General features: G+C 46.5%; 30 protein-coding genes. 9 read left to right on the top strand and 21 right to left on the bottom strand.

Annotated elements, in window-relative coordinates:
* Positions 1 to 127: 127 nt before the first annotated feature.
* Together VJL_RS24930 and VJL_RS24935 are read right to left on the bottom strand one after the other, a co-directional pair.
* Positions 128 to 577 (bottom strand): GNAT family N-acetyltransferase, encoded by a 450-nt coding sequence (locus VJL_RS24930; RefSeq protein WP_038882022.1) that lies wholly within the window; start codon positions 575 to 577, stop codon positions 128 to 130.
* A 92-nt stretch (positions 578 to 669) separates the two neighbouring features.
* On the bottom strand, positions 670 to 1,158 hold the full coding sequence (locus tag VJL_RS24935; protein ID WP_038882024.1) for a prepilin-type N-terminal cleavage/methylation domain-containing protein: 489 nt from the start codon (positions 1,156 to 1,158) through the stop codon (positions 670 to 672).
* A gap of 517 nt (positions 1,159 to 1,675) precedes the next feature.
* Between VJL_RS24935 and VJL_RS24940 the strand changes: the two genes are divergently transcribed.
* The gene (locus VJL_RS24940; protein ID WP_038882026.1) at positions 1,676 to 4,804 is read left to right on the top strand and encodes an HD domain-containing phosphohydrolase; all 3,129 of its coding nucleotides are present in this window, start codon (positions 1,676 to 1,678) and stop codon (positions 4,802 to 4,804) included.
* 207 nt (positions 4,805 to 5,011) lie between these two features.
* Entirely contained in the window at positions 5,012 to 8,155 is a 3,144-nt protein-coding gene (locus VJL_RS24945) for an HD domain-containing phosphohydrolase (RefSeq protein WP_038882054.1), read from the top strand.
* A gap of 26 nt (positions 8,156 to 8,181) precedes the next feature.
* Here VJL_RS24945 and VJL_RS24950 read toward each other — a convergent pair whose 3' ends face one another.
* The 19 genes from VJL_RS24950 to VJL_RS25040 all read right to left on the bottom strand — a co-directional run bounded on the left by VJL_RS24950 (position 8,182) and on the right by VJL_RS25040 (position 31,485).
* The gene (locus VJL_RS24950) at positions 8,182 to 8,898 is read right to left on the bottom strand and encodes a protein kinase domain-containing protein (RefSeq protein ID WP_038882028.1); all 717 of its coding nucleotides are present in this window, start codon (positions 8,896 to 8,898) and stop codon (positions 8,182 to 8,184) included.
* A 2-nt stretch (positions 8,899 to 8,900) separates the two neighbouring features.
* Entirely contained in the window at positions 8,901 to 12,290 is a 3,390-nt protein-coding gene (gene tssM / locus VJL_RS24955; RefSeq protein ID WP_038882029.1) for a type VI secretion system membrane subunit TssM, read from the bottom strand.
* Positions 12,287 to 13,540, bottom strand: coding sequence for a type IVB secretion system protein IcmH/DotU (icmH, locus tag VJL_RS24960; protein WP_038882031.1), 1,254 nt, complete (start codon positions 13,538 to 13,540; stop codon positions 12,287 to 12,289). The genes tssM and icmH overlap by 4 nt, the downstream gene beginning before the upstream one ends.
* A 6-nt stretch (positions 13,541 to 13,546) precedes the next feature.
* Positions 13,547 to 14,878, bottom strand: a complete 1,332-nt coding sequence (tssK, locus tag VJL_RS24965) for a type VI secretion system baseplate subunit TssK (protein WP_009704391.1) — start codon at positions 14,876 to 14,878, stop codon at positions 13,547 to 13,549.
* Between the two features lie 26 nt (positions 14,879 to 14,904).
* Complete coding sequence (tssJ, locus tag VJL_RS24970) at positions 14,905 to 15,387, bottom strand: type VI secretion system lipoprotein TssJ (protein WP_005442151.1); 483 nt, start codon at positions 15,385 to 15,387, stop codon at positions 14,905 to 14,907.
* Positions 15,387 to 16,325, bottom strand: coding sequence for a type VI secretion system-associated FHA domain protein (locus tag VJL_RS24975; RefSeq protein ID WP_038882032.1), 939 nt, complete (start codon positions 16,323 to 16,325; stop codon positions 15,387 to 15,389). Before VJL_RS24975 ends, tssJ begins: the two co-directional genes overlap by 1 nt.
* A 3-nt stretch (positions 16,326 to 16,328) precedes the next feature.
* The gene (locus VJL_RS24980; RefSeq protein WP_217706692.1) at positions 16,329 to 17,132 is read right to left on the bottom strand and encodes an ABC transporter substrate-binding protein; all 804 of its coding nucleotides are present in this window, start codon (positions 17,130 to 17,132) and stop codon (positions 16,329 to 16,331) included.
* A 12-nt stretch (positions 17,133 to 17,144) separates the two neighbouring features.
* Complete coding sequence (tssH, locus tag VJL_RS24985; RefSeq protein ID WP_038882033.1) at positions 17,145 to 19,751, bottom strand: type VI secretion system ATPase TssH; 2,607 nt, start codon at positions 19,749 to 19,751, stop codon at positions 17,145 to 17,147.
* A 57-nt stretch (positions 19,752 to 19,808) separates the two neighbouring features.
* Positions 19,809 to 20,747 (bottom strand): type VI secretion system baseplate subunit TssG, encoded by a 939-nt coding sequence (locus tag VJL_RS24990; RefSeq protein ID WP_173400292.1) that lies wholly within the window; start codon positions 20,745 to 20,747, stop codon positions 19,809 to 19,811.
* Positions 20,748 to 20,759: 12 nt separating this feature from the next.
* Positions 20,760 to 22,511, bottom strand: a complete 1,752-nt coding sequence (tssF, locus tag VJL_RS24995) for a type VI secretion system baseplate subunit TssF (RefSeq protein WP_038882034.1) — start codon at positions 22,509 to 22,511, stop codon at positions 20,760 to 20,762.
* On the bottom strand, positions 22,504 to 22,926 hold the full coding sequence (gene tssE / locus VJL_RS25000) for a type VI secretion system baseplate subunit TssE (RefSeq protein ID WP_038882035.1): 423 nt from the start codon (positions 22,924 to 22,926) through the stop codon (positions 22,504 to 22,506). The genes tssF and tssE overlap by 8 nt, the downstream gene beginning before the upstream one ends.
* The gene (locus VJL_RS25005; protein WP_038882036.1) at positions 22,926 to 24,320 is read right to left on the bottom strand and encodes a type VI secretion system contractile sheath domain-containing protein; all 1,395 of its coding nucleotides are present in this window, start codon (positions 24,318 to 24,320) and stop codon (positions 22,926 to 22,928) included. Before VJL_RS25005 ends, tssE begins: the two co-directional genes overlap by 1 nt.
* Before the next feature lie 68 nt (positions 24,321 to 24,388).
* Positions 24,389 to 25,867, bottom strand: coding sequence for a type VI secretion system contractile sheath large subunit (gene tssC / locus VJL_RS25010; protein ID WP_005451931.1), 1,479 nt, complete (start codon positions 25,865 to 25,867; stop codon positions 24,389 to 24,391).
* Entirely contained in the window at positions 25,867 to 26,370 is a 504-nt protein-coding gene (tssB, locus tag VJL_RS25015) for a type VI secretion system contractile sheath small subunit (RefSeq protein WP_038882037.1), read from the bottom strand. The genes tssC and tssB overlap by 1 nt, the downstream gene beginning before the upstream one ends.
* A gap of 20 nt (positions 26,371 to 26,390) precedes the next feature.
* Positions 26,391 to 26,912 carry an Hcp family type VI secretion system effector gene (locus tag VJL_RS25020; RefSeq protein WP_005443647.1) on the bottom strand — a complete coding sequence of 174 codons (522 nt, stop codon included), beginning with the start codon at positions 26,910 to 26,912 and terminating at the stop codon, positions 26,391 to 26,393.
* 33 nt (positions 26,913 to 26,945) lie between these two features.
* Positions 26,946 to 28,394, bottom strand: coding sequence for a type VI secretion system ImpA family N-terminal domain-containing protein (locus VJL_RS25025; protein WP_038882038.1), 1,449 nt, complete (start codon positions 28,392 to 28,394; stop codon positions 26,946 to 26,948).
* Between the two features lie 201 nt (positions 28,395 to 28,595).
* Positions 28,596 to 28,898 (bottom strand): PAAR domain-containing protein, encoded by a 303-nt coding sequence (locus VJL_RS25030; protein WP_005426629.1) that lies wholly within the window; start codon positions 28,896 to 28,898, stop codon positions 28,596 to 28,598.
* A 23-nt stretch (positions 28,899 to 28,921) separates the two neighbouring features.
* Positions 28,922 to 29,503: a DUF6931 family protein gene (locus tag VJL_RS25035; protein ID WP_038882040.1), complete on the bottom strand. Its 582-nt coding sequence runs from the start codon at positions 29,501 to 29,503 to the stop codon at positions 28,922 to 28,924.
* Positions 29,503 to 31,485, bottom strand: a complete 1,983-nt coding sequence (locus tag VJL_RS25040; protein ID WP_038882042.1) for a type VI secretion system Vgr family protein — start codon at positions 31,483 to 31,485, stop codon at positions 29,503 to 29,505. Before VJL_RS25040 ends, VJL_RS25035 begins: the two co-directional genes overlap by 1 nt.
* 134 nt (positions 31,486 to 31,619) lie before the next feature.
* Here VJL_RS25040 and VJL_RS25045 point away from each other — a divergent pair, with 134 nt between their 5' ends.
* The 7 genes from VJL_RS25045 to VJL_RS25075 all read left to right on the top strand — a co-directional run.
* Positions 31,620 to 32,510 carry a hypothetical protein gene (locus VJL_RS25045; protein WP_038882045.1) on the top strand — a complete coding sequence of 297 codons (891 nt, stop codon included), beginning with the start codon at positions 31,620 to 31,622 and terminating at the stop codon, positions 32,508 to 32,510.
* A 277-nt stretch (positions 32,511 to 32,787) separates the two neighbouring features.
* A complete protein-coding gene (locus VJL_RS25050) occupies positions 32,788 to 33,507 on the top strand; it encodes a GntR family transcriptional regulator (RefSeq protein ID WP_009696948.1) in 720 nt (239 codons plus the stop codon).
* Between the two features lie 12 nt (positions 33,508 to 33,519).
* Positions 33,520 to 34,416: a methylisocitrate lyase gene (prpB, locus tag VJL_RS25055; protein WP_038882048.1), complete on the top strand. Its 897-nt coding sequence runs from the start codon at positions 33,520 to 33,522 to the stop codon at positions 34,414 to 34,416.
* Between the two features lie 119 nt (positions 34,417 to 34,535).
* Positions 34,536 to 35,678 carry a bifunctional 2-methylcitrate synthase/citrate synthase gene (gene prpC, locus VJL_RS25060; RefSeq protein ID WP_038882050.1) on the top strand — a complete coding sequence of 381 codons (1,143 nt, stop codon included), beginning with the start codon at positions 34,536 to 34,538 and terminating at the stop codon, positions 35,676 to 35,678.
* Positions 35,679 to 35,811: 133 nt separating this feature from the next.
* Entirely contained in the window at positions 35,812 to 38,421 is a 2,610-nt protein-coding gene (gene acnD, locus VJL_RS25065) for a Fe/S-dependent 2-methylisocitrate dehydratase AcnD (protein ID WP_038882051.1), read from the top strand.
* A gap of 23 nt (positions 38,422 to 38,444) precedes the next feature.
* Positions 38,445 to 39,632 (top strand): 2-methylaconitate cis-trans isomerase PrpF, encoded by a 1,188-nt coding sequence (prpF, locus tag VJL_RS25070; RefSeq protein WP_038882052.1) that lies wholly within the window; start codon positions 38,445 to 38,447, stop codon positions 39,630 to 39,632.
* Positions 39,633 to 39,693: 61 nt separating this feature from the next.
* On the top strand, positions 39,694 to 40,900 hold a 1,207-nt coding region (locus tag VJL_RS25075), incomplete at its 3' end, for an AMP-binding protein (RefSeq protein WP_038882053.1).

The raw sequence follows: 40,900 nt of genomic DNA on the forward strand, positions 1-40,900 counted from the left end.
AAGCTAAAAGGCCTGACTCCGATAGAGTATCGAACTCAGGCCTTGAAAGCCGCTTAACAGAAATGTCCAACTTTACGGGGTCACTTCACAACTCGGCTTTTCGCTTTTTGCTCACGTGTGGGTTTGATTACTTAAGCATGTGAACATAGTTATAAAACTCGACATCGCGTACGTAACCGTGTTTTTCATACACAGATTGAGCAGCTTTGTTGTCTATGCCTGTGCTTAACATAACAAAGGCAGAGTCGGTCTCTTTCGCCAGTTGGTCTGCTTGTTCCAATAAGCGTTCACCAATCCCTCGTTTTCTCTGGGATGAATCCACGTACAAATCGTAGAGAAGCCAAATCTTTTTCATTTCTAACGAACAGAAGAGTGGATAAAGCTGCGCAAAACCAAGCGTTTGCCCACTTTCATCAGTCGCGTAGTACACGACTGATTCTTCATTCTCAATACGAGCTTTGATAAAAGCCTCGGGATCTTTACCTGAAACATCGACTTGGTAGAACTCAAGATACTTCATGTAAAGAGGGGCAATTTTCGCAACGTCAGAGGCGTCTGCTTTTTTTACAACGATCATAATAAAACCTCAAAGGCATACAGGACGTTAGCAAGCATACGCCTAATGTGCAGTAAGGCTTTCCGGTAATCTAATCTCTCTAAAATGATGAGCTAACAATAGTCGTAGAATTTACTCACTTTCAGCTCATCCATGGCCACGATGCCTTCTACATCGAAAGCCGTGAAAGGGCGATGAATATTGATAAAACAGCCTGCATCTCGGATTTGTTGCAGGGATTTCTCCTTACCTAAATAGACCAGCAATGAGGGTGTTTCCGTCGAGCCCATATTGGCAAGATTAAACCCATCGATTTGCATTGCATTCGCCACGTTAAAATCATCCAATGCGAGTGAACCCATTCGAATATAAATGTCATGATCTGAGAGTTTTGCCAACGGTTCCTTTTCAACGCCTTGTATTTTGGCCTTGGTCATCACGACCTCATTGGTGGCATGAAAAGCACCAACGAAAGCTTCTAGGGTATTGATTCGAGCCTCGCGTTGCATTTGCATCATCTTAGGTGCAGAAAACAGTCCAATGATCGCCAGTACTACAACTGCAACCACCACTTCCGTTAGGGAGAATCCTTTTTGTTTCATAGAGATTTCTTATAAATGGGGTGTAACACAAAAGAGGCGACATGGTAGCGAGCGAAGTGCTCAGGATAAATTTGAGATGAACGATTGTTCCAACAGATAAAACCTATCAGTGCTTCTTCTCAATCAAATACAAGCGATGCTTTTTTCTTATTTTCACGACAAGCAGTGTGTCTTCATTCCCACTAGTATAAATATTGAGCTTATTAGAAAGGTGGTGTCGATGTAGGTGTTGTCTGGTTTTGTGAATGCCTTTTGAAGAATGGATTTGCTTGCGATATGCATCAAAAAATAATCGCTGTTAACCATCAATTTGAGTCAATTAACAAGTAATAAATTTGGTTCTGTGAAGGACAATCTTATTTATCGGATCGTTTTAAACATAGGTTTTGCAAAATTGATAGCAAATATTACGTTGTATAAGTCTACGCTTATGTATGGGGTTATTTAGTATTTTGATAGTAAATGGTGGTGTAAAGCCGACAGTTTTGGCACTTTATGGTGATGCCGGGGCGCAAGAATGAAACGCAGTTCTGAGCTAAAAAGTAAATATTCAATCAAGTTCATTGTAAGTAGCATGTTCATGTTAGTGACGGCACTTACGGCGATCTTTGCTATGGGTATGCAGTATTACTTTGGGCAGAAAATGTCGCAGGAGCACGTCATCTCAAGGTTGAGTACGGCGGCGGCAGATGTAAGTGAATACATTCACCAAGTCGATAGCAATGCGATCAGCAGTACAAGAATGCTCAAGAGCTTTCTTTCTATGTCTGACCACAACTTTTCTGAAAAAGAAATTCTCACCTTGTTTGCTCAAGTTTTGGATGAAAACCCGTTCATTCAAAGCTTGTATGTGGGTAGCGAGAATGAAGATTTCTTTCAAATCATAAACCTAAAAACCTCGGTAACGATTCGCGATAAGATGAGCGCCGATGCGGTAGATCGCTGGGCCATCGCTAAAGCCACTGGGATTGGTCCGGATAGACAAATGATCGTGTCTTACGTGGACAGCAACTTTAATGTGAATCGAACCGTTGCGAGCAAAACGTCATTTTATCCTACCCGCAGACCATGGTTTATCGGGGCGACAGAAACTAACGTCTATAAGACCGAGCCTTACCTGTTTAAAAATATGAAGGTCACGGGTCAGAGCTATGCGATCCGCAGTGGTAAAGATGTTATCGGTATCGATATTGAACTGTCGACACTGAACTCAAAAATCGCGTCAACCGCGCTGGGTATGAGTTTAGAAAGTGGGGCGGAGTCTTTTATCTTCAACCATAAGGGTGAAGTGATCGCGTCGAACATCGATCTAGAACGCGATATCAAAGTGCCACCGTCTGAACCATTGACGCTGACTGAGCCTCAACGTGCGCTTGTGATGAACTCTCCCGCATTATTGGTCTCGAACCAAAACGACTGGGGACCTTATGACTTTTCTCAAGCTGGTGAACCTCAGGGTTATGCCGTCGATTTGTTGAGAATACTCTCTCAGCAAACCGGCTTAGAGTTCGATTTTATCAATGGTTTTGAATCGATCACTCTATCGAAAAAGTACTTGAGAGGCACCATTGATGTGCTTCATTCCGTGTCTGGAGAAGTGTCTGAGTACGGCGAGCAAAGCGCAACCATGTACACCGCAGACTTGGCGATAGCAGGGAAGAGCCAACGTTTCATTCCTATTTCTCTTGAGAATTTCACTGATGAAGTGGGCGTTGTTTGCGGGTTTGGCATGAAGGAGTGGTTACAAGAAAACTACCCTAAGCTGAACATTGTTGAATTTGAAAGTCTAAGTGATGCAAAAGAAGCGCTAGAGAAAGGCGATATACCTTATTTGGTTGATACCTATTTGACGTTGGATGAACTCAATGGCTTGGAGAAAACATCTACCGTCACAGTAAGAAAACTGGATGCGAAGCCAGTGCCTTATCACATTTACATAAACCAAGAGCACGCGGGTTTGTTAGAGGTGCTTAACCTTGCCATCGAGTCGATTACACCGGAGCAAAGAGAAGCATTAACGCAAAAATGGCTGGAATCAAACCATTGGCGCGGAACGTTTGTGCCATACCCAGAAGTATTTCAACTGTCGAAAGACACGTCTAACTACAACACCATGGTGAGACGAAGTATTGAAGGGCAAAACTACTTTGTTTATGTAACGCCAATCTCAAGTTCCAGCGGCGGTGATGACTACTTTTCGGTGGTGATTCCAAAAGAAATTGTCACCGATGCAGTAACAAAGCGCTTGTTTAACTCGCTGTTGTTTACTGCGCTGGTCATGTTAGGTCTTTTCCCTCTTGCTTGGCGACTTGGTACACCAATGACGCGCTCAATTTACGCGTTGAAAGCAAGAACGCGAAAGATCCGTGCTCGTCGCTTCGATAAAGTGTGGCCGATGACGACGCGAGTAAAAGAGATTGATGAACTCTCAGATGCCATGATGGAAATGGTGGCCGAGATTCAGTCACACGAGAAGCAGCAAGAAGAGTTTGTTGAAGCCTTTATTCGCCTTATCGCACAAGCGATCGATGACAAGTCACCATACACCGCAGGGCATTGTAATCGAGTGCCAGAAATCGGCATGATGCTGGCGGAAGCGGCTGAAAAATGTCAAAGCGGTAAATTCAAAAACTTCGCCTTCCAAAATGACGCAGAGCGAAGGGAGTTCCGTATCGCGGCGTGGTTGCACGATTGCGGCAAAATAACCACCCCAGAGCACATCGTTGATAAAGGCACCAAGCTAGAGGCGAACTACAACCGAATCAATGAAATTCGCACTCGCTTTGAAGTGTTACGCAGAGACCTAGAAATCGAATACCTAAACGCCTTGTTGCGTGACGAGGTAGACAAAGACGTCGCAAAAGCCGAGTTTGAAGAAAAAGTACGTCAGCTCAATGATGACTTTGAGTTTATCGCCAATGCAAACATTGGTGGTGAGTTCATGAGTGAAGATAAGATCGAGCGAGTGAAGCAAATCGCTGAGAAAACGTGGTTACGATACTTTGATGACCGCTTAGGTCTGTCACCATTTGAAGAAATGAATAAGCCAACTTCCAACACACCGCTGCCGGTAAGGGAAAAGCTGTTGGAAGACAAGCCAGAACATATCATCAAGCGTATTCGCCCTGTTGAGTTTGCGCCGGAACATGGCATTCAAATGCAAGTGCCGGAGCATCAGTACAACATGGGTGAAGTCTATAACCTGACTATTTCTCGCGGTACGTTGACACCAGAAGATCGTTTCAAAATCAATGAACACATGATCAGTGGCATTAAGATGCTAGAGGCCTTGCCGTTCCCACCAGAGCTAAGCAATGTTCCGCGTTATGCGTCTACTCACCACGAGACGCTGAAAGGGACAGGATACCCTCGTAAGTTGAGTGCGGATGACTTGTCGATTCCAGAGCGCATCCTAGTGATTGCGGACATTTTTGAGGCATTAACGGCGGGAGACCGACCTTACAAGAAAGCGAAACCAGTGAGTGTGGCTATCGATATTATGTACAAGATGGCGTTGGATGAGCACTTGGATATGGACCTGTTCTTGTTGTTCCTAGAGAGCGGCGTTTACCTCGAATACGCCAAGAAGTTTATGCCAGAAACGCAAGTGGATGAGGTTGATATTCAAAAGTATCTCTCTCATTGAATCACAATGTTTTAACCCTCCCAAAAACATCAGCTAAGAGCGGTACTTCGGTATCGCTCTTTTTTATTGCGTAAAAGTGATCTTTGGCTTGTATGCGACGCAAGTCTCTGAAAAATATCTACTAGACTTGAAAAGTATATGCTTCAGGTTGCTTTGATAAAGCGAGTTGCTGAGTTTGTTGTTGAAGCCATCGGAGGGCTTTATCGCGTGAAGACTAAATCTGGTACCTCTCGTAAATTTTCGATTAAGTTCACCGTCGGGAGTTTGTTTGTAATTGCGACAGCGGTGACGGCGCTGCTTGGACTCGGCATGCAGTACTACTTCGGCAAACAGATGTCGGAAGAACATATCCTGACGCATTTAACCATGACAGCTAAAGACGTCAGCAATCATATCCATCAAATAGATGCTAGTGCGACCAGCAGCGCGGGTATCTTGCGCAGTGTCGCGGACTTCAGTGATACGCAATTCAGTGTGGACGAAATCCAACGAGTGTTCGTTCAAGCGCTCATCGACAATCCCGTCTTTTACAGCATCTATTTTGCCAATAACAATGAGTATTTCTTTCAAGTCATTAATTTAGAATCATTTCCGGAAGTGCGAAGGAGGATTGGGGCAACATCTAACGAACGTTGGGTCATCATTACCATCAAAGGTGATGGCGAAGAACGAATGCGACAAACCATGTATTACTCCGAGTCGCTTGAGGTTGTCCGCCAAACAGAACAGAAAAGTAACTTTTATCCAACTCGCCGACCTTGGTTTGCTAGCGCATCAAGAGACAGTGTTTACAAAACCGATCCTTACCTTTTTCAGCATCTAAAGATCACCGGACAGTCTTATTCTGTGCGTAGTAAAGGCGCTGTTATTGGTGTAGATACAGTCCTCTCGTCGTTGAGCGAAAAGATCAGTGCCACCGAACTTGGAATGAAAAAGGACGACAGCGTTGAGGCGTTTATTTTTAATAACCGCGGTGAAGTTGTTGCATCTAACATCAATGTTTTTCATGAAGTGGATATTCCTGATTCATCGCTTTTGGTGTTAAGCGAGCCACAAAAAGCCTTGCTAGACGACCGAGAGTTTGTGGTTTCGAATCAAAACGACTGGGGACCTTACGACTACACCCAAAGTGGCGAACCTAGTGGTTATGTTGTTGATGTACTCAACCTGATTTCGCAGAAAACGGGCATGAGGTTAGAGTTCGTTAATGGTTTCAGCTCAATAGAGTTGGAAAAGAAATATCGCAGGGGAGAGATTGATATCCTCCAGCCAGTGCTTGGTACTCCGGCAGAGTTAGGTATCAAAAGTGACACTCTTTTCATCGGGCAGCTCGCAATTGCAACTAAAACAACCAATCCAATGCCTACATCATTAAGGGAATTAGGTGATGAAAGCGTTGGTGTGGTGGCGGGTTTTGGTATGAAAGAGTGGCTGCTTAAACGCTATCCGTCACTGAATATTGTCGAGCAGCCGAATCTCGATTTAGCGAAGCGAGCGCTGCATATGGGGGATATTCAGTACCTTGTAGACAGTTACTTAACCATGGTTGAGATGAAGCGGTTAGTGAAACTGACCAATGTTCATGTCGTGTTGCTCAACGCGCCACCTTTGGAGTTTTCTCTGTTTATGAAGGAGAAAGATAAAGATGTGGTCGAGCTGATTAATCAAGCGATCACAGCTATTTCACCCGAGCAAAAAGTGGCGTTGCAAGAAAAATGGCTCAAGCCACATCAATGGAGGGGGAGTTTTGTCCCTTATCCAGAGGTCTATGAGGCAGTGATTCAGAAAGACAAACATGACACGATGAACAAAGTGACCATTGATGGTGAAAGTCGATTCCTCTACATCACCAAGTTGTATTCGACTCGTGGCACGATCGATTACTTTGCTGTGATCGTTTCTGGCCAAGTAGTGACGGATGCGGTGACAAGTCGATTGTCTAAAGCGATTGCTATTACGGCGTTCGCAATGATGATTCTCTGCCCATTGGCGTGGAGGGTGGGTTCGCCAATTGTGCGCCCAATTGTTGCGCTGAGAAAAGAGACCATCAAAATCAAAGACCGTCAGTTTGATAAACTCGTCCCGGTAGAAACGCGTATCAAAGAAGTCTCTGACTTGTCCGATTCGGTCACCGAAATGACGCAAGAGATTCAGCATCACGAGCAACAGCAAGAAGAGTTTGTTGAAGCTTTTATTCGCCTTATTGCGCAAGCGATCGATGATAAATCTCCTTATACTGCGGGGCACTGTAATCGTGTTCCGGAAATTGGCTTGATGTTGGCAGAGGCTATAGAGAAGTGCGACACCGGCAAGTTCAAAGACTTTAAGTTCAACAATGAAGACGAACGACGTGAATTCCGTATCGCGGCTTGGTTACATGACTGTGGCAAGATAACCACGCCAGAACACATCGTTGATAAAGGCACTAAGTTAGAAGCTAACTACAACCGCATCAATGAAATTCGCACTCGTTTCGAAGTACTAAGGCGAGACGCTGAGGTGGAAATGTGGAAGTCTATATCTACTGGTGAACTGTCAAAAGAAGAAGCGCAAGCCAAGTTCGACCAACGAGTTGCGCAGTTGGACGAAGAATTCCGATTTGTTGCCAACGCCAACGTAGGCGGAGAGTTCATGAGTGACGAGAAGATTGAGCGAATAAAACAAATCGCCCAGCAAACTTGGTTGCGTCACTATGATGATCATCTTGGTCTTTCTCCATTTGAAGAAATGATTAAGCCAAAATCTGACGTGACGCTACCCGTGGTTGAAAACCTTTTAGCGGATAAGCCTGACCATATTATTGATCGCGTTCGCCCAATGGAATTTGCACCGGAGCATGGCATTAAGGTGCAAGTGCCAGAGCATCAATATAACTTGGGTGAAGTTTACAACCTGACCATTTCCCGCGGGACGCTAACACCAGAAGACCGTTTCAAAATTAACGAGCATATGATCAGCGGCATCAAAATGTTGGGGGCACTGCCATTCCCTCCAGAGTTAAGCAACGTACCGCGTTACGCTTCGACTCACCATGAAACGCTGAAAGGCACAGGCTATCCGCGTCGGTTGAGTGCAGAAGATTTATCAACCCCAGAACGCATCTTAGTGATTGCGGATATTTTTGAAGCGTTAACCGCAGGGGATCGACCTTACAAGAAAGCCAAGCCAGTAAGTGTTGCGGTCGACATCATGTACAAGATGGCACTGGACGAGCATTTGGATATGGACTTGTTCTTGTTGTTCTTAGAAAGCGGGGTTTACCGTGACTATGCTAACAAGTTTATGCCAACTGAACAGGTTGATGAGGTGGATATTGAGAAGTATCTGAAGTCCAAATCATCAGACGCGTAAGCCAGAGAGCTTAGAGCGTTGAATCTCTACAACTTCAAAGAGTGTCGCATTCGTTGCCACTCTTTTTGTATCAGAACTTGGTAGCGTGTTGGTAAATCAATGTTGCTTGGGGTAGGTAGCAGTTCTGCCGCTTCTTGTAACGAGAGACCAGCAAAGGGATGTTGATCGTGGCAGCTGAGCAAGGTCATTGCCAAGGCATAGAAATCATCGTTCGTACTTGCCTGACCGATACGCAGACAAGGGCGTGTCGCACTATAGGCTCGGCTAACGGTTGTATGTGAATGCTCTCGGTATTTAGCATCAACTCGAATCACACTGCCAAAGTCGATAAGCCGAACTTGGTTATTTGGCGTCACGATGACGTTGTGTGGCTTGATATCGCCATGCAGATATCCCGTTTTGTGTAGGTTTAGCAAAGCGAATTCAAGCTTGCTTATTAAACCTTGAGGTAATAAATCGGGCTCTATCGCGTTAAGTGTTTTGCCTTCAAGATACTGGCTCATTAACCAGTCGGCGTGGTTTTGCGAGCCATAACCGTGAAAGTTTGCCCAGTAATCCGACGCGTATTTGGATAGAAAGTCCGCTTCAGCCATCAAGGCCCGTTTCTCAGCCAAACTGCGCGCTACCTTGATGACCACAGAACCATAAAGTTTGTGCTCGCACTGAAACACGTTTTCGCTCAAAGGCGCTACATAAGTAACGCCACAAGCTCTAAATAGGGTTTGATTGGCGAACGTGTTCATCACTAAATGCTCGCAGGTAACACAAAGCCCGCAAAGAAGTTCGGTACGAACGGATTGTTCTGACCTTGAGTTTTAATCGTTAAGCGAACCTTATCGCCATTGTAATCAAACTCAAGCTGAGTGCTTTGCGAAGAGGTTGAAGTGACGCGCGGCTCAATCAAGCGGAACCATGCCCAACTGCCTTTAAACTGTTCATTGGCAATCGGCGTTGCTTGTTTTTGTAGACGCACCGTTAATGCATCTTGCGCGACAGAATCACCTTTCCAGCTTTGTTGTGTCCACAGCATTGGACCGTGTTGATAAGTGAAAATCGGTTTTTCAGCACGAATGGAAAACTCAGTCAGCGCCGAGCTCATTTCTGTTGGTTTCATCTGGAATTGAATCGCGACGTTTTTTGGATCAGCTAAAAACAGGGCAGAGCGAATGTCTTTGGCTTTATCAAACATCAGCCAAATCGCAGGATCTAACGCAAAACCAGTATTTGGCAATAAGCCGGACATAAACGGCGCTCGTTGCTCTGTCGAGAAGCCTTTCAACATGGTTTGATAGAAGGTGTCCAATGTGCCATCTGTCTTGAAGAAGGCAGCAACATCCGCCGTGCTTGCGTCGCTGTTCGCACTTTTCTTAAACGGGTAGAAAGCCGCGATCGAGTTTTCATAAGGCTGGTAGACTTCGCTGTTCCACATACTATTAAGGTATTGGTGAGCCAAGTTCATCACTAACTCATTGGTTTGCACTGTCACATAGTCAATCACTTCACCGGATAGCGGTGGCTGAGAATCGGTCAATGACGCCAACTGTGCGACCGGATTTTGCGCTTTTAAACCGGCTGATAACGTTTCGTAAGCCACTTTGTCTGGCGTGTTGGATTTGTAGAACTGATCGAGCCATTTAGCCGTGTTCGCAAAACCTTCCAGCACGGAATCTATTGGTTTCTTACCCTGATCGTCTGGCGTCACTTGTTTGTGGAAATCATTAAACGTCAGTGTGATTTGTCGAGCTGATTCTTTCTTCTCGTTGTCTTGCGCAGCATCGGCAATCTCTTCATCGGTCTTCTTCTTCGCATCTTTTGGCTCAGGTAGAAGAACCGAAGTGTAGTTGCTGATGGTGGTAAACAGCTTAGACATTGGATTGTTTGAGGCATTGTTGAGCACGTTCAAGCTGGCATTCAACTGCTCAGAACCGGAAATGGTTTTCACCTCGATGCTATTAATAAAATCGCGCCAGTAATTGATGTAATCGTTCTGGTACATGCGCTTCAAGTCGTGGCTGATTCGGTGCATTTCTAGTGCACTTGGGGCTTGGCCTGCGATGCCTTCATAAGCGGATAACGCTTCGATAAGAAGAGGGGACTCGACCGAAAGATCCAGCTCGTTAAAGCCAGTCGGTGTGTACAAGTAAGGCACGAAATAACCCACGTAGCCAGGTTTGAATTGATATATCTGATTGAAGTTAGAGCCAAGTTCTTTACGCACGTCGATGCGCTTCTCGTACGCATGATCGTTCAAAATGTGTTGGTAGAGTAGCGTCTCGATGTTGGATTGATTGATGACTTGCTTCGCCAGCCCTTCAAGCTCTTGATTGGCAGTTGTCGCCACCAAGTGCTGGTTAAACACATCGTCGAGCAACACTTTGAGCTGAGCTACATTGGTTTTGTCTGCTTCGCCTTGGTGCTCTAAGTTTGCTAGGAAGTAGCTTTTGAGCTCTTCAATGTTGGTGCGATTTTTATCAAACAACAGTCGATAGTCATTCAACAATTCGAGCGTTCTGGCTTGATCTTCCAAGTTCACATACACATACAAGTCGCTCTCAATGGTGTGCGCCATAGAAGGGATCTGCACTTGTTGCAGCTCTTTGGTGTAAGCCGCTTCAACTTCTGGTTTGATGGTCGCATTCGGTAGGAATGGCAATGTATACCAAGGTTCAGGCTCCTGATATAGCGCGTAAATGCGATGCATGGTGTACAGGTTTGGAATGTTGCCCACCAAATCTTCTTTGCTGTATGGCTGTGCTGCGATCGCTTCTTTGTAACGCTCTAACATGCCATCGGCTTTGGCTTCACGATTGGTTTGATAATCGAAGTCGAGCTTGAGAATCGTCAGTGTACCAATCAATAAACCGAGCCAAATTAGGGTGTAGGCGGTTTGGCTGAACCACAACCAATTCTCTTTATGGCGGTTAACCCCGACTAAAGTGTTTTCATTTAGCACAACATGAGACATCAAATGCTGGGCGAACAAGGTTTGTTGAACGGGCATTTGTTGGTGTTGCTGATATTGCTCATTGCCGAGGGATTGATTGACCACGTTCGCGAGTAAATCATGCTGCGCGAAATCACTGCCACTGTGGGTAAAGTAGAAGCCGCGGAAGTTGAGCCCATCTGTGTATTGGTCACCTCGATGCAAACGCTGTAAGAAGTGCCACAAATTCTGTTTAAGCAGACCAAATTGGTATGGCGCACCGCAAATGGCATTGCGGAAATCTTGGTTAAGCTGCGCTCCCAACGCATTGCTCATGTTCGAGATTAACTGACCGATGAGGTGGTCGTATTCGTCATTGAACCAATCGGCATCAATGCCACCATGTTTTTGCACTGGGCTGGTGGCGCCGAACACTTCATTGCGTCTCGCTTCATCAAACGCAGAAAAGAACTGACAGAAATCGCTCACTTGACCCATGTTGGTTAGGACATTGTAGACAGGTAAGTTCAAACCAAATGAACGATTGAATGCTTTGATTTGCGATTTCAATTGGTCGGCTTTTTGTGAAAGGGTTTCACTATTGCCAACTAACTGTTCAATTTCTGTGGTGAGCAACAAGCCGTTAATCGCTTGTCTCGGACGCCATTTATTTAGGCACTGACACAGTGTTTTTAAGTAAAGCGGTTGCTGATCTTCGCCCATGCTGACGGAAATGAGAATTGAGTGTTCACTGAGCCAAAATAGAATCGGAAACTCAATGTCATTACCAAAGTCATCCACCTTATAAGCTTCGTAACCCATCTGCGTGATGATGCTTTTGTCTTTGCTTGGGTTATCACTGAGTAACAGATAAATCGGCTGATCGTAACGGCTGGTTAAGCGCTTTTTACGTTTTTGTAGGCCGAGCATTTTCTTGAAGTGGAAGGTGAGTAACTTGGAGCGTTTGATGATTAGTGCACGTTCTTGGTCTTGCTCAAGACTCTTTTTCACCTTGCGATTGATTAACCAAAAGCAAAGCCCAGCAGACAGCAGTGCCACAATGGCTGTCGTGATGACGCCTGTCCATAAGAAATCAGGATACGCAACAAACCAAGTCAGTAAGCCGCCTAAGATTGCCAGAAGCAGAAGGGTAACAAGGCTCCAAATGATTGCCTTTTTTCTTGTCGGTGTGTTTGGGTTGTCTTGCGTCATCGTGACTCAACCTCGCTTTGTTTGTTTTTGTTATGCACCACTAAGCCGTTGACGTTGGCATTCTCTCGATACCAATTATTGATGGTTTTAGCTTGGTCTGCGTTATCACATCGAACAATGACGCGAACGTATGAATTGATGTTATCCGCGACAGGTTGATAGTTGGATGTCGGCAGTTGGGCGATAAACTTCTCGGCGTTTTTAAGGTTAGAGAAGGTTGCAAGTTGCACCAACCAATCAGTATCTGCTGTAGGGCTCGTCGTTGGATTGCTCTTCGCTTCTGTCGTGGGTGTTTTCGCTCGTGGCGTCACGGCTTTTGGTTGGCTCGGCGCTGTACGAGGTGGTTGAGTGGTATTTACCGCGACTTTATTGCCTTTTAAATCGTCGTCAGTGCTGACATACACGATGTCTTCCGCACGACCAGATTCAATATAGCGCTGGCTGTACTCACCAAGCTGAACAAAATCACGTGCCCGCTGTGGTTTGGTTTTGTTGTACCAGAAATAGGTCAGAGCAACGCTCAAACCAATGATAGTTAGGAAAAATAGAGTGGTGACAAGGTAACGTTTCTTGCGCGTTGGCTTACGTGTTTTAGGTACCGAAACCTTAGTATGACAATAGATTCCACCGGCTTGTCGGTACTGACTTAAAATCTGCTCTAAGCGGTAGGTAAAACTCTTTAGCTGTTCGCTGCCTGTTTCGCGGTACTGACCTTTAAACCCGATATTGAGGAACAGGTAAACCACTTCTAATAAGTCGATCAGCTTGTGTGGTTGGCGCGCTGCTTTCTCAGCCACAGTAAAGAAAAGCTCACCGCCGTTGCGCATACCAAATAGTTCACTGAGTAAGGTTTTGTTTTCCCACCCACGTTTCTCACCCCAATCGGTGTAGACAATCAATTCATCCAAAACCACGGCATACAGGAAACAGAGCTTGTCGATCACGGCGACTGGGTAGGTCAACTCGGCACCTTTGGTTTTAATTTCATTAATGGAAGCCACCAGTTGATGCCTGAGCGTGGTGATGTCTTCGGGCTCCGGTAAAGTGTTGATCTTGAGCGTGACAGCCAATAACTCAGAACTGATGTTGATCAGCTGATTCTCGGCTTTATCGAAATGATGTAAGAACCCAATATTGGCTTGCGCAGCGTTGACCGAATGCCATTTTACGTCAGGCATGTCGGTATCTTTACTCACGAAGTCATTTTCGCTGCTGTCCCAAACTAAGGTATCTTCATCCAAATAGTTCATAGCTTACTACCTCAGTGCGTACAGCATCACTTCTAGGTCGCCAACACGTGTATCGACGTGCAGCGCCAGTGCATCGCGGTTTTCAATCATTTCTAACCAATTGCGGTCTGACGTATCCACTTCAAAATACGCTGTGCCTTGCATCGGTTTTAGTTCACTTGGCGCAACAGGAAGCGGCGTCAGTTGCACGCCAGAAAGGGCATTACGCACAATCTCGACAATCTTGTTATTGCTGCTAAGTTTGGCTGCTGCAGGGAACAACTCGTTGAGCTCGGTGCTGCTGATATTAGAACGGACACTGAGAACGAATCGGCGATCGGACAGGTTGTGACCATCTTTTACCAAGGTGCGCAGCAAGCGGCGTCGCTCAAACAATGAAGTGTCGAAGGCGAACTCAATCACAGAGTCTTGCTGAACCAGCGTGAGCATATTGCGCAGATTCGAAAAAAGCGGATTAAAGCAATCGTACAGACGATGGAAATCCAACGGTTGACATGGTTCTGGAATTGCGGGTGTGGATGCCATGACTTGCGCTTCAAACTTGCGTAGCTCCAAATAAAGCTGATGGGTTTGAAACTTTGGATTCGACAAGGACAAATCAAACCACGGAAGCCAAGTGTTGAGTGTTTGCAGCCACAGGTAATCCTGCATCATCGACTGCGGACTCTTTTGTCCTTGTCCAGCTTGAATACGTTTGAGCAAGCTGGTGGCACGGTTGGACGTGAGGGCATGAATCTCTTTCAAACGTTCAACCAATAGCTGTGATGCACCATAGTGCAAACACGCAGGAATAAAGGAACGGTCTAGCATCACTTCGCCCGTTTCGCTGCATTCCAACACCTTGGCGAAAGGTATGAGGGTAAAGCCTGAAGTGTCTTCGCCTTCTAGTTTAATCGCTATATTGAGCTGCGCGACGTCCACCTCAACGCTGGCATTCTCAGAGGTTGAAGTATCAAACACATTGATGGTTCGTGTGAGATAGCGGCTTTGTTCCGATTCATCATTGGCGTAATCATTATTGCCTTGCAGAGAAACAGGCAATGCTAAGTAAGCCATTTTCTCAATCGTACCGTGCGGCACATCTCTGGCGACTTCGCGTTTCAGTTCGAAATGCGTGCCATCTGGGAACAACCCTGCGCTAGAAGAGACGGAAAGCTTGCCAATTTTAAGAAGATCGTGATTGATCACCAAGTCGGTCACACCATAGTAAGGGGCATAACCAGCAAGCGTTTCGACGTTTTGTCTGACGTAGTTTTGTGTGTATCTGTCTTGTTGTTGAAAGTGTTGTGGGGCAATGAACATACCTTCTTGCCAAACGACCTTTTTATATGCGTCCACTAGATTTCCCTATCTACTGAATTGAGTTAAAAAACATCCCACCAAGGCGAATCTGGTGTCACGGTTTGCAATGCTGCTTTGTTACCGCTTATCTTTAACTGGATATATTGTTCTTCTTCCTGAGGCGTGGTTGTCACTACCGTCGCCGTGCTTGCATCATATTCGGCAAATTCCACCAATACGCCGATGTATTGAGTGGTCTTGTTGATGTCTAAGGTTTGTTTGCTATTGCTGTCTGGCATCACCACGGGCAGCACTTGTTTCGACACCAAGTTTGCGCCTAATAGGCTCACGTCATCGTTGTACAAATCGATAAACGGCAATTGCTTAAACTGCTGGGCATCGGTCAGTTGATACAAGCGCACTACCACGGGATTGGTACTGTTGTTGGCACTTGGGTTTATCGTCTTCTCTGCGCTTACCGCCAATTGATATTGCGTCACAACCGGTGTTGGGTCGGATGAACACCCCACCAAAGCGAAAGCGAGTAAACTAAGCCAAATCTTCATCAGCTTTCCTCGCTTTGCTTTTGCATGTTTTCCATAAACATCGCTTTGAACTGGCGACGAAAATCACCGTTGTCTTGTCGATGTTGGAAGTGCTTGCGGTAAATTTTCCAATACTTCTTGTCTTTGCTGCTGAACAGACCGCCAGATACAAATTCGCTAAATTGATTCTCTAGTTGGTTCGGAGCGAATTCATTGAGGAACTGATCGAGTGTTTTATCCAAGGCATCAAACAAAGCATCATGTACAAGCGGTGGGTTGCGAAGGTATTGCTGATTCTTCTCAGTAATCGTAATCAGCTTTTCGATAGAGGCTTCCAGCTCTGATGTTGGAAGGTGGTCTCCCGGAAGGTACTCAATCTCCGTAGAACGCTCCATTGCTTGCTGCTGTTTCGACACTTCATCCACTTCAAAGTGATCCGCCAGTTCGTCATCGTCGATGTCTTCAAACGGGTCGGAGGAGAAGGGGTCATCGCTCATTACATTCTGGTGGGAGTAATGAACTTCCGATTTCACGGGTTCGACGATATCTCCTTCATCGAGAAAATCGACATTGTCTTCTAGTTGCAGGTCGAACTTGGTCGCAAAGAGGTCATCGGATTGCTCTTCGACAGGCGCTTTGCTCGACGTGAGTGTTGATACCAACATCGAATAGCTTTCGATCTTTAAAATGTCGCCATCGTTGAGTGGGTAATCTTTGTCTCTCACCATGGCTTTATCGTTGAGGCGAGCCGGGTTCTTGCCGCTACTCTTCACCAAATAACCTGTTTCAGTGAGACGAATTTGTCCGTGAATACGCGAGATGCGCTTTGATTGATCGGGCAATGCCACCTCACAAGAAGCAGAACGCCCAAACTGCCCGCCAGACTCGGGCAAATAGATGACTCTTGAAGTCACCACCTCTTCAGAGGGTACAGAAATCAAATGTATGCTGATCGCCACTTGTTATCCCTCGCATTTAGCCAACGCTGTGTTGAAAGCGGTTAAGAAACCAGAATATTTGTCCAAAAAGCGGTTAGAAAAATACACGCCCATTGGCTTGGTTTCGAATACTTGAGAATAGAAGTAATCGCTTGGAAGAGAGGCTTGGCTTATTTCCGTGTGAAACACTCGTTCATCTTCCAGTGCGACGTCAATTTCTCTTTGTTTTAAAAGCCTTAGTAAAACCTTAGCATCTCGTGGCTGCTTAACGACGTTGTATCCATTACGTTTCAGCCAAAACCATGTGCTTGAGCCAAATTCTGCCGAGAACTTAAGGTTCAACTTTGACAAATCATCAAGCTTAGGCTTTACACCGGGACCAAAATACCAACGCAGTTTTTGCTCGGTAATGGGAGCAGACAACGTTGCGTAGCTGTCATGTTCTCTGGTTTTCGGCGAGACGAAAAAGCCATGTTGTTGACCACTGTGCACGTGAAGCTGTGCGTCAGACCATTCTGTCATGGTCAGTTGGTAAGGTTGTCCCATTTCGCCCAGCGCGCATTTGACGCGATTAAGCGCAAACCCATCCATGTTTTGATTTTGGTGAGTTTGGTACGGTGCCCATTTGTGGGTCGCAAGCAGCAATCGATCGGGACCAATCCAAACTTGTGCCCATGCTTCGAACGAGAATAGGGCACCAAGCAAAATAAACAGCGATGAAACCAGCTTGGTTATTTTGCGGAAAAAGCTCACCCCACAGCTGACCGCCGCCTCTTGAACAAGAATCGAGGTGGTGACGAGATGGGGTGAATGTACGCTTCTAAACATCATGATTCGTTACTACTGAATATCCAGTTCAAAGCCCTGTGGCGTCGACGCAGCGGTGACCGTCACTTGGCTAATCGGTTGTTGTGCGCTCAGGCGCGCGATGCATTCTTCTGCCAATTTCGGCATCAAAGAGCGGTTAATGATTTGCTCAACCGCACGACCACCTGTCGTAGGGTCGGTGTTTTTGCTGACAACCAAATCCACAAAACCAGCATCCCACGTAAAGCTCGCTTGATACTGTTCTGCCAGTTTTTTACGAATGCGGTTTAGCGCGATTTCGGTGATCTTCGCCAACTCATCATCGTTGAGTGGGTAATAAGGCACGATGGTAGTACGTCCAAGGAACGCAGGTTTGAAGTAGCGTTGTAGATCGGGACGAATCGCTTCAAGCAGTTCATCGTTGCTGATGCGTTCGGCGTTTTCATCACAGACATCGCAAATCGCTTGGTCAGCGGCGTTAGAAGTCATGATGATTAAGGTGTTTTTGAAATCGACCGTACGACCTTCGCTGTCTTTGATGTAGCCTTTATCGAAGATTTGATAGAAGAGGTCATGAACGCCCGGATGCGCTTTTTCCATCTCATCCAAAAGCAAGACAGAGTAGGGATTGCGGCGAATCGCCTCGGTTAACACGCCACCTTCACCAAAGCCAACATAGCCGGCAGGCGAGCCAAGTAACATTGAGATTTTGTGTTCTTCTTTAAACTCGGTCATGTTGATAACCGTGAGATCGTTGCTGCCTCCGTAAAGTTGCTCAGCCAGCGCCATAGCGGTTTCCGTTTTACCGACACCACTTGGACCACACATCAAGAACACACCGATTGGCTTGCGATTGTCGGTCAAGCCTGCCCGTGAGATTCGAATCGCTTTTGCCAGTTCTTGCTTCGCCACGTTTTGACCGATAACGCGTTTATCCAGCTCAGATTCCAAAGACAATAGGCGAGCGATTTCATCACTCATCATGCTGCCAACGGGAATGCCTGTCCAACCGGAAATGACTTGAGCGATGGTCGAATCATCCACCATTGCATTAACTAATGGCTCTTCACCTTGAAGCTCGTGCAATTGATCGAGAAGGGCATTTAACTGGCTTTGCTGAGCTTCGTCCGGCGTTTCGCTTTCTGTGATGCTTTGTTGTAGCGCTTTAATCTCATCAACCAATGTGATTTCTTGCTCCCAACGCGTTTGGTAGTCAGCTAATTGAGATTGGTTGGTGGTGATTTCTTGCTTCAATTCGGTGATCTCTTCTGTGCCTGTGCCGAACAAATCAAATTCTTTCTCTAAAGCAGACTGTTCGTTTTGTTGATAACGAATGGTTTGCTCCAACGCTTCAATCACTTCTGGTTTTGCACCTTGGGTTAAAGCAATACGCGCACTAGCTGTATCGAGCAAGCTGATCGCTTTATCTGGCAATTGGCGAGAGGGTAAGTAGCGAATAGATAGGTTAACCGCGGCATCGATCGCGGATTCTGTAATAAACGCGCCGTGGTGCTTTTGCAGTGAAGCCGCAATGCCTCGCAGCATCTGTTTGGCATCTTCTGCATTTGGCTCTTCTACCGTGACGACTTGGAAACGGCGGGTCAAAGCAGGATCTTTCTCGAAGTACTTTTTGTATTCTGCCCATGTTGTTGCGGCAATGGTTTTGAACTCACCACGTGCAAGAGCGGGTTTCAATAAATTGGCAGCATCATTTTGTCCTGCTGCACCGCCAGCGCCGATCAGTGTGTGTGCTTCATCAATAAACACAATGATTGGTACATCGCTGCTTTTCACTTCATTGATGACGTCTTTAAGGCGGTTTTCGAATTCGCCTTTTACGCTTGCTCCTGCTTGTAATAAACCTAAATCAAGCGAATGGAGCTGAACGCCTTGCAGCGCACTTGGTACTTCATCTGCTGCGATTCTCAGCGCTAAGCCTTCAACGACAGCAGTTTTACCCACACCCGGTTCACCAACAAAAATAGGGTTGTTCTGGCGTTTACGACAAAGAATGTCGATGGCTTTTCTTACTTCAGAATTACGCCCAGAAATCGGGTCGATATTGCCTTCAATCGCTTGTTGAGTCAGGTTGATGGTGTACTTGCTTAATGCATCGTTCGCGCTTGCTGTGTTTACTGCTGAACTTGCTTCACCCGCGCTTTGTTGCGTTGCTCGCTTAACCGGCGTTTTGTTGATTAAACCTTGCAGTGACTCGGTCGACACGTTTTGTAGTGATTCGAGATTGTTGCTCGATACGCCCATGACATTCTGTTGCAACAGCGCTTGAACGAGATGCAGGCTGATGATTTCACCATGACCATAGTTAACGGAGGCAATCATCCAAGTGTCTTTTAGAAGTTCAGTCAGTGCATGGCTGAGCGTTGGTTGGCTGTCTTGTACTTTTGGTAAGCGCTCGATGCGATTCGCCAGTTCACTGGCAAGTTGATCCTGATTGATCTTCTGACTTTCAATCAGTGTTTTTAAGTGCGCGTCTTGCTGATTCAATAGCGTGAGCAACCAATGTTCTGGTTCAATGGCAGCAACGCCTTGGTTCATAGCTGCACCCGCAGAGGCTTCCAATGCGCGTTTTAATTCTGGCGATAACTTGGCGACTAAATTAGTCAGCGTTACTTGTGTCATAACCTTATCCTTGTCTTTTTCGCGATAACCTTCTTTGTCGTCGCGGTGTCTACCTAGCTATTTCAGAAGAATCCGAATCCGCTCTGTAGGTTTACGTTCTGGGGCGAGGCAATCCACTTCACCCAATTTCGCGGCTTGAGCTGGTTGAGCAGACAGCCTTGGTTTTTCGAGATACGCACGCTTAACGTTGAGATAAATAGAAATCGGCGTGGCGTCTCGTAAATAATGTTGAATGAGTTGGCGCATGTGGCTCGCCAACTGAGTATCTCTATGAATTTGATGCAGCTCTTTGCGGTTGGCAGGTTGGATACTCACCACCAAATGTTGGTTGTAAGTCATGCACGTTTTGCCAATGAGGAAACCTTGTCCGATCCCGCTGTTGTAGTCGTCTTTCTGTCCTAAACGGGTAAGAGAACTCGCGGGTAACTGACGACGTTCATGGCTCTTACTCGACACATCGATTTGGTAAGGGAAGTAGTCGTTAAGGATCTGCTCTAACGTTTCTAAGCTACGATGCCCTTGAGCGAACAACAGCGAATACTGGAACAGCGCGCCGTGTTCGTGTTTCAGGTTCGCCAGTTGTTTGAGTAGGTCGGTTTTTTCTTTTGCCAACTCTTTCTGCACCAAGAGGTGAGGAGCGAGTTCTAACTGCGCGGCAAGTTCAAAATGGCGTTGATTGAATACGTCTAAAAAGTCCTTGAGTGCGTGATCGTCGTTATGCAGTGCAAACAACAGTTCCTCATAGATGTAGTTTGGGATAACCCCTTGTGCGCCAGATAGTGCTTGCTGCGCAATACGAACCTTGGCGCTGTGGTCACTGAACGAGAAGTATTGAATATCGTCGGCATCACCATGAGGCATGGCTTCCGCTTTGAGCTCTAACTTCAGCTTATGCCTAGACTGTTTTGCCATTTGCATCAGCAATCGCATTGCTTGAGCAAAGTCGTACTCATGTGGGTTCGCTTTCAAATCGTTAATCAGTGACATCGACATCATCTATCTTCCACGCTACATCGAGCGCTGGCTCCCGTGGATTTTTGGATAACGCCTCGCAATGCCATCTTTGCCATAAAGACGAATTGTGAGCTGAATGTAGCGATCAAAACTACAGAACTGTTGGAAGAAGCGATTCAACACATCGGTGAAAGTCAGATAGTTGCCAGAGGTATCGAGAGTGATTTCAATCTCTGTACCTGGAGAGAAAACGTTCTTGCCTAGAATACGCATTGATGAAACCTGCGAGCGCACTTTTACTGACTGAATCATCTGAATTTCATCGCTTACTAACTGATTGCGGCTACACAATTGCAGCATTTGTTTAAGCTGCTGAGTAGGGTCTTCTGAGTGCAACAGAGACGAGAAATTACTGTTAAGTAGCCCGATAAACTGCCAGTGCATATTGGCGTCAGATTCACGTTCTATCGGAGCTGAAGGTGGGTAGAGCGAATGAAAATCACCGGGCAAATCGATCGGCTCTAAACATGTCATCTCACCGTTGATGGTGCATGCTTGTTTGCCATTAGTACAAAGAAGGCGAGTGCCATAGAGTTTGTTGAATTCGAGTTCTTGGTTGGCGCTTAGGCTGATCGCTAATCGCAGTTCACCTGTGGAGTCTTTTCGGCTTTGCCAGTAATCACAATGTGGGTCACTTTGGTAACTGTCTTTAAACAGTGGTGTCAGCAGTTTTTGACCGCTCGACGTAATCTCAAACACATCCAAAATGTCGACCACTTGAATTTCATTATCGGTATGCGCATCGGCATTAACGGGAATGGTCAGGCTGCGTTGGTCATAGCTGGTTGGTTCGCCCGTCTGCTCGAAGAGGTTCACCGCAGGCACCACATTGAGCTTAAACACTTGGTTGTCGAAAAGACGGATAAACTCCATCGGCAAAGAGTGCATAAACAGGTTTAACACCACAATGGAGCAATCATGTTGCTGGCACGCTTCACCAAAGCCTTTAAAACGGAAGAACTGACGTTTCTCTTTGAAGAAGAAAAATTCGTTCATCAAATGGTAGCCAGAAAATTGATTGCCTTTTTGTGGCAGAAATTGAAACTGCTTATCGCTGATTCGGCTCTTTAGCTGGTTCGCCGCTAAGACTGCGTGATTCTCACCATTGATGTCGGAAATCGATATCGCACGTGCTTCACTGAGCAGCAGTTCTACCAAGGAATCCGCATTGTTCTCGAAACCTTGAACGAAGAAGTCGAGATCTTCTAACGTTAGTTGACTGAAGTGCACATCATCATCGCCAGTAGACAGAGTGAGCTGAATAACGGCGGTAGTTTGTTCACTGCCTTGTGGGCGATTGAAGTCAAAGGGCGCGCTGCTTGCCTTGGTGTCAATCAGTGCAAATGGTGTCGTTTTGAGTTCATCCGTTGTGGTGAACAAACATGTTTTGCCTTGCGATTCGGAAGAAAAGCGTGTGCCTTTGGGAAGCGTCGTGCTGTCGGTGGAAGGCGCGTCTGTGCTCATTTCTAGATACGCCACACTTGGCACAGTTTGAATGTAACTTGGGTAGAGTACGCCAAGTAATCCTTCGACAACTTCAGGGATTTGCTCAGATAGACGTTTTTCGACGTTGGCATTCAATAGTGCCACGCCATCCAATAAGCGAGCCAAACTTGGATCTTCGATTTGTCCCTGATGAATATTGAGGCGTTGTGCGTGTTCTGGATGTTCAGAACCAAACTGACCGAGGGCTCGGCGAACAAAAGTCAGTTCTTGTTCGTAATAACGCAGTAGAGGATCACTCATACAAATCCTCCTTCATATCGGTGGTCATGTCGCTTAATGAAATCTTGGAATCAAAAATCAGCTCTTTTTCGCCCTGTGCCGTTTTGGCTTTAGCGACAATATTGAAAGCGATGGTGTTTTCTCCCGCTTTGCGCTCAACAAGTTCAACCATGACTTGGCTTAGGCGTGGCTCGAAATGTCGAATGTAGTTTTCTAGTTTGAGGGCTAATTGCTGGTGGTCGAGACTGGCACTCAACAGGTGCACATCCTCTATGCCAAACCGGTAGTTAGAGCGCTGCACTTCGGTTGATCGATCATCAATGCTCATAAGTGACGCTTCCGAATCAAACAGACGAGTCAGGTGATACTTGATGTCCTCGATATCATCTCGACGAGTCGTAGGGGCAGTTTGCACAAAGGTACGCCAAAAACTCATTACGCCACCTCATCCAATTCTGTTGTCAGCACCACTTCGCCGCTGAAATGGTCGTATTGATACTGCGGTACGATGCGCAAAGTACAGACGAAATTGCCCGGATGATGATCAGAGTCGCACACGCTGATCTTTGCAAAACTCAATGGGTATTTTGATAGGGTTTCTTCGTTGGCGTACGCGACGTTACTAGAGAATTTTTCAACCCACTGAGAGAGGAACAACTCACACTCAGCCGCTGTTTTGAAGCTGCCAATCATCTCTCGCACTTGTACTTTGAGATAATGTGCAATGCGGCAAGACATCAACGAGGTTTGGATTTGAGTGAGCACTTTCTCGTTATCAGACTCGCTGTTGTGCCAAATCGAATTGTTACCATTGAAGTAAAACTTGTCGCTCAAAGGACTCTTAGTAAGAGGGATAAAACCGCTGCGACTGTAGAAGGTCGACAGTTGCCCAAACAAGGTCACTTTGGTTTGAGGTTGAATCAGAAAATGGCTATCGCTTTGGCTTTGATTGACCACGGCACCTTGGTTGTTGTCGTTCCAACGAGATTTCAAGAAGCCAAACCAACTCACACGTTGATGTTCTCGCATAATGGTGGATATAAACGCAAAGCCCGCATTGCCCCAAAGCCCGTTTTTTTTCTCGTTGTAGATGAATCCCACTTTGGCGTTTTGATAACGTGTACGCATGCACATTTCTGGCATCACTAAACCAACAAAACGCGCAGAGGGCTTACTACGTAAAGACTGCCACGATTGGTAATCAGGGCTGGTCAGGATCTTCTCGATTCGGTTGATATCAGACAGCCAGTCTGCGCCGGATTCGACAAAGAAATCGCGATTCGGAGCAAACAACATTGGACATAACGTCGCTTCACCCAAGCGGCTTAACAGTTCGACGGTGAACAGATCATCGTAGTCGGATTCGAAATCCATATCTGCCGCGATAGGTTGTGTGAACAGCAAGCAACCGAATGGATGTCCGCCTAAGGTGTTTAACTCTTGGTTGCCGATGTTGTTGTACAGCTCAGACGTTTTGGTGCTGTAGGCTTGATTGACGTCGGAAGACACTTCTTCCCAACTCATATTGAGCAGCTTGAGTTGAGTGCGTTGGTAATTAACGGGCAGGGTGGCTAAGCCTTGAAGCCCTAGCCAATTGGTTTGCAGTGCCTCAAATTCTGGATGATGCAGTAAAGTATCCATCTGTTTTGAGAGCTTATTGTCAATCTCTGCAATTAAGCGCGAAACATGTGTGATAAGCGCATCGGAACTGTCTAGCGCGGAGCGAGACACTTGAGACAGTAAAGAGAGCGCCTCTTGTAAAAAGTCGCTGTCTTTATCGTCTAGCTGTGTAAATTGGGTCTGCCAACCTGAGTGATAAATCTTACTCATACTATCCTTGTGACCTAAATCGAATTGGCTTGGTCGAAGCATCCTACTTCGACCAAGCTTTATCGTGCTTAACCTGGGATCTTCGCTACCATACGAACCGACGTAGTCAGCTCTTCAAGTTGTAGCCAAGGTCTTAGGTGAGCAACGGCTGAATACGCGCCCGGTTTACCCGGTTGTTCAACCACTTCAATGCGAGACTCCGCCAATGGCGTTTTTGCTCGTTGATCATTACCAATTGCACCTGCGTTGGTGTATTGATCTATCCATAGTTGAAGTTCACGTTGAATGTCTGGCGCTTCTAGGTTTGAACCTAACTTGTCGCGACCCATGACTTTCAAGTAGTGAGCGATGCGACCACTTGCCATGATGTAAGGAAGACGCGCTGAAATCGCTGCGTTTGCTGTTGCATCTGGATCTGTGTACGTCTTCGGTTGCTGTGTTGTTTGACCGCCAATGAACACGCCGTAGTTTGAGTTCTTGTAGTGAACCAGTGGCAAGAAGCCTAGGTCACTTAACTCTTTCTCGCGTTCGTCGGTTAGGTTCACTTCTGTCGGACATTGCTGAACCAAGTCGCCAGCTTCGGTCTTGTAAGTTAGATTTGGTAGGTTTTCTACTTTACCACCGTTATCCAGACCGCGAATCGCTGTACACCAACCGTACGCAGTGAACGCTTGCGTCATTTTCAGACCTAACTCGTAAGCCGCATTTGACCAAACCAACTCATCATTGCTTGAAGGATTCGGGTTGCCATCTTGGTCAGTGTTTAATTCTTCGTAGCTAAACAGCTTGGTGCCAAGACCTTTCTCACCGTAAGGAAGGCGAGCCAGTGTGCGAGGTAGTGTGAGAGTTACGTAGCGCGCGTCGTCACTTTCACGGAACGAGTTCCATGCAGCATAAGCCGGAGAATCAAAACCAGCCGCGACCGGTTTGCCTTCTTCGAAGGTAGTGAAGTCATTGAACTCAAACATTTCAGCGTTTGCAGCGGCAACGAACGGAGCGTGACACGCAGCGGCTACTTCACCCATGTAGCGTAGTAGGGCGACGTCTTCATCTTTTGCGCTGAACTCGTAATCACCGATGAAGGTGCCGTATGGTTCACCACCTGCTGTGCCGTATTCGCCTTGGTATACCGCGTTAAACAATGGGCTACGGTCGATGGCTGGTGCATCTTCAAACTGATCAAGCAGTTCGTCTTTGGTGTAGTCGACCATTTTGATTTTCAGTGAGCGTCCTAGGTCGCTCTCTTTAACCAGTTTTTGCAGACCACGCCATGAACCTTCTAGCTTTTGGAAGTCATTTTCTTGCATGACTTTCGATAGCTGTTTAGAAAGCTTTTTGTCGATCTCTACAATGGCGTTTTCAATCGTTTTGGTGACGTTCTTGTCCCATGTTACCGTGCCGCTTAGCGCTTGCTCTGCCAACACTGAGAAAAGTTCTTTTGTTGTGTCCGCTGGCGTTTGTGTGGTCGCTTCGATCGCACGATCCAGAAAGCTCAACGAAGCTTCAGCCGCTTCTGCTTGTGGTTGGTTTTCAACTTCCGTCGTCATTATTCTGCTCCTTCTTTCTGGATGCCTAGCTCATCGGAAAGGGCGTTGATAGTGTCTGCGTTTTGCAGCACTTCCTTGAGTAGTTTCTCTAGATCACGAGAACGGTCCGCTTTTGAAAGCAGTACTTTGAGTTGGTTACGAGTTTCAACAAGCTTCTTGAGCGGTTCAACTTGCTCAACGATGGCTTCAGGCTCGAAATCTTTCATTGATGAGAATTTCAGACTCGCTTCGATTTGGCTATCGTCATCAACCAAAACGTTGTCCACTTTGAGTGATAACTCAGGACCAACACGCTTCATGACAGTATCGAAGTTGTCTTTGTCGACGTTATAGAAGGTGCGATCTTCCACGTCTTCTTTGTCTTGCTTGTGACCCGAATAATCACCGACGACTCCCACCACAAAAGGGAGTTCTTTGGTTTCTACTGCGCCATTCGTCTCGACATCGTAAGTAATACTTACACGGTTTTTGCTAACTCGCTTGTGTTGGGAGTTCAGTGCCATAATGGTATCTCCTTATTCCATTAAGAAGCTGTCGAAGTAACTTTCGCTGTCGTTGCGTCAAAGCCCACTTCAGGACCTTTCTCGATTTTGCCGCCTTCGCCTTCGATGTAGTACGCTTTCGAAATCTCGGTGTATGTCAGGCTGAATGATTCATTTGGCAGGTGACCATCCGACGCGCCCATGTTGTAGCTCGACATACGTGCTGCGCTTAGTGTCAGGATTAGGTATGGATCCGCACCAGAACCTTCACGGTTTGGCTTAGTCATCACGATCTCGATAGTTTTACCTTCACCACCTGGTGCGTAAAGGAAAGTCGTTAAGTATGGCGTTGCACCATCACAGCCACGAGTGATGTTCACTTCACCTAGCGCTACCATGCCTTGGTCTGCGTTGTTCGCATTACCGACGTCGATGCCAACGCCACGAACGGCACTCCAGTTCACTGTATCAATAGCAAAAAATCCATCCTTGCCACCGATCTTATCTACCGTTGCAGCACCTTTTGGTGTAGTGCCATCAATTCTCATGTAAATAGAAGCCATTTGGTTCTCCTTTGCTTATTAGCATTTTTTGCTTCACCACTCGAAATCGGTAATACCGCTCGACGATTGAGTAGTTTTTACTTCTGGTTGGTTGGTTGTATTAGGAGTGTCGCTTTGCTCTGACGTTGTAGGTTCAATTGACGTTGCACTTTGAGACTCCTCATTAGAGGTGTTTTGAACCTCAGGCACAGAAACGGTTGGAATCGGCTCTGGCACTGATTGTGGTTCAGGAATTGTCTTCAGAATGGTTTGTTCTAAGTTGTCCATCCCGGTGAGTTGATTGATATGACTCAGAACTTGGCTGTTGCCGCCTGTCATTTCTTGGAGTAGTTCTGGCAAGCTTAGATAACCCCATCGAATCGCACGCTCTAATAAGAACGGAACAGGGCTGTGTGGTTCGGTTTGTTTGAAGTAATCGGCGAGCTTTCTAAGTTCATGAAAAGCGTGGTCGCGATTTTGGATCTGACCTGCGATATTCATCGCAGTGGGTGCTGCTGGCTGGTGTGCTTCATTTGAAGGAATCGGCTCTAGCAACGGTGTCGTCGTAATTTGTTCTGCGTCTGGGTCTGATGAGGTTGGTGCAACTTCTGCATTTTCAGTTGCCTGATAGGTTGTTTCAGGAGAGTTTGATACGACGGGGGGAGCCTGAGCTTCTTCGGCAATCAATCTAAATTGATCATCCAGCGGCCATTTAGAAAACTTGTCTTCAGTGAGATAACGGATCGCGTTAATCAGTTCCGCGATGTTTTCTTTTATGAATTTAAAACTTACAGGAGTTGCATTAACGGGCTGGCACTGTTGAGCGATGGCTTGTTCTATAGCATCAAGACTTTGATAGGTTTGCGCCAAATCCATTAAGTTGTCTTGCGTGTCAGCGTTGAATAGGTTTTGCGCTTTAGTTTTGATTTCGCCAAGCGAACCGTTGCGCTCTGCGCGTAGGTAATCGCCAAAGGTGACATCGTCAATCAAGCGGATTAACTGCAAAGGCATATACAGGGCAGTGGTATCGTGAGTTTCGCCGACAAGTTGTAGCAGAGGTTTCATCCGGAACTCGGCCCGTTCTCTAGCGATGCCAGACTCTTCTGCGCTTTTTAATTTGTCTTCAGGAAGGAACGGATTGAGCGAATCCCAAAACTGCTCCACGGTGCTTAGAAGCACTTGCGTTGCGTCGGCAAGATTTCGATAGGGAGCGTCGGTGAACAACTGACTGGTGATATACCAACCGAGCAGCTCCAAGTCTTTGCTCGACTGGGTGAGGGCGTGGTATGTCGCGGTACGCAACTGTGCCCAGTTGTCATCATTGCTTTCAAGCAGTGCTTGATCACTGGATGCATCAGGAGTTTCAACCAATTGGCGAAACGATGATTGCGCGGCATTGTAACTGTTTCTAAGTGCTCGATAGGCACTTCTATCAAGCTTCAGATAGACACCACTTGGCGAGCCATCTGTGATCGGAGCCAAAAGACTATCAATATTAACCATATTCAATCCATGAATTGTTATTTTATTAAGCCAGAAGTAAATCCGTTACTCTGGTTTCATAGTTTGTAAACTTCAGTCTAGTGAGAGTTTTCTGAAATAGCCGATAAAAATTAACTATTTAATAAAAACTAAGAGGTTGATCCAAAAAATTGGTCGGAGGAATGTGTCTATCAATATAATGCCCTGATTTATAAAGAGGTTTTATCCCCCTATAAGGACTGTGGGCATACCGGCGACAATACTGCCACCATGTGAAGTCGTGTCTCCCATTCGGGCTGCAGGCTTATTGCTTAATAGCACGGTCGTGCTTCCCATCGCGATAGAATCCGGGGTTCCAACGCAAACACAAACATCACTCACTGTGGCAGCAGGTAAGCTACCGATCAGTACGGTTGGAGCTCCAGGACCGGTGACCGGACCACCCACATGAGGAATTGGTGGAGTTGCTGGTGTCTGCATCGGGCATACATGCATGTCAGTGATACGAGCAGCAGGTAATGTCATCGTACTTCTCCTTGTACTGCAGTTTATGATTGGCTATCTGAAGTGCCTTGACCGCCCGCAGCAATATTCAGAGCCATCGCGATTGCGGCTTGATAGTAAGGTTTAGTTTTGTCCCATTCGGGAAGGGCGGCTGCGTGATTGATCGCTCCCGCAGTCGCTTTCGCGTACAAAAATGGATCAGGCATAACGGGTGGAATATCTGGTGCAACGATGCTGCCAGAACCATTCCAAAATACCGCTTGAGCAAGCCAAGATGGCCCACAATTCAGTTCCAATCGATGAGAAAGATGTTCGGCTTTGCGGCGCAATTCTTCGGAGGGTGACCGCACCCAAGCCATGCAAGTTTCGACACTTTGTTTTTGAAGGGGTGACCATTCCTCATTGCGTTGATTTAAACACAACGCTCCCCACCAGATTGCCTCCCGGACGGGTAGAGCGTGCGTCAAAAACTGAACGAGATCGTTGTAGAGCTCTTTGTCTGTAAGTGATTGAATTGCATCGTTGATGCTGGTTTCTTCGTTGAGTAGCGCTTTAGCCTCGTCACTGGCTTTGAATCTCGGTAGTATTTGCTCTGCCGTTTGGTATGGAATCTTCTTATATTTCATTAGTTAACCTTTACAATTGCGCCTTTCACTTCACCCATTACGCCGCCATCGAATGTCGCTTTGAGGCCTGATTTAAACTCCGCACTCAAAGAGCCTTCAGCAGAGAGCGTTGTGTCCGCTTTGATGGAAATACTCAGGCCAGAAATGCTATTTGAACTGGTTGCTTCAAGCGCCGTTGTGGTGCCTGAAACCTTGTTGGCTGAAGTGGCTTTGCTGGTGACGTTGGTCCCTTCCAAATTCAGCGCGCTGCTGGCTTTGACGTCGATATTGGTTGCTTCAATGGCAATGGATGATGAGGACAGGGTTATTTTGCTTGAGCCAACTTTGAGCTCGATAGAATCGTCAGCCTCGATCGAAATCGACTTGGCTTTTTCGCTTAATGCTTCGGTTACGCTCAGCGAGTAGTTGTCTTCTGTCGACACTGATACCGCTTTGGTGACCGTCTGGCTCAATTCGCCCTTGATGGTTTCGGTTTGGTTGTTTTCAACTTCTTGCGTCAGGTCTTTGGCTGCATGAAGGTAAAGCAGTTCATTGTCTTTTTTATCATCGAAGTAGAGCTCGTTACTCTGTCCAGAAAGTTGAGTTTTGATGCCAGACTTTGTTGTATTGGCTTCTGCGTATGGCGGTGCACTTTTGCTGTTGTAAACGCTGCCTGTGATGATTGGTCTATCTGGATCGCCGTCGATGAAAGAGACCAGAACTTCTTGCCCGGCACGCGGCACAAACTGGGCACCGTAACCACTTCCCGCAAGCATTTGTGCGACACGAACATAGCAACTGGTTTTGTCGCCACTTGCGTCTGTATCCCATTGGAACTGAATACGCACACGACCTTGTTCATCCTGATTAATATCACCAGCAGTTGAGCCAGCAACGACTGCGCTCTGTAAACCCTGAACTGCTTGTTTTGAGCGAGGTTGAGGGTAGTGAGGAGTATCTTTTGGAATCACTTTCACTCTGGTGCTGCTCTGTGCACTTTCAGTGTATTCCACTTCCATACTGATGACCGAAAAGTCACCAAGTTGCTCTTTGTCTAGATGGCTTGAGAGCGAGAAGTAAGAACCGAGCTCGAAGAGATCATGTTTTGCGCTGGCAATGACACTTTGGTAATCCTGCTCAACATACTCGATTCGACGTTTGGCAAGATTGCTTGAGAGATCCGTCATGTCACCACTGATACCCAAAGTCGGGTAACGCGTGTTGGCAAGTTTAGTGTTGTTGGCAATGGTATTGCTGGAGGTTTTACTGCCGCTGGTGATGAGTTTCGTCTGCGAATAATCGTAGCTTGATAGCTCGACACTCGCGCCATGAAAGGCAACGGTAGGGCACCAATCTTCAAGCAAAGGAAGTGAGCCTGTCGGCGTTTCCTTCATATCAAATTTTGCAGTGCTGGCTCTATCAAATGGAGTTTGAGCATCTTGCAAAATCATAGTGTGTGAACCACTCGCATGCTCAAAATAATAATGAACGCCTTCCTCAGCGAGCAGACGAGAAACGAAGTCAAAATCCGATTCGTTATATTGCAAACAATATTCACGCTTGGTCGAAGGCATGCTGGATATTTTATAGTTTCCTTTGAAACCAGCGTTATCGAAAATATCACTGACAATTTCTTGTGTGGATTGATTTTGATAAACCCGGAAAGAATGTGTGTGTGTTAATAACCAAAACCAAGGTTTAAGCGTTATTTCGTATTGGTGATTCTGCAAATTAGAATCCATTCCTAAATGTTGGATCAATGTCACAACTCCATTGTAGGAACGATTGAGTGTATTGCTGCCAGATTCGTTGAAATAACGGTTTATAGTAAGGAACTGACCTAGTTGATCTTGCATGTCAAAGCCACTGGATACCAGCATTGCTTTGATTTCAAAAGGCTCTGATAAGGCTTGCTTTATTGTTGCATTACTTATGATATGTTCTTGATTACTTGAGTCTTTTGCAGACATCAAACTAGCCGAACTGCTGTATTTATCAGCCATTGCATATCCTTATGCTTGAACTTTTCAATAATAAAAATTTGAAATATAAATACTATTATTAATCAAATTACTCAAAAAATAGCAGTATTAGATCTTATTCGCTATTCGATTTATTAAAAGAAAAGGAGTTCTTTATGGCGAGTCAAAATGCAAAAAAGATGGCGAAAGAATTTTTGCAAAATGTAGAAAAGGACAGTAAGTCATATCACAAAAGTTGGGCGAGGAAATTCGGTAATAAATACCAATCTGCAAAGAACTGGGTAAAACGTGATAAGAAAATGGTCGCGATGGATATTGCGCAAAAAGGGGTAAGGACTGGTATCGGGATGATTCCATTTCCCGGCTCGAAAGAGGGGGCTGCCCTTTTGGAAGTTGCAGGTGGTGCCGCGCTAAAAGCCGCTTCTCGCAAAGCGTGGGAAGAAGGCTCAAAGAAAGGGGTTAAATCTCTTCTTAACAAAAAAATTGAATCTGCTCGCAAGCAACTTAAAACCAACGCGGTAGGAAAAGTCGATCACGAGTTCTTGGCGCTTTCTGCGCGTAAGCGTGATGAACACATTCATGCGATTCGTAAGCTAGTGAAGTACGAGGTGAAGTTGTTACCAAAGCGTTCTGATGAGCTCAGTTTGCGTTTATTCAAGCTGAAAGAGGCGATCAATGAATCCCGTGTGAAACTCAACAAAACCACCATGTCTTCCACATCGGCTATCGATAACATGCAAGCTTGGACGGAGTTCTTTTCTGCCATCAAAGAGGTGGAGCACTACCAAGCGAAATTGCGTGAAAGCCTGATTCAAGTGCAAGAGATCACTAAAGATGTGGAGTGGTTCTTAGCGGCTTCTGAAGCAACGACTGATCAGATGAATGCACAAAACTTACCGCAACTAGAAGAAGCGTTTGACCAGATCCGCCGTAGTTACGGCAACATCAATTCGCTGAAACAACTGCAAGATATGATGTTAGAGAGAAACCTCGTTGAATCCGGTTTGTTGGATGAAAAAGACTTAACCTACAAGCTGGTCAACTAGGCAAATCCGACCGTTCGTTAGCAAATTAAACCCAAGTAGGGAGCTGTTGTGCTCCCAAATTCTTTTTAATTACTGAATTTATTGGGTTTTTATTGTCGACAATTTCAGCTTGCTCTTATCAAACTGAATGTTTTTCCACTCATAAATCACTCAATAACACTATACCTTAGTCTAAATTGTCGACAATTTGCTTGATTGTCGACAATCTGATCGTCTATTTTATATTCAAGTTAACAAATTGTTGACACTTTGATTTCTAAATACGAGTGCCTTGAATATGAATACAGAATTGAAAACTCGTCATAAAGTGATTGTCTCTGAGAAGGAGCACACTAAATCTGAATCGCTGACCGAATCGTTAGTGGAAGCGATTGTGAGTGGTGAAATTGAACCGGGCAGTAAAATCTCAGAGCCTGAATTAGCCAAGAAATATCAGGTGAGTAGAGGTCCTTTGCGTGAAGCCATGATGCGCCTAGAAGGGCTTGGGTTGATTGAGCGCATTCCGCATGTTGGCGCTCGTGTGATCACTTTCTCTCCAGAAAAACTCATCGAATTGTATTCCGTCCGTGAAGCATTAGAGGGCATGGCGGCAAGGCTAGCGGCTCGCTATATCACTCAAGAAGAGCTACTGAGTTTGGAAATGCTATTGTCGACACATTCCAAACATATTGATGAAGTCGAAGGATCGTCTTACTTCCACCAGCATGGTGACTTCGACTTCCATTATCGAATCATTCAAGCGAGCCGAAACAGCAAGCTTATCTCTCTGCTTTGCGACGAGTTGTACCACTTGTTGCGCATGTATCGTTACCAATCACCACGTGCGCAATCTCGTCCTAACGAAGCACTCAACGAACACAAATTCATTCTGCAAGCGATTCGCAACCGTGATGAAGAGCTGGCAGAAATGCTGATGAGAAGGCACATCTCAGGCAGCCGAAAACTTATCGAATTACAGATTTTACATTCTGAAAGTAAAGATAGAGAACAAGACTAGAAGGAAATTGTCATGAGCTTATCTCCGGGGGCGAAGTTCAGACTCGCCATTGAGCAAAACAACCCACTGCAGATCGTCGGCACCATTAACCCATACTGCGCCATGATGGCGAAAAACTTGGGTCACCAAGCTATCTATTTGTCGGGTGGCGGCATCGCCAATGCATCTTACGGTTTGCCAGATCTTGGTATTACAACATTGAACGATGTTTTGGTGGATGTAGACCGCATCAGCAACGCGTGTGATTTGCCGTTACTGGTTGATATCGATACCGGCTTTGGTGGAGCTTTTAACATCGCACGCACTATCAAAGCGATGGAAAAAGCGGGTGCGGCGGCAGTGCACATGGAAGACCAAGTGGCGCAGAAGCGTTGTGGCCATCGTCCGAACAAAGCGATTGTTAGCCAACAAGAAATGGTCGACCGAGTAAAAGCGGCGGTGGATGCACGTAATGACGAGAGCTTTGTCATTATGGCTCGTACTGATGCGTTGGCGGTTGAAGGCATGGACAGTGCGATTGAACGTGCGATTGCATGTGTGGAAGCGGGCGCAGACATGATCTTCCCAGAGGCCATGAATCAGCTCGACCAATATCAACAGTTCTCGGCAGCGCTCGAAGACGCGACAGGGAAGCACGTGCCAATTCTTGCCAACATTACTGAGTTTGGACAAACGCCACTATACGGCTGTGAAGAGTTAGCGAAATCCAAAGTGGACATGGTTTTGTACCCACTGAGTGCATTCCGTGCAATGAACAAAGCTGCCGAGATCGTTTACAAACACTTGCTAGAAGTTGGCAACCAAGAAGCGTTGCTTGATTCAATGCAGACACGAAAAGAGCTGTATGAGCACCTTAATTACCACGACTACGAGAATAAGTTAGACAAGCTGTTTTCGGAGGGTAAATAAGGTAAACGAAGAAATAAACGGAAGCCCAAGAAAAGAATCTCTAATCCAATAACGTGAAAATTGTCTGATTCAAAAGAGCCCATTTAGAGAGCCAAATCAGACAGAAAAGGAGTTCAACAATGCCTCATTCTGTAGAAAAGAAAGCTGAGATAGGTGGCGCCGGTCTACGCGGTCAAAGCGCTGGAAGCACAGCTTTATGCACTGTCGGTAAAACGGGGACAGGTCTAACGTATCGTGGTTACGATATTACGGACTTGGCAAATCATGCTCAATTTGAAGAAGTGGCGCATTTGCTGTTACGCGGTCACTTACCTAATCAACAAGAGCTAGACGCCTACAAGACACATCTACTGAGCCTGCGTGGCTTACCAGCGGAGCTTAAGCAAGCGTTAGAGCTGATCCCTGCTGATGCTCACCCGATGGATGTTATGCGCACAGGTTGTTCTATGCTGGGTAACTTAGAACAGGAAATGGACTTTGAGCAACAGCTTCATGCTACTGAGCGAATGCTGGCGCTTTTCCCTGCGATCATCTGTTACTGGTATCGCTTCAGCCACGATGGTGTGAGAATCAAAACTCACGATAACAGCGAAGACTGCATTGGCGGCTACTTCCTGAAACTGCTTACCGATAAAGCACCAAGTGAAACGCACAAAAAGGTGATGCACTGTTCTTTGATTCTTTATGCAGAGCATGAGTTTAATGCCTCAACATTTGCGGCGCGCGTATGTGCTTCTACGCTTTCTGATCTTCATTCTTGCATCACGGCTGCTATCGGTACGCTGCGTGGCCCACTTCATGGCGGTGCAAACGAAGCAGCGATGGAAATGATTCAAGATTGGCAAACGCCAGATGAAGCAGAAGCCAATATTCTGCAGATGCTTGAGAAAAAAGACAAAATTATGGGCTTTGGTCATGCGATTTATCGCGAAAGAGACCCTCGTAATGCACTGATCAAGCGTTGGTCAGAAGCATTATCGAAAGAGGTAGGTGACACGCATCTTTACGCGGTTTCTGAGCGCGTGGAATCCGTCATGAAGCGTGAGAAAGGTCTATTTTGTAACGCCGATTTTTTCCATGCTTCGGCTTACCACTTCATGGATATTCCAACCAAATTGTTTACGCCAATCTTTGTGATGAGCCGACTGACAGGTTGGGCGGCGCACGTGTATGAACAACGTGCGAACAACCGAATCATTCGTCCAAGTGCGGATTATACCGGACCGGATCATCAAGACTGGGTGCCAATCGAACAACGCTAGCGCGTGACGCCTCTTTGTGAGTTTTGTCTTGCATGGCATTCACAAGGGGCGTTTCTTTCACCGCGAATCCATTTCAAAAACAGTATCGCGGTGCGTTCAGGCACAAGGTGTACACTAAAGCGGAAGCAAGCCCATGAGCATCACCACAAATATAAATACTCAATATCGTAAACCGCTACCGGGAACCCAACTCGATTATTTTGACACCCGAGAAGCAGTTAACGATATTTCTCCTGGAGCCTATGAAAAGCTCCCATACACCTCACGCGTTTTAGCAGAGCAGTTGGTTCGTCGCTGCGATCCAAGTACGCTCACTGATAGCTTAAAGCAGTTGATCGAACGCAAGCGTGACCTCGATTTTCCTTGGTATCCGGCGCGTGTGGTTTGTCATGACATTCTTGGACAAACCGCATTGGTCGACCTTGCTGGTCTGCGTGATGCGATTGCCGAACAAGGCGGTGACCCAGCGAAAGTAAACCCTGTGGTTGAAACGCAATTGATCGTTGACCATTCACTGGCAGTCGAACACGCAGGCTTTGATCCTGAGGCGTTTGAGAAAAACCGCGCGATAGAAGAGCGCAGAAACGAAGACCGATTTCATTTTATTGAATGGTGTAAAACGGCGTTTGAGAACGTCAGTGTTATTCCTGCGGGTAACGGCATCATGCACCAAATCAACTTGGAGAAGATGTCTCCGGTTGTGCAAGCCAAGCAAGGCATTGCTTATCCCGATACCTGTGTCGGTACGGACAGTCACACTCCTCACGTTGATTCACTTGGCGTTATTGCGATTGGTGTCGGCGGTTTGGAGGCGGAGACGGTTATGCTTGGTCGCCCTTCGATGATGCGTTTGCCAGACATTGTTGGCGTGAAGCTCACAGGTAAGCGCCAACCGGGTATTACCGCCACCGATATCGTACTAGCGATTACTGAGTTTCTGCGAAATGAACGCGTGGTTTCATCATATTTAGAATTCTTTGGTGAAGGGGCGCGAGACCTCACCATTGGCGACCGCGCGACCATCTCAAACATGACGCCAGAATATGGCGCAACCGCTGGGATGTTCTACATTGACGAGCAGACCATTAATTACCTCAAACTGACGGGGCGTGACGAACAACAGGTCGACTTGGTCGAGAAGTACGCCAAGCAAACCGGTCTATGGGCGGATGATTTAGACACTGCTGTTTACGAACGCGTGCTTGAGTTTGATTTGTCCCAAGTCGGACGCAATTTGGCAGGTCCATCAAATCCTCATCGTCGTTTACCTACCTCGGAACTTGCTGAGCGTGGTATTTCTGGCAAATGGCAAGAGAAAGAAGGTGAACTTCCAGATGGCGCGGTGATCATCGCAGCGATCACTTCTTGTACCAACACCAGTAACCCAAGAAACGTTGTCGCAGCGGGTCTGGTTGCTAAGAAAGCGAATGAGCTTGGCTTGGTGCGCAAACCTTGGGTGAAGTCTTCATTTGCTCCAGGTTCTAAAGTGGCTCGACTTTACCTTGAAGAGTCTGGATTACTCCCTGAATTAGAGAAGCTTGGTTTTGGTATCGTCGCCTATGCATGTACAACCTGTAACGGCATGAGTGGTGCGCTTGACCCGAAAATCCAACAAGAAATCATCGACCGAGATCTGTATTCAACGGCGGTACTTTCTGGGAACCGAAACTTTGATGGTCGAATTCATCCTTATGCAAAACAAGCATTTTTAGCATCGCCACCTTTGGTCGTTGCATACGCGTTAGCCGGTACGATTCGCTTTGATATCGAACGTGATTCTTTAGGCACAGACAAAAACGGCAAGCCGGTTTATCTCAACGATTTGTGGCCAACGGATGAAGAAATTGATGCCGTGGTGGGTGAGTACGTTAAGCCAGAGCAATTTAATCAAGTCTACATTCAAATGTTCAAACTGAATGATGAGGCTCGTAACCCGAACCCGCTCTACGATTGGCGCCCGATGAGTACGTATATACGAAGACCTCCTTACTGGCAAAAAGAGGGGGATGGAGCATTGGCTGGTGAGCGAACTCTATCTTCAATGCGTCCTCTCGCCGTTTTAGGCGATAACATTACGACCGACCATTTGTCGCCATCGAACGCAATTTTGGCAAGCAGCGCCGCAGGCGAATACCTCGCGAAGATGGGCGTGCCAGAAGAAGACTTTAACTCATACGCGACTCACCGAGGCGATCACTTAACCGCGCAGCGCGCCACTTTCGCTAACCCGAAACTGTTCAACGAAATGGTCAAGGAAAATGGCGAAGTCGTGCAAGGATCGTTAACTAGAGTCGAACCTGAAGGCAAAGTGACACGCATGTGGGAAGCGATAGAGACTTACATGAATCGCAAGCAGCCGCTTATCGTGGTCGCAGGTGCGGATTATGGTCAAGGATCGTCGCGAGATTGGGCGGCGAAAGGCGTTCGCTTGGCGGGTGTAGAAGCCATTGTCGCTGAAGGGTTTGAGCGTATTCACCGTACCAACTTAGTTGGCATGGGCGTACTTCCTCTGCAATTTAAAGATAGCGTGAACCGAAAGACACTCGAATTAGATGGCACTGAGCGTTATGACGTTATCGGCGATATCACTCCTGGTGCGGATTTGGCGTTGGTGATTACTCGTGCGAATGGCGACAAGGTTGATGTGCCAGTGACTTGTCGACTCGATACCGAAGATGAAGTTCACGTGTACAAAGCGGGTGGTGTGTTACAGCGCTTTGCTCAAGATTTCCTCTCGCAATAGATAGCGCAATAACGGAGTAAGATATGGATAGCAAGATGCAAAGCCAAATCAAAGTCCCGGCGACTTACATGCGCGGCGGTACGAGCAAAGGTGTTTTCTTCAACCTTGAAGATTTGCCACAGCCAGCGCAATCTGCAGGTAAGGCAAGAGACAAGCTGCTACTTCGTGTGATTGGTAGCCCAGACCCGTATGCCAAACAAATTGATGGCATGGGCGGCGCGACTTCCAGCACCAGTAAAACTGTGATTGTGTCGCGTAGTGAGCGAGCCGATCATGACGTTGATTACCTGTTCGGGCAAGTATCGATAGATAAGCCGTTTGTCGATTGGAGTGGTAACTGTGGCAACCTTTCTGCTGCAGTCGGTCCCTTCGCTATTCATGCAGGGTTGATCGACCAAGATCGTATTCCTCAAAACGGCATCGTTACCGTTCGTGTATGGCAGGCAAATATTAGTAAAACTATATTGATTCATGTGCCAATCGTAAATGGTTTCGTTCAAGAAACAGGGGCGTTTGAGCTTGATGGAGTGACGTTCCCAGCGGCAGAAATCCGAGTTGATTTTGTCGACCCTGCTGATGGCGAAGGCAGCATGTTTCCAACCGGCAGTCTAGTAGACGATTTGGTCATACCGGATGTTGGGACGTTCAACGCCACCTTCATCAACGCTGGTATACCGACGATCTTCATTGATGCAGAAGCACTTGGCTACCAAGGCACTGAGCTTCAAGATGACATCAATAACGATGAATTTGCGCTCGCGAGGTTTGAGTCCATTCGTGCTCATGGCGCGCTAAAAATGGGGCTTATTGATTCGCTGGAAGAGGCTCAGACGCGTCAACACACGCCTAAGATTGCGTTTGCTTCCCAGCCTAAATCCTATTTATCGTCAAGTGGTAAAGCCGTAGAAGCAGATGAGGTCGATATTCTTGTCCGAGCTTTATCTATAGGCAAACTTCACCACGCCATGATGGGAACCGCAGCGGTCGCCATTGCCTCGGCGGCATGCATCCCGGGTACTCTAGTCAACTTGGCCGCTGGTGGCGGAGAGAAAGAATCTGTGACGTTTGGGCATCCATCAGGAACGCTTAAGGTGGGGGCAAAAGCCAAACAAACAGAACAAGGTTGGGTGGTTGAGAAAGCCATCATGAGCCGCAGCGCGAGAATACTGATGGAGGGCTTTGTGCGTGTTCCCTCCAATGTCTTTGAATAACACAATTGCATGGTAGTGATACTTAAGAAAAGCAATGTCAGGACATACTGGAGGAAGCAATATGTCTGCATATCAAAAAGAATACCTTTGGGCACAAAATGAACCGGAAAACTTTTGGCGTGCTCAAGCTGAAAACATCGATTGGTTTGAAGCGCCAAATACCATCTTACAAGCTGACGAACATGGGATTGAACGTTGGTTTCCTGATGGCGTATTGAACACGTCATGGCTCGCATTGGATTATCATTGCGAGCAAGGAAGAGGCGATAAAACCGCACTGATTTATGATTCGCCAGTGACGGGTCAAAAACAAACTTACAGCTATCAAGATTTGCGCGACCAAGTAGCAAAAATCGCGGGCATGCTTTCTAACCAAGGCGTAACCAAAGGCGATCGTGTGGTCATCTACATGCCGATGATCCCAGAAGCAGCAATGGCGATGCTGGCGTGTGCTCGATTAGGCGCGATTCACTCAGTGGTGTTTGGCGGTTTTGCCCCGAATGAGCTTGCTGTTCGAATTGAAGATGCAGAACCCAAAGTCATCATGACGGCGTCTTGTGGCATCGAAATCAATAAGATAATTCCATACAAACCAATGGTTGATAAAGCCATTATGGACAGCCGTTGGAAGCCAGAGAAAGTTTTTGTTCTTCAACGCCCACAGTGCGAAGCGGAGCTTAATCTTGAGCGTGATTTAGATTGGCAACAAGAATACGATCAAGCTTTGCCTCATGCGTGTGTCCCTGTGCTAGCGACAGATCCTCTTTATATTCTGTATACCTCTGGCACAACAGGGAAACCTAAAGGCGTGGTACGTGACAATGGTGGTCATGCCGTGGCGATGAAATATTCGATGACGTCGATTTATAACATCCCTCAAGATGGTGTGTTCTGGGCAGCATCGGATGTAGGGTGGGTCGTTGGACATTCTTATATTGTGTACGCGCCGCTTATTCATGGCTGCACCACCATTTTATTTGAAGGCAAACCGGTGAGAACACCAGATCCGGGTGCATTCTGGCGCGTTTGTGATGAATACAAAGTGGATGTGCTTTTCTCCGCGCCGACCGCTTTTCGTGCAATTAAGAAAGAAGACCCAGAAGGCGAGTTCATTAAGCAATACGACTTGTCGAACCTTGATTCTATTTTCATGGCAGGTGAACGTCTTGACCCACCAACACTAGAATGGGTCGAAAGCAAAGCAGATAAGCCGGTCATTGACCACTGGTGGCAAACCGAGACTGGATGGGCTATCGCGGGCAATCCGA

It is taken from the genome of Vibrio jasicida CAIM 1864 = LMG 25398, from assembly GCF_000400365.1.
GTDB lineage: Bacteria > Pseudomonadota > Gammaproteobacteria > Enterobacterales > Vibrionaceae > Vibrio > Vibrio jasicida.

Excerpts from the sequence above, each read along its gene's own strand:
- VJL_RS25045 (WP_038882045.1), top strand. The coding sequence starts at position 31,620 with ATGGCGAGTCAAAATGCAAAAAAGATGGCGAAAGAATTTTTGCAAAAT.
- tssJ (WP_005442151.1), bottom strand. The coding sequence starts at position 15,387 with ATGAAGATTTGGCTTAGTTTACTCGCTTTCGCTTTGGTGGGGTGTTCA.
- tssE (WP_038882035.1), bottom strand. The coding sequence starts at position 22,926 with ATGAGTTTTTGGCGTACCTTTGTGCAAACTGCCCCTACGACTCGTCGA.
- VJL_RS24950 (WP_038882028.1), bottom strand. The coding sequence starts at position 8,898 with ATGAACACGTTCGCCAATCAAACCCTATTTAGAGCTTGTGGCGTTACT.
- VJL_RS25025 (WP_038882038.1), bottom strand. The coding sequence starts at position 28,394 with ATGGTTAATATTGATAGTCTTTTGGCTCCGATCACAGATGGCTCGCCA.
- VJL_RS24935 (WP_038882024.1), bottom strand. The coding sequence starts at position 1,158 with ATGAAACAAAAAGGATTCTCCCTAACGGAAGTGGTGGTTGCAGTTGTA.
- tssH (WP_038882033.1), bottom strand. The coding sequence starts at position 19,751 with ATGACACAAGTAACGCTGACTAATTTAGTCGCCAAGTTATCGCCAGAA.
- acnD (WP_038882051.1), top strand. The coding sequence starts at position 35,812 with ATGAGCATCACCACAAATATAAATACTCAATATCGTAAACCGCTACCG.
- prpC (WP_038882050.1), top strand. The coding sequence starts at position 34,536 with ATGCCTCATTCTGTAGAAAAGAAAGCTGAGATAGGTGGCGCCGGTCTA.
- VJL_RS24980 (WP_217706692.1), bottom strand. The coding sequence starts at position 17,132 with ATGTTTAGAAGCGTACATTCACCCCATCTCGTCACCACCTCGATTCTT.
- VJL_RS25005 (WP_038882036.1), bottom strand. The coding sequence starts at position 24,320 with ATGAGTAAGATTTATCACTCAGGTTGGCAGACCCAATTTACACAGCTA.
- tssB (WP_038882037.1), bottom strand. The coding sequence starts at position 26,370 with ATGGCACTGAACTCCCAACACAAGCGAGTTAGCAAAAACCGTGTAAGT.
- VJL_RS25020 (WP_005443647.1), bottom strand. The coding sequence starts at position 26,912 with ATGGCTTCTATTTACATGAGAATTGATGGCACTACACCAAAAGGTGCT.
- VJL_RS25030 (WP_005426629.1), bottom strand. The coding sequence starts at position 28,898 with ATGACATTACCTGCTGCTCGTATCACTGACATGCATGTATGCCCGATG.
- tssM (WP_038882029.1), bottom strand. The coding sequence starts at position 12,290 with ATGACGCAAGACAACCCAAACACACCGACAAGAAAAAAGGCAATCATT.
- prpB (WP_038882048.1), top strand. The coding sequence starts at position 33,520 with ATGAGCTTATCTCCGGGGGCGAAGTTCAGACTCGCCATTGAGCAAAAC.
- VJL_RS25040 (WP_038882042.1), bottom strand. The coding sequence starts at position 31,485 with ATGGCTGATAAATACAGCAGTTCGGCTAGTTTGATGTCTGCAAAAGAC.
- icmH (WP_038882031.1), bottom strand. The coding sequence starts at position 13,540 with ATGAACTATTTGGATGAAGATACCTTAGTTTGGGACAGCAGCGAAAAT.
- VJL_RS24990 (WP_173400292.1), bottom strand. The coding sequence starts at position 20,747 with ATGATGTCGATGTCACTGATTAACGATTTGAAAGCGAACCCACATGAG.
- VJL_RS25050 (WP_009696948.1), top strand. The coding sequence starts at position 32,788 with ATGAATACAGAATTGAAAACTCGTCATAAAGTGATTGTCTCTGAGAAG.
- VJL_RS25035 (WP_038882040.1), bottom strand. The coding sequence starts at position 29,503 with ATGAAATATAAGAAGATTCCATACCAAACGGCAGAGCAAATACTACCG.
- VJL_RS24940 (WP_038882026.1), top strand. The coding sequence starts at position 1,676 with ATGAAACGCAGTTCTGAGCTAAAAAGTAAATATTCAATCAAGTTCATT.
- tssC (WP_005451931.1), bottom strand. The coding sequence starts at position 25,867 with ATGACGACGGAAGTTGAAAACCAACCACAAGCAGAAGCGGCTGAAGCT.
- prpF (WP_038882052.1), top strand. The coding sequence starts at position 38,445 with ATGGATAGCAAGATGCAAAGCCAAATCAAAGTCCCGGCGACTTACATG.
- tssF (WP_038882034.1), bottom strand. The coding sequence starts at position 22,511 with ATGAGTGATCCTCTACTGCGTTATTACGAACAAGAACTGACTTTTGTT.
- VJL_RS24930 (WP_038882022.1), bottom strand. The coding sequence starts at position 577 with ATGATCGTTGTAAAAAAAGCAGACGCCTCTGACGTTGCGAAAATTGCC.